This window comes from Ligilactobacillus sp. RTP31139st1_D10_RTP31139_211217 (assembly GCF_040226755.1).
Taxonomy (GTDB): Bacteria; Bacillota; Bacilli; order Lactobacillales; family Lactobacillaceae; genus Ligilactobacillus; species Ligilactobacillus animalis.
In genome coordinates, this window is the sequence record NZ_JBCOAR010000002.1 from 1 (window position 1) to 57,186 (window position 57,186).

Genomic DNA, 57,186 nt, shown 5'->3' on the forward strand with positions numbered 1-57,186 from the left:
CCATTTCTTTCGGTTTTAACATTGTCATAATAACCACCCACATTTTTACTTCTTTCCATGGTTTGTTATAACACATTATTCTATGTTTTTGGTAACAGTTAACCACTCCTCTGATTTACATCAATATATTTTTATCCAAACTTTCTCTTGATTTATCGAACGGATGTTCATATAATATAAATATCAAACAAATGTTCTAGGAGGGTGTTTACCATGACACTTAAAAAATTCTTCAGCCCTGAAAATTTGAGCAAATTGACTAAAAATCTCCATACTAAAGCACAATTATTCTTCGAACTCGAACAAACAACGCCCACTCCACGTACAACAGATTTTGCAAGTATCCCACCAAAACAACTTGCCCTTTTCTTACAACAAGCGATCCGCTCTCAAAAAACAGCTACCCTCACTTTAGCCCTAAAAGATGGCTCGACTGAAACACTCAGTGGCAAACTTGATTCGATCAAAAATCGTTTCGACGCTGTGACACTTAAGATATCAGATAAGCAGACCCGTGTCGTCTTTACCAAAGATATCGTTCATCTCGGTTTAGAACGTTTTTCTGTTAAAGATATCACCCTTCACCACCCAGTTCTTATCAGTAAATAGCAAAAAAACCTGTCGTAAAAATGACAGGTTTTTTAACTAATGTTTCATAATTAATAGAGTTCTAAGTATTGATCGCGTTCCCATTGGGATACTTCTTGGCGATATGCTTCCCACTCTAAACGTTTAGCTTCAACAAAGTTGTTGTATAGATGAGGGCCCATCGCATTGATGATCACTTCATCAGTCCGCAAAGCTTTTAGCGCATTATGCAAGGTCGATGGTAGATCCTCGATCCCATTAGCTTTGCGCTCTTCTTCACCCATAACATAGATATTGCGGTCAACTGGTTTTGGTGGTTCGATCTTATTCTTCAAACCATCTAACCCAGCGGCTAAGACAGCAGCTACCGCAAGATATGGATTAGCGGATGGATCAACACTACGCAATTCGACCCGTGTGGACAAACCACGAGCGATCGGTACACGGATCAATGGTGAACGGTTATGGCCAGACCAAGCTACGTAAACTGGAGCTTCGTAACCTGGAACTAAACGCTTATAAGAGTTGACCGTTGGATTCATGACCGCTGTATAGTTACGCGCATGTTTGATCAAGCCCCCTAAGAAGTAACGAGCTTCTTGTGAAAGTTGTTCTTCAGCATTTTCATCAAAGAAAACATTACCCTTTTCATTGAAAAGTGACATATTCAAGTGCATCCCTGACCCATTGATCCGATCAAGTGGTTTTGGCATAAATGTTGCATGTAGTCCATATTTTCTAGCTACAGTTTTAACAACCAGTTTGAATGTTTGGATATTATCACAGGCATGTAGTGCATCTGCGTATTTAAAATCAACTTCATGTTGACCAGGAGCAACTTCGTGGTGTGAAGCTTCAACATCAAAGCCCATCTTTTCTAATTCCAACACGATATCACGTCGACAATTTTCACCCAAGTCGACAGGGGCAAGGTCAAAATAACTTCCCTTGTCATTTAAATGTGTGGTTGGCTTACCTGTTTCAGGATCTAGTTTGAATAAGAAAAATTCTGGTTCAGGTCCAATGTTGAAGTCAGTAAAACCTAATTCTTTCATTTCATCCAAAATACGGATCAAATTATTTCTTGGATCTCCATAGAATGGTGTCCGATCAGCATTGTAAACTTCACAGATCAAACGCGCAACTTTTCCGTGTTCACTTCCCCACGGAAAGATCAACCATGTCGAGAGATCTGGGTAAAGCCACATATCGCTTTCTTCGATCCGCACAAAGCCATCGATCGAAGAACCATCAAACATCATCTTATTATCTAACACTTTATCAAGTTGGCTGATCGGAACTTCTACGTTTTTGATCGTACCGTAGAGATCAGTGAACATTAAGCGCAAAAATTGCACATGCTCATCTTTTGCCATTTTACGAATTTCATCTTTGGTGTAGTTAGGTTTTGCCATACTGATTGCTCCTTGTAATTTGATTAGAGACCGTTATTTCGGAAAGAAAATTGATTTTGTTTACTCAAACCGCTGACAGTCACGAATTCATCATGTAAGATCCGTCTAACATCAGCATCCGTCAACGATTTTTCACGTTTAGCTTGGCGTTTTGCCTCTTCTTGGGCGCGTTCGGCATAGATCTGCTTGATCCCTGCCATATTGATACCCTCAGCTAAATAATCTTTGACTTCTAATAATTTATCAATATTATTCAACGAATACATCCGACGATTGCCTTCATTTCGTTCAGGTATGACCAATCCCTGTTCCTCATAATAGCGGATCTGTCGTGCAGTTAGATCGGTAAGTTTCATGACCGTCCCGATCGGCAAAACAGCCAATGAGCGGCGTAACTCTTTTTCCTTCATAACATCCTCCTTTAGATCACTCCATTATCATAGCAACTCTAAATTGCATTGTCAACCACTTATGTTACATTTTATAACATAGAATAATAAATATTTATTTTTTTAGTAAAAAAAGCCGAGTATAGACCCGACTTTTGACTGACTAATCCTTATAAAATGCTTCTTTGGCGGCTTCCGTGACGGCTAATTTAACATGCGCATAAGATAGACCACCTTGAATATAGAGACAGTATGGCTCACGCAAAGGACCGTCAGAGGAAAGTTCGATCGTTGAACCTTCTGTGAAGCTCCCGGAAGCCATAATAACTTGATCTTCATAGCCATCCATATAACTTGGCACTGGATCAACAAAAGCATTCATCGGTGAATTATGCTGGATCGCAGCACAGAACTTGATCATTGGTTCTGGCTTACCAAATGTGACCGTTTGAACGAGATCTGTTCGCGGTGCATCCCATTTAGGCGAAACTTCCATTCCAAGTTCTTCTAACAAAGCAGCCGTATAGATCGCACCCTTGATCGCTTCACCTGTTGTATGTGGTGCCATAAAGACACCTTGATAGAAATCACGTAGATAGCCCCAAGTTGGACCTTCAGCCTTACCTAAACCAGGAGCATAAAGTTGCGCCGCTGCTTGAGCCACTAAATCTTTACGCCCAACGATAAAGGCACCGCCTTTAGCGATCCCCGCACCAGCATTTTTGAATAATGAACCCGCCATCAGATCTGCTCCATAAAATGATGGTTCTGTTGTTTCGGAAAATTCACCGTAACAATTATCGATGAAGATCACTGCATTGGGGGCATATTGTTTTACAAATTCGATCATTTCTTTAACTTCATCAACAACGAAACTATCGCGGGTCGCATAACCACGTGAGCGTTGGATCGCGACCATCTTGATCGACTTATCATTTTGTAATTTTTCTTTGACTGCATCATAGTCGACTTTGCCTTGTTCATTTAATGGAGTGTAGTCAAAATTGATATCATATTCTTTGAGCGTTTTTGGATTATCGCCCACAACACCGATAACTTGTTGGATCGTATCATATGGCATCCCTGTCATATAATAAAGCGTATCTTTAGGACGTAAAACACCGTAAAAAGCAGTTGCGATCGCATGTGTTCCTGAGATAAGTTGCGGACGAACTAAAGCGTCATCGACTTTAAAGTAGTCAGCAAAGATCGCTTCAAGTTTTTCACGTCCCATATCATCAAAGCCATACCCTGTTGAACCAACTAGATCTTCTTCAGCGACCCGGTGTTTTCTAAATAAACTTAACAAGCGTTGTTGATTGTAGAGCACTTGTTCATCGATCTTTTGTAAGTGACCGCTGATCTTTTCATCAACTTTCGCCACCTTTGCGATCAGATCCTCTGGTAAGTTTTGTTTCCATGAATTTAACATTGAAAATCCTCCATTATTTTGCGAGCCAGTCCGTAACCAACTCAATAATTTTTTCTTTTTGTGCTGGATGTTGTACGATATCAAACCAATTAACATCCATTTTATTGCGAAACCATGTCAATTGACGTTTGGCATAGCGTCGTGAATTTTGTTTGACTGCCAAAACAGCCTCTTCAAGCGTGCTCTTATCCTCAAAATATGGATAAAATTCCTTATATCCGATCCCTTTTCCTGGAGGCAATTCAGCCCCACCTTGCTCATAGAGAAAACGAGCTTCTTCCAACAAGCCCTGTTCTAACATCAGATCGACCCGTTGATTGATCCGTTCGTACAATAAAGCCCGCTCCGTCGTCAAACCGATGATCAAGGCATCGTAAGCTGAACTTTCTTGATCAGCCTGACTAGAAAATAAATTCCCAGTTTTTTCATAGACCTCTAAAGCCCGCACGACCCGTTGTTCATTTTGAAATGGGATCTTTGCAGCTGCCTTAGGGTCGATCTGAGCTAATTTTTCCCATAATTTTTTTTGCCCATATTCAGCTGCAAAAGCATGCCATTTGTTGCGTTTAGTCTCAGCTTGATCATAACTATCTTGCCCCAGCTTAAAATCATTTAATAACGCATGAAGATAAAAACCAGTTCCCCCAGCTAAGATCGGCAGTTTATCTTCCTTAGCGATCATTTGGGCATCTTGTTTACAATGCGCAATAAAATCCGCTACAGAAAAGCGCTGATCGATCTCATTTATATCAAGCATATAATGCTTGATGCCCTGCATTTCGGCGGGAGTCACCTTAGCCGTCCCAATATCCAGTCCACGGTAGATCTGCATCGAATCTCCTGAGATGACCTCACCATTGAATTTTTGGGCTAATTCAACAGCTAATGCCGTTTTCCCCACTGCAGTTGGTCCCACGATCAATAGTAGCTTTTGTGCCATTATCTTTCCTTTCTACAAGACTAATTTATTCACATGATTAATACTATCATATTTTTTAGCCAAAAGAGTTAAATACTGGATATTTTTTGGCTAATCATTCATAATAGGAGTAGTAATTCAAAAAGGAGGAATTCCCCTATGAAGACATTTGGTAAAGGCTTCTTAGTTGGCACGTTAACTGCTTTTAGTGCAGTTGCAGGTTGTGTTTACGCATTCAAGAAGACTGTAGTTGAACCGATTGAAGAACGCGAAGCTGTGTTGGATCAACATCGTCGTCGTGCATTGCGCAAGCGCCGTTCTTCCCATCAAGGATAATAGATAAGCTACCCACTCCATTTTCTAGAGTGGGTATTTTTATTTACTTTATCGTTCCCTAGCGATATCATAATGATATCGTAATGCTAAAATATTTTTAAGTGAGGATGCTTATGGACAAAGATGAAATGACGACCTTCTTATTTCGGTTGCCAGCTTCATTAAAAGAAAAACTAAGTAAGAAGGCTAAAGAAGAAAATAAAAGTGTCAATGCAACATTGCAATCGATCGTTGATGAATCTTTAACTAAGCCCACTAGTTCTGAGGCCTTAGAGAAACGAATGTTTTTAGGCAAACGCGTTTCGGCTAGGCAATTTGATGAACTCGATGGTCTAGTTAAAGTCGATGGCATCTATTATCGCTACTTGATCGAAAGTAACCAACCCTTAAAACTCGGTCACGATTATATCATCATCGAAGCGGTGGGGAATATCTTAACTTTACGACCACTTAATAATAAAGAGGAGTGAACTATTATGTTTGGGATCAAGATCGTTCGACAAAACTGTAAGGGACTCGTTGAGACCTTAGGTAAATATTCACGTTCAGTCGATGCTGGCTTACAATTCTACGTCCCTATCTTTCAAAAGATCCGGACAGTCGAATTAGCTATGCATCCACTGCGTTTACAAAAATATTCTGTCATCACGCAAGATAATGCTGAGATCGAGGCAAGCGTCACTTTGAACTATCACGTTACTGATGCTAAAAAATACACTTATGAGAACTCTGACTCTGTAGAATCCATGGCTCAACTAGTTCGGGGGCATCTACGTGATATCATCGGACGGATGGATCTAAACGCTGCGTTAGGTTCGACCTCTAAGATCAATGCTGAACTTGCACATGCGATCGGAGATTTGACAAATATCTATGGGATCAATGTCGATCGGGTCAATATCGATGAATTGACCCCTTCTAAAGAGATCCAAAAAGCCATGGACAAACAGTTGACCGCCGACCGTGAACGGGTAGCTGCGATCGCTCGAGCCGAAGGGGAAGCACGCAACATCAAATTAACGACCGACGCTAAAAATAAAGCCTTAGTCGAAACTGCACAAGCCCAAGCCCAAGCGACTAAAACACGGGCTGACGCTGAAAGTTACCGGATCACCAAGATCCAAGAAGCTTTAAAAAACGTTGATGATAATTACTTCAAAGATCAAAGTATCACGGCTTTTACCAACCTTGCCGAATCAGATACTAATCTAGTCGTACTTTCCAAAGAAGATATTACCGAACTAGGACAAGTACCTGTTATCAAAAAAATGTTAGATCAATAATGCCCTCAATGTCGGGCAGCACGACAAACAGCTATGATGCAAAATTACGCATCATAGCTGTTTTTGATATTTTAAAGCCTAATAGATCCTACCTCACAGCTTTTTTACAAAAATATGGGTGATAACCTTATCGCCATCACCCATACCTACTAGATTTTTTTAGTTTTCTTTTTGCCATCCCATTTAGAGTAACCACCCTTTAAAATGTAGATGTCGTTAAAGCCTTCTTTTTTCAAACGAGCTGCGATCCGGATCGGCATCGCTTTAGTCGTATCATAAAGATAAACTGGCGCATCTTTGCGCAAGGCATTTTCATAGAGTTTGAATTGTGCAAATGGCATATTTCTTGCCCCTAAAATATGTGAGCGTCCAAACTCTGCACTATCGCGTAGATCGATCACTTGTCCTTTACGTAGGCCTTGTTTGAACTCATCGCTTTCAACGATATGAGCAACTTTCTTGCCCCGGTACCACCAATATAGTTGTGTCCCAAGCATCCATAATAAGATAATGACCAAAACAAGGTCGATCCAAAGCCATGCTGAAATTTCACCCAATACAAAATTCATAAAAAAAACCTCCTAGACTAAAACAGTCTCACCCAAAAGCGAGACTGTTTAATTGATCAATACGTTTATTTAAATTCCAAAGCTAAAGAAGCAGCCCCGATAACCCCAGCAGAGTTACCCAATTGTGCTAATTTTAGTTTTGTCGTATTGCGGATCGTTGGGAATGCAAATTGCTTGAAGTAAGCTTCAACTTGATCCAATAAGAAGTCCCCTGCAGCAGAAACACCGCCACCGATAACAACATATTCTGGATGCAAAATGCTACTGATATTAGCACTTGCTAACCCTAAGTAATAACAAACACGATCAACAACACGTTTAGCCAAGATATCATCTTGTTTAGCTAGATCAAAGACCATCTTGGAGCTGATCTCTTCACCGTTATCTAAAGCACGCTTCAATTCAGAATCGCCAGCAAATTCTTCAGCCATATCACGTGCTACGCGTACAACACCAGTAGCTGAAGCATATGTTTCTAAACAACCTTTGTTACCACATGTGCAAAGGTAGCCATCAGGTTGAACGTTGATATGACCAACTTCACCCGCTGCACCTAAACCATGCAATAAGTTGCCATCAGCGATCAAACCGCCACCAACACCGGTACCTAAAGTGATAAATGCAACGTTAGCAGCATTTTCACCCGCACCTTTCCAACGTTCACCTAAAGCAGCAACGTTAGCATCGTTGTCAAGCGCAAACTTGATCCCTGTGCCTTTTTCGATCTCAGCTTTAACATTTTGAACTGTCTTCCAGTTCAAGTTGTAAGCACCTACGACCGTGCCAGCAGCCCGATCAACGGTCCCTGGTGTCCCCATCCCAATACCGATAAATTGGTCTGGTGTCATTTCATATAAATTCAAGTGATGGTTGATCGATCCAATGATATCAGGTACGATATGTGAACCTTCATCCAAAATGTTAGTTTCAATACTCCATTTTTGTTGGATCTCACCATCTGCTGTTAAAATTGCAAATTTGATCGTTGTCCCACCAAGGTCAACGCCGATAAGTTTCTTGTCCATACTAATATGTCTCCTCAAATCTAAATATCCTTAGCTGCTTCGTATTGCTCCTCAATGCGGTGTTCCCGCGTCAAGACTAATTTGGCACTCAAAAAGACTTGTTTATCGATCGCATCAGCTTTATATAAATTGTCCAGCTCGATCGCCATCAATTCGATATCCCAAAGCCTTTTGCCGACATAAACAAAGATCCCAAAATGCTTCAAAAGCTGTTGAACATCATATAACGTCTTCATGAAAACCTCTCCCTCAAAATTATACTGGATATTGCCAGTGATTGAAACCGGTCTGCAACAATAATCCATATACAACTACTAGAGCAACAACACTAACGATCCGTTTCATCCTTGGAATAGCTCCTACATTAGGCACACCGACTGCATAAGAAGCCAAAAAGCCGGCCAAGAGTCCACCTAAGTGCCCCCAAATATCGATACCTCCTGCAAAGAGATCAAATCCAAGGTTAAGTACGATCAAAACTAAAAATTGCCGTGAGATCATTCTGATATACTGGTTCTGTCTAAATGATTCTCCTAGCATCAAATAGGCGCCAAAAAGCCCAAACAGCGAAGTACTTGCCCCCGCTGAAATGTTGTTTGAGAGTGCAAAACTCAAGATGTTGCCTCCCACGCCACTTATTAAATATAAGGCTAAAAAACGCCACTTGCCGAATAGCTGTTCCAGCTGTACTCCCAGAAAATACAATGTCAATAGATTTAAGGCTAAATGCTCTAATCCGATATGAATAAACATCGGCGTGAACAAGCGCCAAAGCTCACCTTGAATGATCAAAGGGTTGTATTTAGCCCCCCATGCGATCAAGTTGACTGCATTTTGAGTCCCGCCACTTAGAGTCATTCCAATAAAAACTAAAAGATTGACAGCAATCAGTCCGTAAGTAACGATCGGCTTTTTGTGAAAGCTGTTCATAACTGGTCCCCCAATTTGGTCTGGTTTATCCTATTTTAGCACAAACCACAGCTGAGGTCTTGCCTTTATGCAACCGGTTCATCAAACTTTCAAAAAAAAACAACAGGGTTTTAAACCTGTTGTTATTTTGTTTCACGATGTAAAGTAACCTTGTGATCGCGTGGGCAGTACTTCTTAAGTTCAAGACGATCTGGGTTATTACGCTTGTTTTTGTTTGTCAAATATGTTTGTTCATGACATTCTGTACATTCTAATGTAATATTTACACGCATGTTCTAAACCTCCCATACATATCAGTTCCTAAAAATGCACTTGGCATCTTCAACGTTTAATATCATATCATCTTTTGCCGTCGATTACCAGTATTTTTTAGCTATTTGTTAAGGAAAATTCCTTGACAGCAAAAAAATCGACTTTAAACACGCCTGTTACCTGTTTAAAGTCGATCAAAAATCATTTATTTAAAACCATCACTGGATTGAACTGTTTTCCAGTAAGCTTCATAGATCTGTTTGACAGTCTCAGTATTGATCTTACTGTTGGAGTCGGTAATATTAGGGAAAGCAACTACAACTACGACTTGGGGATCGTTAGCTGGTGCATAACTGATCGCACTTAAAGTCTCAGTCTCGGTATTGTTATAAAATGTTTGTGCTGTCCCTGTCTTAGCTGCGATCTCAGGTTTTACCGAAGCCATAGAGCCCCCAGTCCGATAAGTATTAGAACCATGGACCACGCGCCAAAGACCTGTTTTAACAACATCCCATTGATCTTTTGTACCATCAACGACATTCAAAACATTTGGTTGCATTTCGTATTTTACAGGACCTAACGAACCATCCCTATTCGTCTTGCGGATCGACTTTAGGATGTGTGGCTGCAAACGATAGCCCCCATTAGCGATCGTTGAAGCATATTGCGCTAATTGGATCGGAGTATACGCATCATAGTTACCAAACGATAAGTCTAACGCATTACCGATATGTGACTGATCGGCAGCCCCTTCAAACCCACTAGCTTCGCCTGGAATATCGATCCCAGTTTTGACACCTAGACCGTATTGTTTAAAGTTTTGACGCAATTTATCAAAGATCGAGGTCGGTAAATTGAGCGCTGCACCCGAAGTATATTTAAAGCCCCCTTCTAACATTGCCAATTTCATCATGTACGTGTTAGATGAGACCTGTAAGGCATCGGCCGCGGTAAGACTCATGTTAGCTGCCCCTGTCTTGTTGAACCAAGATGTCTTAGCCGCAGTACCAGCTAACTTGATCGGTTCTTCGAGTAAAGTATTGTTGGTCGGGGTGATAACACCATCGTTCAAAGCTCCCATGACCATCGCCCCTTTGACAACAGACCCCATTACAAAAGTCTGATTGATCGTTCCCAGTGCATTTTCTTTCACTTCACCCGTGGAAAGGTCACGACTGACCCCAGCTAAAGCATAGATCCCACCAGTCTTAGGATTCATTACAACGGCATAGCCTCCTGGAATATACGGATTGCTACCAGCGGCATTTTTCACATTATCCTCAACGATCTTTTGGACTTGATTTTGAAAATCCGCATTGATCGTCAATTGCAGATTATCCCCGGGACTACCGCCATATTGTTTGACTTCTTTGATGATCTCATTATTTTGCGTTTGAACATTAATGACCTCTTTTGTTCCCTTGAGCGCATTTTCGTATTGAGATTCGATATAACTTGAACCCACACTATCATTACGCGAATAACCCTCAGCCAGTAATTTATTGATCTGATCGCTAGGAAGTCCCTGCTTTTCTGACGTCACAGTCCCAATGACACTCTTAACTGATTCACCATTAGGATAAGAGCGTGCCCAACTAGTGCCGATCTTGACACCTGGTAATAAGGACAAGTGCTCGCCGACTTCAGCCATCTCGGTATCACTGACATCACTTGTCTTAAGATAGATGGTCGATAAAGCATAAGCACCTACCATCTTGGCATATAACACAGCTGCTTGTTCTTGTTTCTCTGACATCTTTTTGACTAAGTTGTGCTTTTTAACGTAATCGGTCTGCAACTTAGTCAATTTTTCATTATCTTGCATCGTATCGGCATTGGGAATATGCTTATTGACCGCTTCAGTGTGTTTAGGATCAGCTAAATAATAATCGACCTTATTACGCTCGGTCAAAGTATCAGTTTCAACACTGACATAATTAACTAAATTGTTAGCGACTTTATACATTTGACTTGAAGTCACGCTCAGCGGTTTAGTATACGTGATCGCACGTGAAGTATTATTGGCGACTAATAATTTTCCCGTTGAATCGTAGATCGTACCCCGTTGCACATTTCTGGTCTCAGTTTGATTGTCACTACTAGTTGCTTCCGACTCGAACTTAGGACCATGAATGATCTGCAGATAAGCTAATTGTCCGATCAAGGCTGCAAAAAGTAAAAAGACGATCAAAAAGAGAAAATTTAATCTGAATGGTATTTGCGAACGCTTTTGCTTATTTTGCGCATTCGCTTTTCTTAAGAATCTCACCACAATTCTCCTCTACTAATATTATTAACACTACGAATTATCCTAGCACAAATTAACTAAAATCGGTACCTCAGATACTACCTTTATATTATATACGATATACAGACGTTTAAATACTAAATTTTTTAAAAGACCAGTTAAAACAAGCACTATTCGAAATCCTTTTCTCGTTGTGGTATCCTATAAGCTGATAATATTCAAAAATTTGAAAGGATCACGCTAGATATGAAAGAATATCTCAAAAAACATTATCCCCTTGTTTTGAGCTTTTGGACTCCAGTATTGCTCATGCTTGGGTATTTTATCTACCGTGGCTTTTATCCCTTTGGTAGCTCCAGTGTGTTGACAGTCGACCTGGGGCAGCAATATGTCGACTTTTTTGCTTATTTTCGCCATACCTTGCTGCATTCCCCGAGTGAACTACTCTACTCATTTTCAAAAGCCTTAGGGGGCCCGATGATAGGTGAAGCTGCCTATTACCTATTGAGTCCATTTAATCTCTTATTTGTCTTTTTTCCTGGCAAATATCTGACAGCTGGATGTCTACTCATCTTACTACTAAAATACGGATGTGCTGGCTATACCTTTGGGCGTTTACTCAAAAACGAACTCAAATTGAATGGGTGGATGATCCCAGCACTTGCTACCAGCTATGCTTTGATGGGCTGGATGATCGCTAACCAACTGAATATGCTTTGGCTAGATGCACCGATCTTTTTACCGTTGATCATCTCAGCTTTATATCGTCTCTTACAAAAAAAGCGCAGTCTCGCCTACGTCTTATGGCTAGCTGCAATGATGATCATCAACTATTATATGGCTTACATGATCTGTCTATTTTTAGTTTTATTTTTTGCTTGGTATCAAACAGCATACTTTGCGGGTCTCAAAAAGTTTTGGTCACAGCTTTACCTTTTTATAAGTCGTTCTCTTTTAGCTGTTGGCGTCTCGGCCCTTGTCCTTGTTCCAACTTATTATTCGTTGGTCGCTAGTAAAGGACAATACACCGAAAAAAATTTCCAATTACACTTTGAATATGCTCCCCTCAAGATGCTTTCAAAATTTGTGATCGGCGCATTTAATTTTGAACAAATGCCCGAAGGATTCCCGAACCTTTTTGTCGGTAGTCTCGCTTTGATCGGCGCACTGCTATATTTTATCAGCTTAAAGACCGACTGGCGTTCAAAGCTAGCTGCCTTTTTAGTGAGCACCTTTCTTTGGCTTTCTTTATGCTTTGAACCACTCGACCTATTGTGGCACGGGATGCAATTTCCCGTATGGTATCCCTACCGCTTTTCCTTTGTCGTTAGTTTTTGGATGATCTTCTTGGCTGCCTTGGCTCTCAAAGAAAATCAATTTTGCCTTAAAAATCACCAATCTTTGATCTGCTTGGGGATCTTTACAGCTGGCTTGAGCTATGTTTATTTTAATTCCAAGAGTTTTGACTACGTATCAGAACAAGTTTTATTACTCACAGCTCTCTTCAATGTTTTGCTCTTACTCGTCTTGACGGTCAAAAAGACACCGCTCAACCAACGACTAACACCGCTAGTCATCTTTTTCTTGGTATGCTTTGAAATGTTAGTTAATACGGCTTATTCGCTCAATAACATCAGCTATTTGACTCAAGCTGAGTTTGCTGGGCCAACTAAAGTCATCGCCCAAGATCAAAAGAAATTGGCCCAATTAGATACTGGCTTTTATCGAACGGCTCAGCTTTATGGTCGGACTAAAGACGATGGCTTGGCTCATGATCTAAAAACAGGTTCTTACTTTAGTTCTGCCCTTGAAAAAAGTATCCCTGATTTCTATGGTCAATTAGGTCAACCCGATGGCGATAACTATGTGGGCTACTATAATGGAACTTTGATCAGCGATTCGTTGCTCGATATGAAATACCTCCTTCAAGCTAAAGATAAGGCCGAACTTGATCTAAGAGCTTCAGATAAAGTCGACCTTAATGTTACCAGTTATCGTCCCGATACCAAGCTTTATTCCCTACGCGCCCAGACTGATCAAACTAGGATCTATCAAAATCCTTATGCGATCGGACTTGGTTATAGTGCTGATAAAAAATTAAAGCAACTCAAAGTTCTCTATAATCAGCCACTGACCTATCAGACGAATTGGCTAAATGCAGCGACTGGCTCAGCTAATACGACTAAGTATTTTTATGCTGCTAATTTTAATGAAGTCGTCTTTCAAAATACTAAAAAGCAGATCAACCTTACGGGTGCCTTTTTCAAAAAGACCGATCTGGCTAAACCCGCGCAGATTATCTTTAAATTCACACCTGAGACTGATGACCCTTACTACCTGACACTCGGTGCTAGTCTCGATGGCGATTCTGCTACTTGGTATTTAGGGAGTAAAGAGTATCCTTACTATAAGACCTTCAGACATACAATCGTTTTAAATCCGACTGTATCTGGGAGTGATGATGAAGTCGTTATTACCGCTAAATTCAAGAAAAACAGTCTTTGGTTGGAGAATTTCGTCCTCTACCGCATGGATAGATCCTTGGTCGAACAAAAACTAAACCAGCTCCAAAAGAGTTCGTGGCAGCTTGCAAAAGCTACTGCTCACAGATTAACGGGCACGATCGATATCACTAAGTCAAACCAACTCTTTGCGACGACGATCCCTTATAGCAAGGGCTGGCAGGCAAAGGTCGATGGTAAAGCAGTCAAGACCTACAAGATCCAAGATACCTTCGTTGGTTTTGATATCGGCCAAGGTAAACATCAAGTGACTTTGACCTTTACTCCACCCGGCTTATATTTAGGAATAATATTGACTTTAGTTTCACTAGTGCTAGTTTTCATAATAAGACTAAGGGAAAATAAAGCTTAAAAAAACGCATCTAATACAGCAAAAGTTGCCGTATTAGATGCGTTTTATTTTGTTACTTGATCTAGATCTTTACCATCGAGCTGTTGCCAAGACTTACTGTAGAAGTAATTATCGATCTGATATTTTGGTTTTGGTTGATCTTTAGTTAAAAATGGAGCTACTGCTTGATCCATCTTCAACCAACCACGCCAACCTAAGTGGATCGTATCTTGCATGAAATAGCGCTCACCATCATCCTTAGAAAGGTCAACGATATTGTTGAAACCTTGTTGTCGCAACTGATAAGTGATCTTTTGGTTAAAATCTTGCAACATTTCTTGTGATAAGCCAGTATAATCTGACCAATGTTTGTTTACTGGTGGGATCACAAAGATCACATCAGTATTATTTTTGGCAAATTGATTCAAGACTAATTGGAAATCAGCAAACTCAGGCGATCTTACATAGCTGTACTTGCTTTGCTTTCCCTTTAACTTCTTGTATTTTTTGCGCAAATTCTTATCAAAAAACTTATTACTGATCTCAAACGGATTATTCGTTGTGTTTTCTTGGCCTAGTTTATAAGCGATCGCATCAAGTTGTTCAAAATCATACTTATCGGGTAAGACTTTCGCAACTCTAGTGATCCTTTGCGTATTATCCTTTAAAGCCAGTGTCGAAAACAATTCATCTTCGTGTTGCAATTGGTTGTATTTCAAATCAAGATATGTCTTCATCGAGCTAGACAATTCTTGACCAGCTGCAACTTTTTGGATCGCTTGTTTTAAGATCGTATCATTTTGGACTGATGGCATCTGCAATAGACGCTTAGCCGCAAAACGGTCCATCTTATCGTCTTGTGCCTGACGCAACCACGTAACAGCTTCAAGATTGGAATAATATAGACCAAAGGCCCCGGGATCGGTTCCCTTAGGCACAAACCACTGTGGTGAGATGATCATCACAGCTTTTTTATTTTTCAACTGTTGATTGATCCCTTGCATCCCAAAAAATTGAGAAAGCGAGGTCGATCCTGGTCCCCCAAGTAAAAATGGGCGATAACTGCGATCATAGTGACTAGCTAAGGTAGCTGGATGAAAGGCGTCCATTCGCGATAATTCCGAAGAACCAAAAAATGGAACATAATTTTCTTCCAGAGCTTTTTGCTTCACCACTGTCCCTTTAAAAATATTCTTTGACTGGGACAAGGCAGCTACCTCAACTGTCTTATCATTGATCTTACGAAAATTAAAGGGTGAGATCAACAAAAGCGTCAATAGGACAGCCGCCAAAATGATCGGACCGAAGATCTTAAAGAGCTTCTTTTTTACGTCCATTACTGCATACTTTCTACTTTCGCGATAATTTTGTTAGGTGTGTTCCATTCAGTTCTTTCAAACTCAGAAACTGGCACGTCAACGCCACATTGAGCTTGTAATTCCAATAACATTTGCACTGTTCCCATTGAGTCTAAAAGACCAGTTTCAAAGATATCGATGTCAAGATCGTTTCTTACTTCATCGCTACCTGTTAAATCTTCTAAAATGTCCAATACTGTATCTTTCATGTTTAAAACCTCCAAAAATTATCTATGCAAAAAATAGTGTATTCAAAAAACCTGAGAAAATCAAGAAGCTAAAGCAAACTACATTGAATGTGATAAAGATAGCTAGAGCTTCCGTAAATTTGTTGTGCGGTATCTTCTCTTTGTGGCGCTTTTTAAAGCGTAACCACATATCACACAAATTGATCGCCACTGCATGATACAAACCATAGACGATGTAATACCAAGTTACTCCATGCCAAAAGCCCATGATCAAAAAGAGCGTCAAATAACCCACATTGGCGATCGCAATACGACTCTTGAGCAATTTCTTCTTCATCATAAAGAAGACTAACCGCATGTAGATGTAATCTCTAAACCAAAACGACAAAGTCATATGCCATCTGTTCCAGAAATCTTTGATATTCTTGGCAATAAATGGTTTGTTAAAGTTCATCGGCGTTTGGATCCCCATAATATAACTGATCCCGACCGCAAATAAACTATAACCTGCAAAGTCAAAGAACAGATCCATCGAGTAGGTATACATATACGCGATCACCCACCATGACCAGCCACCATGAGCTAAAGCCAAAGCAGAGATCTTAGGTAACATTACGACCCCAAATAGATATGCCAGTAAAAACTTGTAGACAAAGCCTAAAAAGATATACCACATGGCTTTATCTAATAAAGCTAAATACTTATCACGTGCGGGTACCTTTTTATAATCACCTAAAAATCTGCGGTAGCGGTCGATCGGTCCAGATGAGATCGTTGGGAAAAAGAGCAAGAAGTGGACAACTTCACTTAGTCCAACTTCTTTGATGATCCCATCTCTGATCTCCATGATCATCCCCACAGCTTTAAAGGTCAAATAACTGATCCCTAAAAAGCCAATGATCGATTCACGACCATTATTCATGACTGGTGCTAGCTTAACGATCACTAGCGGTAGGATCGACAAAATAACAGTCAAATTGAAGATCCAAGAAGCATTTTTACGTTTTCGATAAGCAAGGTAACCATAGATCAGCAAAAGTTCAAAAATAATATATCCGATCAAGGCGACCCCTTGTTCCCATTTTACGCCCCCAAAGGTCAGCAATAAAAATAGAAACGAGATGATCGTTTCATAAACTCTAAAGCGTCGACCGTATAAAAGTCCTACCATGATCGGCAAGAGACCGATCGCCAGTAATACAAAATAGGTCGGATCTTGGTACGGTTGCATATTAAGCATTAGTCATTAACCTCTTTCATCAAAGATTTGCGATCGATCTTACCGTTAGCTGTCAACGGCAATGAATCGACGTAAATAAATTTTTGAGGCATCATATATGACATCATCGTTTCTAAGAGTTCTTGTTTGATCGCTTGGGTCAGCTTGAAGTCACTCTCAAAATCTGCTGTCTTAGTCTCATCTTTGACCACATAAGCGATCAATTGACTGACTTTATGATCTTTACCATACCGTGGGACTGTCGTAGCTTGAGCAACATAGCTCACTTTATCTAAATGATGATCAACATCTTCTAGTTCGATCCTAAATCCGTGTAACTTGATCTGAAAATCGATCCGTCCCTTATACAACAACTGTCCGGCTTCATCATATTGTCCCAGATCACCGGTTTTATACGCAGGACGTCCGTCAAACTCAACAAACGCATGCGCCGTTTTTTCTGGATTATTCAAATATCCCTTTGAAACACTTGGGCCTGCGATCAAGATCTCACCACTTTGCCCTTGTTCAACTGGTTTGCCCTCTTCATCGATCAATACGATAGTGGTATCTGCCTTAGCTTGGCCGATCGGTAACCGTGGATATTTTTCCAAGATCTCAGCTGTGATCTCAACTGCACTGACAGCCACAGTCGCCTCAGTTGGGCCATAAGTATTATAGATCTTAGCTTCAGGAAAGCGTTGTTTTAAAGTCGCAGCTGTCTTGTGCGTTAATTCTTCCCCGCAGAAGAAGAAATGCGTCAATTCAGGAAGATTTTTTGCATCAAAAGTTGGTTGTAGTAAGCAAATATCCATAAATGATGGTGTTGAGACCCATTCACTCACATGCAATTTAGGTAAAACTGCAAATAACTCCTTGAAGTTATCCGTTGTTTCCTTAGGCAAGACTGTCAGTTGCCGGCCTGCTGTCAAAGTTGGATAGAGATCCATCACTGAGAGGTCAAAGGAATATGGTGGTTGTGATAAACAGATGCCATCTTTAGCCAAACCAAAATCCGTTTGCATCCAATTGTTGAAACTGACTAAATTATCGTGGCTGATCTGAACACCCTTTGGTACCCCTGTAGTCCCAGAAGTGAAGATGATATAGAAGTTATCATCTCCAGCAACATAGTTTTCAGAGGCTTCATATGTAGCCTTTGTCGCAAAAATTTCTGCCAACTTAGCTGGTGTAACGACGGGTAATGTCCCTAATTCTAAAGGCAACTCTTCGACTGCGATACAAGCAGCTGGACGAGCGATCTCATTTATAACTTCGATCCGTTCCAGTGGTGAATGAGCATCAACAGGGATATAAGCATGTCCTGCTTTGACTGCACCTAAAAAAGCAGCGATCATTTCAAATGTCTGCCCACCAAAAACGATCACAGGTGCACCTTTAGGTAAGTTTAATTCGACCAAATAACTAGCTAAAGCATCAGAATATGCCTTGAGCTCAGCATACGTATTGGTCTTACCTAAATAATCATAGGCAATTTTAGTTGGCGTTTCGATCCCCCAGTGATCGATCGCTTTGATTAAATTTTCTGCCAAACAAATCACTCCTAAAATTCGTTGTAGATAAAGTGTGGTTGATTTACACCACTGTAACTATAGAGATAGACCAGTGCAAATAAAACAGCAAAATAAAAAACTGTTTTTAAAGCAAATGTGACATACTCATTTTTAAAAAACTTTGTCCACTTTTCTTTCAATATTTTTCTCCTAATCTATATATTGATACGTAGGTAAAATCTACCTCAACTAATTTATATTACAATACTCTTATATTAGATTACAAGACTAATCGCACAAGGCTTGATCAGTCAAGCACTTGCCCTAAAGTAATTAAAGACCAATGCCCCCCAAAAAGCAAGGGCCAATAATTAAGAATATTTTAAGTTTACTTAGAATTCATCAATTCTTCAAATTGATCGATCGCATCTTTCGGCCCAGCCACCAAGATACTGTCGTGTAAGCCCAAAACGTCATCTGCGGCTGGCAGATTCATCTCACTCTTACTATGAGCGATCGCGATCACATTTAGCTTGTACTTATCGCGAAAATTCAATTCAGCTAATGACCGTCCAAAGAAGCGCGGATTAGTGATCAAGATCTCAGCCATCTTAAAGTTTGAATCCAGATCCAAGTAATCGATCATATTTTTAGAGGTCAAACTCCGCCCGATCCGGACTCCCATGTCGCGTTCGGGGTGGACGACCCGATCAACACCTAATTTTTCTAACACTTTAGCGTGATTTTCATTTTGAGCTTTAGCCGTTACATATTTGACGCCTTGTTCTTTGACCATTAAAGTTACCAAAATACTTGCTTGAATATCTTCACCGATCGCAATGATGACATGGTCAAAGTTTCTGATCCCCAACGAACGTAAAACATCTTCGTCTTGGGCATCAGCCACAACTGCTTGGGTCGCAATATCTTTATAGTCATTGACTCTAGCCTCATCATGGTCGATCGCTAAAACTTCTTGTCCAGCATCAGCTAGTGTTTGACAGACACTACCGCCAAAACGCCCGAGCCCGATCACGGCAAATGTTTGTTTTTCCATGCGTTTTTCTGCTATATAAAATATAGCTTTTCCTTTCTTGATTTTATTTACTACCGTCAACATAGTAATTCCATATTCTATCTAAACTAACTCTGATAGCTTAAGCAATTACTATATTTAAAAAGCCCAGTCAACTTTTAGCTGACTAGGCTTGCTTTTTAGTATTCCATTAAACAAAGTGTATCATAATCTTTGATACGTTCGCGTCCATTTAGATCCTTTAATTCGATGATAAAGGCACAGCCAACTACTTCACCACCGAGTTGTTCAACTAGGTCGATCGTAGCGCCGATCGTTCCGCCAGTTGCCAATAGATCGTCAACGATCAACACTTTTTGTCCCGGTTTGATCGCATCTTTGTGCATATAAAGTGCAGAAGTACCATATTCTAGATCGTATTTTGCTTCGACCGTTTCTCGTGGTAACTTGCCTGCCTTACGTGCGGGAGCAAAGCCAACACCTAACTCATAAGCCACTGGGCACCCTACGATAAAGCCACGTGCTTCAGGGCAAGCGACCATTTCAACACCCTTATCTTTGGCAAATTGAACGATCCGATCCGTTGCTTGACGATAGGCTTCACCATCAGCCATTAAGGGCGTAATATCGCGAAAGATGATCCCTTTTTCAGGATAGTCAGGGATGCTTTCAACATAATTATTTAAATCCAAAGCCATTTTCTTAACTCCTTCTCTCGCCACTAACCTAAACGTTGTAATAGCCAGTCAGTCAATGCTTCATCTGAACTAGTCAAAACTAGCTCTTCGACTTGTATTTGCTGGCCATGTGTGCGATAACTATTTGTATCTTCTAATCGATGTGGACGTGCATTTTTTACACCGACTAAAATTCCATTCTTTATTGTAACAAATCCCGCCTCAAAAAACACCTTTAAGACTAAAACTAGTTGAGATTTTTCTAGTCCCACTTGAGTTGCAGCTTGATCAAGGTCTGTTTTTAAATTCAGATGTCCTACTTGGAAAACATATTTATACACCTTGGTAAAATCTGTTCGCTCGGGCAACGGTGCACTTTTAGCCTTGGTGTACAAAATAGCCCGGACTTTGGCACAATCAAGTTTACCTAAAACAAATTCCAATTGCGCAAGATTTTGGGGGAGATCGACCAAAACTACTTCATCTACGGTCAACTGTGGTAGATTTTGATCAAAAACGACACATTTTGAACCAGCGGGCAGATGAGCAGCAAAGCGTTTAGCCAGGTTCGCATTGAAAAAGCCATAAACAGCTGGACTCAAAAACTGCTCTTTTTGTAATCGTTCGCTGCGTTCAATGATAACTTGTGGCTTTTTCTTAGCCACTTGGTCTAAGTCTTTGATCAGTAATTGTGGACTAATGTTACCCCGCCATTCATTTTTATCGACCGCGGCGACAAATTTTAATGACTTAGGCTGAGCTAATAATTCCGGTAATTCATCACCGACTCCAAAAGCCAAGGCTGCCAATTGAGTCATACCCGTATTTAGATCCAAACGCAAATGATCATTTGTCTTGCCTAGAGCCTTAGCTTGTACAACTTGGTAGTCCGTGATCTCAAACACTGGGACTTCATTATCCGTTCCAAAAGGCGCTAGTTTATCTAACGAAGCGATCAGGTCCAGTGTAACTTCACTGGCCTTAAGCTTAGCAGTCACCTGCAAAACAGGTTTTTTCGTTGGATCAAGGTCTTGAGCTTTTGCCTCTTCATCTAAGATCGTTTGAAGTTGAGACAAATTGCTAGCTTCAAGTGATAACCCACACGCCATGTGATGGCCCCCAAAACTTGTCATCAGTTCCCGATGGCCATCCAAAGCATTGAACAGGTGAAAGGCTTCGATCGAACGTCCCGAGCCCTTAGCAATGCCTTCATCTGAAATATTGAGCACCAAAGTTGGTCGACCTGTTTTTTCGACCAACCGACTCGCTACGATCCCTAAGACACCTTCATGCCAATCAGGACCGGCAACAACATTGACTAAATGCTTTGGTTCTTGTTCAAGCTTGTCCAATGCTTGTTGCGTGATCTCTTCAACGATGTTTTGTCTTTGAATGTTCAAGCTCTGAGCTTCTTTAGCTAGGTCTGTTGCTAACTCATCATCTAATGTTGTCAGCAATTCAACATCTCTTTGTGCATGCTGCATTCGTCCGATCGCATTTAAGCGTGGTCCTAACAAAAAGCCGATCGTTTCCGACGTGATCGTTTGTTGGTCAACACCTGCAACTTCATATAAGGCCAACAAGCCAGGACGCAAGGTATTTTCCAAAGCTGTCAAACCAAATTTTACCAAAGCACGATTCTCTCCCGTCAGTGAAACGAGATCGGCCACTGTTCCGATCGTTGCTAGATCTAAAAGATCTTGGGGGATCTCATCTAAGAGTGCGGTCGCTACTTTGAAAGCTACTCCTGCTCCTGAAAGATCGCCAAATGGATATTTTCCCTTAGGATGACGGGGATGGATCACCGCATAAGCATGTGGTAGCGTTTGTGGTAATTCATGGTGGTCAGTGACGATCACATCAACCCCTTTTTCATTTGCTAAAGTTATCGCTTCATGCCCTGAGACACCGTTATCAACGGTCACGATCAATTCAGTTCCATCAGCGATCAACCGCTCATAGGCAGCTTTATTAGGTCCATAGCCATCTTTGAACCGATCAGGGATATAGTAATCAACATCGGCACCTAGTTGTGTCAAAGTTTCATACATGATCGCAGTACTAGTCAGCCCGTCGGCATCATAGTCCCCATAAATCGTGATATGCTCACCCGAAACGATCGCTTCTTGGATCCGATCAACTGTTTTTTGCATATCATATAATAAATATGGATCGTGAAAACTCGTACTTGATGGCTCAAGGAATGTACGAACTTCCTCGATCGTCGTATATCCCTTCTTCACTAACAGCTCAGCCGCTATCGTAGCCAAGCCAAATTCTTCTGCGATCGCTTGGCTAGCTGGAGTTGGGGCCAGGTTTTCTTCTTGCCATTGATATTTTGCTGAAACCAATATTTTTCCCCCTACATCTAACTATTTTTCTTCTGTTTTTGTATCTTGCTTTATCTCTTGTTTAATGTTTTTATCTGCACGGCGCATTGCTTGGTTAGATTCTAATTTACTCTTGACCTGTTTTAATTCCTGTTTTTGTTGCAAGATCGTCGTCATCGAGAAAAGAACTGCTAAAATGACCCCCAAAAGTAACGAGATCACTAAGATCACCACTAACGGCATCGTAACTTGAGAAAAGCCGAAATTAACGGTCACAGGTTGCACATTTAACCATGAAAAGATCACGATCACTAAGACTAAAACTAAAATTCCGATCAAACTCCATTGTTTTTTCATAGATCTTACCTATCCTTTATTATTTTTTATTAAAGATCCCACCGGCCAGATGATCACCTAGCCAAGGAAAAATTTGATATCCATGATGCGCTAATTCCATATAATATGGCAAATTGAGCTCACGTTTACGCGTCCCTATCGCTTTAACGATCTTTTCAGCAACGATCTCAGGATTCAATGACATTTTCTTGACCCGATCAATATACTCGCCTGTTTCATCGGCGATCTCAAAGAAAGCTGTTCTGATCGGACCTGGATTGACCGTCAAGACTGCGATCCCTAAAGGCTTCAATTCTAAACGCAGTGCATTGGAATACGCGATCACTGCTGCTTTTGTAGCTGAATAGATCGATGATTTCGGAGTTGCGATCTTTCCACCGATCGAGGCCACATTGATGATCATGCCTCGTTTACGTTTAGCCATATTTAAAGCTGTATATTTAGTTACATACATCAAGCCTAAGACATTGACCCGAAACATTCTTTCGGCGATATCCATTCTAAAGTCCAAAGCTTGACGCATGAAGCCAAATCCTGCATCATTGATCAAAACATCGATCGGACCGACATTTGCCTCTACTTCATCGATCACTTTTTCGATCTGATGTGGATGAGAGACATCTAATTGGTAAGCATAGGCTAATCTCCCCGAGATCGCCCGACAGACAGCCATCACCTTTTCAAGCTTATCCTTGCGTCGCGCACACCCAACTACGATCGCTCCTTGCTTAGCCACTTGGTAAGCGACCTGTTCGCCTAAACCAGAAGAAGCTCCTGTGATCAAAACAACTCGATTCGTTAGGTCTTTTAAATGCTTATATCCTGTCATTAGCTTTTCTCACCTTTCTTTTTGAATGGAACATCGATCACATCGAAATCCTTGACCACCTTGACATTGCTAAAGATACTTGCAGCATCTTTTTGGAGTTGCGCTGCTAAAGGTCCGACATAACGTGCCGAAATGTGATTCAATAGTAATTGCTTGACACCAGCTTTATTTGCGATCTTAGCGGCTTGGATACACGTCGAATGATAATAGTTACGTGCTAGTTTGGCTTCACCTTTGCCAAATGTACTCTCGTGTACCAACACATCTGCACCTTGAGCTAATTCTAAGATCCCTGGGGTTTGTCTAGTATCACCTAAGATCGTAATGATCCGGCCCTTTTGAGGTTCGCCGATATAATCCTTACCATCAAGCGTACGTCCATCGGGTAAAGTCACAACTTCACCGGCTTTGATCCGACCATAGATCGGGCCAGAAGGAACATGTTCAGCCCGTAATTTATCGATCAACAGTTCACCAGGATGGTCTTTTTCTTCGATCCGGTAACCCACACATTCGATCCGATGATCTAGCCGACAAAATGAAACTTTGAACTTATCATTCTCAAAAATCACACCTTCGTCTGCTAACTCTACAAAACGCAGTGGGTATGAAAGATGTGTTTGCGAAACTTTCAAACTTATCCTCACAAAATCAGCGATCCCTTTAGGTCCATAGATCGTCAGTGGCCTTAATTCTTCGCCCCCTTGAAATGAACGACTGCTCAAAAAACCAGGTAGGCCAAAGATATGATCTCCATGCAAATGCGTTATAAAGATCTTATCGACCTTACGTGGTCTGATCGTCGTGCGTAAGATCTGATGTTGCGTGCCTTCACCAACATCAAATAACCATACCGCATTTTCCTCATCTAACAGTTTTAGGGCGACCGATGATACATTGCGAAATTTCGCAGGTGAGCCCGCACCTGTACCTAAAAATTCTAATTCCATCAATTGATATTCCTATTCTAATCGGCAAAGCCGAAGTAGTTTTGCATATTATTCCTTTTATATTCTATCATCATTTCCCCAAGTAGACAAAGTGCCCTGATATAAAACCTCAGAGGAGCATGATCGCTAGAATAAAAATTTTGTTTTTATCGAACAAATGTTTTATAATATGATCGAGGTGAGTCCATTGCGTATCAGTGATTTTTTACATTTGACCACAGAACTCGATCCAACTTTAAAAGTTTATTTCACAACGCCCACGCAAACTTTGCCAGTGGGGATAGTGCGCTTTTTGCCGACCGAAGTTATTTTATTGCCAACTAAAAAACCGCTGACACTAAAAGAACTTCATTTAAAGTTAGCAACCGTAGCGCCAACTACAACACTGAGTCTAATGTCTAATGAGACACCCCGACCACTTTTTGGCCTTAAGATCAGCCCCACAAAATTATTACTTAAATAAAAAAGATGCCTTCAAAACTGAAAGCATCTTTTATTTATTTTAGTATCTGTTTTGCTACAAAAGGTCCATAGTATTTGAGTCCTTCTGGATTTGGATGGACATTATCACTATAGAACCAATCGGCATGATCTTTACTGTAAGCATACCAATCAATTATCTTTAGATTGTGATATTTCTTAGCTGCTTCCTTTAGATCAGCATTGACTTGATCTTGCCAACGCCGTGTCGGAACGTGAACATTGATCCAATATACTTTACGTTTATCACCCAAGATCGTCATGATCTGTTGCATCTCATCTGCCGTAAATGGACCATTAGTACCTTCACTGATCAAAACTGTGTCAGATAGTTTACCCATTTGAGCTAACGATTGCAAGACCGGAACTGCTTCTCTGACCTGACGTCCGACTTTAGCATCGACATACATATTAGGAAAGATCCCTTGTAGTGTAGCTGAAGCATCAGCCAGGACCGAATCCCCTACCGCTGTGATCGGTAAAGTTTGCGCTCGCGTAAGCTCAGCTTGGGTCAATGAATCACTTGAACTAGACTCAGAACTACTTGCAGCTTGCTCAGAACTTGAACTTGCTGTTTGAGCACTTGAAGCTTGACTGCTTTTACCAGCTTGGATCTCCTTATTTTGTGTTGCCACTTTTTTGTTATTTGATTCGATCGCCTTTTCTAGTGCTGAATTTTGCTTACTTTCAGAACCATGGGCCGGTGAAATGATCGCACCCGTCAAAGCTAACAAAATGATCACACTTGGCACAGCTAGATACCAGCGTTTTTTGCCGTAACGTGATTCTGGTGCAAAAACTTCCTTGATCGTTGCCCATGTCTTAGAATAGTCAAAATGTTGCAATGGCAATTCAAGATAACGGTAAGAAAGATCACTGATCACTAAGATCAAAGCTACTTCGATCACACCATACAAGAATGGGTGATCAGCGACATTAACTTTATCTTCAAAAAAGACTAAGACCGGATATTGATATAAGTAGATCCCGTAACTACGCTTTCCGATCCAAGTAAATAATGGATTTGTCAACAACCGGTTGATGTCAGCCCCCGGATGAGCCACAACTGCGACTAAGATCATCGATAAAACGGAGAAGAAAAACATTCCGCCTCGGTAAACCAAGGTACTTTCACCTGTCATGCGCATAAACATCCAAAGTAACAGCAACATTGTGACCCCACCGATCACATCTAGCGCTAACCTAAAATTTGGTTGCAATTTCTTTTTAAGTGCTGTACTTGGCCAAACAACTGCTAACGATGTTCCTAATAAGATCGAAAACATCCGTGTATCCGTACCGTAATAAACCCGGGAAGGATCTTGCCCACTTCGATACATGATCGCCATCAACAAAGCTGAGATAAACGCTAAAATGATCATCGTATCAAAGATCGGTTGCTTCTTCTTGACAAATTTCAGCAGTAATAAAATAATTATTGGCCAAAAAAGATAAAATTGTCCTTCGATCGATAATGACCATAAGTGGGTAAACGGTGACTGGGTCCCAAACTTATCAAAATAAGATTCATGATGCGCCACTTGAAACCAATTATAAACATATAAAAAATTGGTCACGATTATTGCCCGAATATTTGTCAGTAGATCACGGGCAAACAAAGTAATGTAGGCGGTCGTTACTAATACCAGTGTAACTAAAGCTGGGTATAGGCGCTTCATTCGTCTAATATAAAAACCCTTGATATCGATCCGTTTATTTTGTTGCCATTCTTGAAGCAATAGATCTGTGATCAAATAGCCTGAAACCACAAAAAAGATCGGAACACCTAGGAAACCACCTTGAAATTGATACGGTGCTAAGTGATACAAGATAACACCGATGACTGCGATCGTTCTGATACCATCAAAACCTGTAATATATCTACTCTTCTTTAACCTTTTTCCCATTTGTAAATATTTCCTTTAAATCTTATTCAACAAATTCAAATGTAAAGTTGCCAATTCTTACAAGATCACCGTTCTTAGCTCCACGCTCACGCAAGGCATCATCAACGCCCATTCCACGCAATTGACGAGCAAAACGCATCATGCTTTCTTCGTGATCTAGGTTCGTCATCTTGAAGAGTTTTTCTAACTTAGCACCACCAAGGACCCAAGTTGCATCTGCATCACGTGTAAGTGTAAATGGTGCTTCTGCTGCTTGTTCCTCGAACTCATAGACTTTAGCCTGTTCACCTTGAAGTTTTTCAGCTTTAGTCTCAAAGGCTGGCGTTTCAGCCAATAATTTAGCAGTCTTGTGTAATAATTCATCTAAACCTTGGTGTGTCAAAGAAGAGATGGCTAACACTTCTGGTTTAGTCGCTAAAGTATCATCTTTAGCAAGTTGTTCTTTAAATTTAGCCAAATTTTCAGCGGAATCTGGCATATCCATCTTAGATGCAACTACGATCTGTGGTCGTTCTAACAAAGCTGGATCATATTTCTTTAATTCAGCGTTGATCTTTTGATAATCTTCAAAAGGATCACGACCTTCAGTGCCAGACATATCGACCAAATGCAAGATCACTCTTGTCCGCTCAACGTGACGTAAAAATTGGATCCCTAAACCAACACCTTGGGAAGCCCCTTCGATCAACCCTGGCAAGTCAGCCATGACGAAATCTTGACCGTCATCCAAGCGTACCATCCCTAAGTTTGGTACAAGTGTTGTAAAGTGATAGTCAGCGATCTTAGGTTTAGCACTCGTTACAACTGAAAGTAAGGTCGATTTACCAACTGATGGGAACCCGACTAGACCGACATCCGCTAAAACTTTAAGTTCGAGCTTTAAATTCCGTTCGATCCCTGGTTCACCATTTTCAGCGATCTCAGGGGCTGGATTCTTAGCTGAAGCAAAATGAATATTGCCACGGCCACCGCGACCACCTTTGGCTACGACTAACTCGGCTCCGTTTTCGACTAGATCGCCTAAGACCTCACCCGTATCAGCATCCGTTACGGTCGTACCTTGTGGAACTGCAATATATAAGTCTTTTGCTCCACGGCCATACATCCCTTTGATCATTCCATTTTGGCCAGGTTTAGCCTTAAAAATACGGTGATAACGAAAATCCATCAAAGTCCGTAAACCTTCATCGACTTTCAAGATGACACTGCCACCTTTACCACCATCTCCTCCAGCCGGTCCCCCATTAGGAACATATTTTTCGCGCCGGAAAGCCACGGCACCGTCGCCACCTTTACCGGCTTTGACTTGAATTTTAACTTGATCTACAAACATTTATTTCACCCTTCTAAATAATCCGACAACATCTGCTGTCCGGGATGTTTCTATATAATCTCTAATTATTATTCAATATTACCTAAAAAATTTTCAAAATATTGTAACACTAAGCACAAGTATAACAGTTTCACGCCTCATTCTTCAACCAAGAATAGCACTTAATTATCTAAACTTAGCTTGATCGTTTGGGCGACCTTTTTAGAGATCCCTAAAGCTTGGAGCTCTTCTAATGAAGCTTGCGCGATCTTCTTTAAAGAGCCATAATTACGCAAAAGTTTGATCCGTGTTTTTGGTCCCACACCCGGGATCCGTTCAAGCTTGGATGAAAGCGAATTTTTTGATCTAACTTGCCGATGAAACGTCACCGCAAATCGGTGAACTTCATCTTGGATCCTCTGCAACAGATAAAAGCCCTCGCTCTTAGGATCTAGTCCGATCCGTTCGCCATCTTGGCGCAAAAGATCGGCCGTCTTGTGGTGCTCATTTTTTACCATTCCAGCTACCGGGATCGTCAACCCTAACTGATTATGCAAGACATCGACCGCTGCTTGAACTTGGATCTCTGCCCCGTCCATCAAGATCAAATCAGGTAATGGCTTTTTTTCTTTCAATAACCGACTATAGCGCCGATAGATGACTTCACGTGTGCTAGCCGCTTCATCCGCATGATCGACTGTTTGCAATTTGTATTTACGATAATCATTTTTCTCTGGTTGCCCATCCACAAAACAAACCATCGCGGAAACAAGGTCTGACCCCTGTGTATGCGAATGATCAAAGGCTTCGATCCGATGACCCACTGGTAGACCTAAGGCATCAGTGATCTCTTTCATTGCTCCAGTCGTTTTACGATCATCTAATTCTAGTAAACGAAACTTTTCTTCTAAAACTAGCTGAGCATTTTGGCTGGCCAGATCAAGCAATTCTCTTTTAGCCCCACGTTTTGGCGTCCTAACTGGTGTTTGTAAAATATCAGCTAAGATCTCCTTATCGATCGTTTCAGGAACCAAGATCTCTTTAGGCAAGATCCGATTTTTTTGGTTATAAAACTGTAAGATAAATGAAGCTAATTCAGCCTCAGGGGTATCGATACATGGGAAAAGGCGTTTTTCTCGTTTCATCAACCGCGCTTGGCGAATGAAGAAAACTTGGATAGAGATCCACCCCTTATCCATATAAAAGCCGAACAGATCACGCGGCGTATTGTCATTAGAAATGATCTTTTGACGTTCGACCGTCATCTCAACATAACGGATCTGATCTCTGATCTCACCGGCACGCTCATATTCGAGTTGTTCTGCAGCTTGTTGCATTTTTGTGGTCAATTTGCGCTTGATCCCACCTACATTACCACTCAAAAAAGACTTGATCTTTTTGATGTTTTTTTCATACTCAGCTGGATCGACTTCTTTAAAGCACGCGCCTAAACATTGGCCCATATGATAGTACAGGCAAGGTCGCTTTTGATAACCATTGCAACGCCTTAAAGGATACACCTTTTGCAATAACTGTAATGTTTCTTGCGCAGCGTAAACATTGGGATAAGGACCAAAATAATAGCCCCCATCTTTTTTGACTTGACTAACGATCTTTATCACGGGGTCTTTTTCGTTAGTGATCTTGATATACGGGTAACCCGTCCCCCGTTTCAACTTGATATTGTAATGAGGTGTATACTTTTGGATCAGCGTTATTTCTAGCAAGAACGCTTCTTTGTCTGTTGATGTGATGATCGTTTCAAAATCATAGATCTCAGAGACCAACTTAGCCGTTTTACCTTCATGACTACTTTTGAAGTAAGACCTGACCCGGTTCTTCAAATTCTTGGCCTTACCCACATAGATGATCTTGCTATTGATATCTTTCATCAGATAGCATCCGGGAAGATCAGGTAACAATTTTAATTTGTTTTCAATATGTTCTGATGCCATCTCACTTTTCCTTTCACTACTTCCTCTATATTAATTATACAGCAAAAATTAGTTTTACAATACGTAAAAATACGCTTGCCATCAAAATGACAAGCGTATTCCCTGATCATTTATTTTATAAAACTTTGGCTAAGAAATCTTTGGCACGAGCAGATTTTGGATGTTCAAAGATCTCTTCTGGACTACCGATCTCTTGGACATAGCCATCTGCCATGAACCAAACTTCATCAGCTACCTCACGCGCAAAGCCCATTTCATGTGTGACCACGACCATCGTCATCCCACTATCAGCTAGATCTTGCATAACTTTCAAAACTTCGCCGACCATTTCAGGGTCTAACGCACTAGTTGGTTCATCAAATAAAATAACTTCCGGATCCATCGCTAAAGCACGGGCGATCGCTACCCGTTGCTTTTGGCCCCCAGATAGACTATCCGGGAATTGATCGGCTTTATCTAAAAGCCCGACTTTATCAAGCAGTTCCTTACCGCGTTCTGTGGCGGTCTTTTCATCGACATTTTTGACCTTCATCGGTGCTAACTTGATATTTTCTAAAACGCTCATATTAGGGAAAAGATTGAAGCCTTGAAAGACCATCCCCATCTTTTCACGTAAAACATTTAGTTGTTTTTCAGAAATATGCGCTAGATCTTGACCATCAAAAATGATCTTGCCACTCGTTGGTTTTTCTAAAACATTTAGGCAACGTAAAAATGTACTCTTACCTGAGCCAGAAGGTCCGATCACACAAATAACTTGACCCTTATTCACTGTCTCGGTGATATCTTTTAAAACTTCATTTTTACCGTAATTTTTCTTCAAGTTTTTGATCTCGATCATTTTATCCATGGTTTAACTTCCTTTCAAACAAGTTGAGTAATTTCGACAAACTAAATGTCATGATAAAGTAGATCACCATTGCGATGAACAGTGGCATGACACCCTTATATGTCGCAGATTGTACTAATTGTGTTTGATACATCAGATCGCCGACACCGATGATCGAGACGATCGAACTTTCCTTGATCAATGTCACAAATTCATTACCTAAAGCTGGCCAAATATTTTTCAATGCTTGTGGAATAACAACATAACGGTACGTATCTTTTTGTGTCATCCCTAACGAACGAGCTGCCTCGGTTTGACCGGCTGGAATAGATTCGATCCCCGATCTAATAACTTCAGCAATGTAAGCCGCTGAATTCAAGGCAGTCGCAATGATCCCGGCTACCAAAGCTGGTAAGGATTGGATCACCGCACCGACACCAAAGTAGACAAACATCACTTGGACCATCAACGGTGTGCCCCGGATAAACTCGATATAGCAAACTGCAATGCTATGCAACAACTTGTTCTCAGATAGACGCATCAAGGAGAGCAATGTCCCTAAGATAAAACCAAAGAAGACCGCTGTGACCGTGATGATCAAAGTATATTCGATCCCTTTAGCAAAATATGTCCAATAGCTCATCATGGTATTATTTTTGGTAGTCGTTTCCATGTATTTAGCAGCTTCAGGCACATACTTTGTATCAAGTAAATTTTGTTTTTTGATCTGAGCCAATGTCTTATTTGCTGCAGCAACTAGAGCAGGCGAATTTTTTCTAAATGCGATCGCTGAACCGGTTTGATCAGAACTGACAGAAAAGCCTGGATCAAAGGCTAATAGTTGACTATTGTTAGCCACATATGCTTTAGCTGTTGGTTCTTCCATGGCGATCCCGCTAACTTTGCCTGATTGTAGCGCTAAGACTAAGTTATTCAACTTCGAAAGTCCTTTGACAGTCGTACCAGGCATCTGATCTTTGACTAAATTATATTGCAATGATCCATTTTGAGCCCCAACTGTTTGTCCCTTAAAATCTGCTAAACTCTTGTATTTGCTAGCATCTTTTTTGTTGATGACCATGTATTGTTTACCCGAATAATAGATATCGGAAAAATCAACACTTTCTTTTCTTTCAGGCGTCGGGTTCATTGCCGAGATGATCGCATCGACCTTATTTGTTTCCAAAGCCACTAAGAGCGAATCAAATGACATATTTTTGATCTCAAGTTTTACACCGAGATCTTTTGCCAATTTTTTAGCGATCTCAATATCGATCCCAACATACTCTGTTTTGCCATCAACTTTAGCTGTAAATTCATATGGTGGATAATCGGCGCTTAAACCGACTACCAATTTTCCACTTTTTTTGATATCTTCCAAAGAAGTATCCGTTTGGTCAGCTTTGACAGTTAAATTACTAAGTGGTAAAAAAACCGCAAACATCATGACCAGCATTAAAATAAATTGCTTGAGTTTATTCATTTCCAATAGCTCCTTTTTTAAATTTGTGTGTCGCACCACTTGGCTTGACTCCCACTTCTTATTTTTTAATTTATAGGTATTATACCCCTATAAGATTATTTATGCAATAAATAATCGAAAAAAGTTGTTTTTATACAAAAATTATTGAATATATCTAATTTGAAATCTAGGCAAAGACCTGTTATCCTTGGGATAAACAAGTTAAAGCAAGGTGATATTCATGGGTCTTAAGATCAATCAAACCAATAAACTCGAAGATCTCTTCAGTAAATTTGCGATCGAGCCGGAAAAAAAGGCTAAGCGCGAAGAAAAAGAAAGTACCGATCCTAAAAAAGAAGATAAGGATAAGAAAAAATAATGAGAATGCCAGGAACGAAAACTTCACTGGCATTCTCATTATTTGTATCATTATGCATTCGGAGTGAATCCATTTGGATAACGGCGATTCAACGTATCGATGTTCTTTTGTGCGACCTCATCAAAAGGAATATCTGCCCATTGTGCGATCTGAGATAGATACCACAAAACATCTCCCATCTCAGCCACTAATTTTTCACGGTCAAGATCTTTACCCTTAAATGTATAATCTTTCACAAGATCGATCAACTGTCCACTCTCACCAGCTAAGCCCAAGGCACAATTGGTCAAAACCTGTTCATTTCCATATAAAGTACGATTTGCTGCTACTTGGTATTCATTAAATTCCATCTATTCAGCCCCCATTGTATGTGCATCGATCCATTCCCAGATCTGTTCTTTACCTGTTTTAGTAACTGCTGAAAATAAAATGACTTTATCTTCTTTACGTAAGCGCAACTTTTTGCGAATGATGCTTTCACTCTTATTCCACTTACCACGAGCGATTTTATCGATCTTAGTTCCAACGACTAAGATCGGCAAGTTGTAGTAATGTAAAAATTCGATCATCTGACAATCAAGCTCGGTCGGTTCGTGACGAGCATCGACTAATGAGATAACTCCCCGCAATTCTTGCCGTGTTTCAAAATATGTCTCGATCATTTTCCCCCATTTTTCACGATCTTTTTTTGAAACTTTTGCATAACCATAACCTGGCACATCGACAAAATATAGCTCATCTTCAATATTATAAAAGTTCAAAGTCTGTGTCTTACCTGGTTGACTGGATGTCCGGGCGTAATTTTTACGATTGATCAAGGTGTTGATCAGTGACGATTTTCCCACATTGGAACGCCCTGATAAGGCGATCTCAGGATACCCTTCTGCTGGATATTGTTCTGGGCGGACTGCACTGATCGTCAGCTCAACATTATGTACGTCCATATAAATCTGCTACCTCCGTTAAATTCATTTATGTCTAATTCTATCACAAAATCCACAACTACGTGTACTTAAAAAGAAACGCCCCATGATCCGCAGATCTGGGGCGTGAACTTTGAGAAAAAATGACAGGGCCATGGTCCCATATCATCATTTAACAAAATTATTTTGTTTTTACAACTTCTTTGTCACCGTAGAAACCGCAAGCTGGGCAAACATGGTGTGACTTTCTCAATTCACCACAGTTAGGGCAAGCGCTCATGCCAGGTACTGACAATTTGTAGTGTGTACGACGTAATCTCTTACGTGTTTTAGATGTTTTACGTGCTGGTACAGCCATCGAGAAACACCTCCTTCAAAATTTTAAAAATATCCAACAAAAAGAATTTTACTTGTTATTCACCACTTTTGCAACTAATCTTTAGAATTTTCGAAAAAATCCTTGAGTTTAGCCAATCGTGGATCAACACCATCTTCATCTTTTTGCATTTTCTTTAACTCACCTTCACTGACAACGTTCCAATCGCCACCATTAGGCATTGTCGCATCATCTTGTTGTTCGGCTTTCGTTAAAACCTGCATCGGAATTTGTAACAAAATATTGTCTTCGATCACACTGTTGAGATCTAAGATGTCATTTTCTAAAACGATCACAACATCTGTATCCTCAAACCGTGAAAGATCACGCTCATGGTGACTGACATAATGTTCCGTAAATTCAAACTCTAAGTCGACTTCAGCTGGTTCAAGTGAACGCGTTGAAGGTAAAGTGACTGTCGTTTTAACTTTGGCATAGCCTAAGACGCCTAATTCATCAATTGAAAAGACACCCTTGACCAAAACCGGGGAAACATCCAGAATTTCTGGACGCCGTTTTTGCAAAGAAGCTTTAAGGTCTAAAGTCTCTTCAAACATCAACGGCTCATCAGCAGTTTGGCGCAATTCATTTAATGACCATTTCATGCTATATTCCTCCTAATGCAACAAAATTGATTATACTTGCTTTAAAAAGCTTTGTCAATGCTTTTTCCTTGACACCTATTTAAAAAATGCGTATTGGCGCTCTTTTTAGATCCTGTTCCAGCTGATTTTGCAGCTGGTAAATTTTTCCGGCGCGATAATCGACCCGATAAGCTGCATTTTTATCATCTTTAGAAACTTTAGCAATTATCTGGTGCGCACTTGTTTTTTTAGCTCGACTTAGTACCTGTTGTCCCTTGGCATTAAAGCCTAACAGGCGCATATATGGGGCTTTATTGTACTCTTTGACCTCAGCGGGGGTCAGTTCTAACAATAAGGCACAAGCCAAACGCGACAAACGCGTATAGGTGAAACGCTTGGTCTTGACTGCTTTTAACCACTGATCAAAATCAGCTGTACTTGGTAATCGTTCCATCTGCTCTTTTAAGCGATATTCGATCCCCTCAGCCATTCCATAGATCTCACCTAAGCGTGCGGGTGTAGTTGACAGCAATTTATACTTTAAATATGGGAAAAAATCATCCCATGTCAGTAATCTTTGTGTTTTTAGTGTCGCTAACGTAGCTTCAGGGACATAAGCACTCAGTTTCGCTAAATTTCCAGCTAAGTAGTGCTGCCTGATCGCAGTTGCACTGGCGATCGTCCCCGCTTTTAATTCTACTTCATGATAATTTGCATTTTTGCGCTGGATCGGGTTCAAGCGCAAGGGCTCACCCAACTTTAAATTTGCTTTAGCATACGCCAGCCCTAAAAGATCATTGGGCTGATCGACATTATGACCGATCTTAGCGGCAACTGCTTTTTGAAATGTTGCTGCATAAGATTCACTATACGTTTTAAAATCACCGTGTGCACTTTGAACTAGGCGCGCATAGTCAGCAAAATCATACTCCGCATGCTCGGCACCAAAAAATAGATCCGTCACGCCTAACGAGGCTAGGATCGAGACACCATTAAAAGCAAAACGATCAGCTGGTTGAACACAGGCCAAGACAGGCATCTCGACCACAAGATCGGTTCCATTAGCTAAAGCTTGTTCAGCACGCGTCCACTTATCAAAGCTAGCTGGTTCGCCACGTTGCAAAAAATTTCCACTCATCGCTACTACTAATGGTGCATCAGGGAACTTTTTTTTGACCTCTTGTATCTGGTAAAGATGTCCATTATGAAATGGATTATATTCAGCAATAATTCCCGCAACTGGCATTTTTTATCCCCCTATTTGCTTATGGCAACTAAAAAACCACCGCGTCGTTTCCGAAGTGAAGTCGCCCTTACCAAAATCAGCACTTACCGTGATATCCTTAAATCCTGCTTGAGTCAACAAACGCTGGTAGACCTCTAATTCATAAGTCCGTTCATGATGGATCTCACTTATTCTTTCATAACTCTCCAGCGCTTCATTCCAAACAAAAAAGGTCAATTCATGGACCGCGCTATGTTCAAATTCGTCAGCAAAACTACTCCAGATAAAGGCTTGATCTTCAGCAGTATAATTATACATATAGCCGGGGTAGACCTCATCAGTTTGATAAGGTGTGATCACATCAAAAATAAATTTTCCATCATCTTCTAGATGTTGATAGACTTCTTTAAAAGCCTGAAGCACTTGAACTTCATCTTGTAAGTAGCAAAATGAGTCCGCAAAACAAGTCACCGCACTATACTGTCCCAGTTCACTCAAGTCTAGCATATTTCCCTGCATAAATGGGATCGCTAACTTGGCTTCTCTAGCATGCATTTCAGCTAAAGCGAGCATTTCTTCTGATAGATCAACTCCTGAAACTTGATAACCATTTTGAGCTAACATGACCGCTAAACGGCCGGCACCACAGGCTAGATCCAGTATCTGTCCCGTAGTTTTGGGGAGTTCTTGCTCAACAAAATCTAACCATTGATCATACATCGTTGGTTCCATCAGCTCATCATAGAGCTTTGCAAAACTCGAGTAGATCATCTTAGTCTTTGACCCATTCTTCGATATCAACTAATGGTGCATCAGACCATAATTTTTCTAAGTTATAAAATTGACGTGTTTCTTCTTTGAAGACATGCACGATCACATCCCCTAGATCAAGTAAGATCCAGTTGGCACCATCTTTACCTTCAACACTCTTGATATCTTCATTTGCTTCATGAACTTTTTCAACGATCGCTTCAGTTACAGCTTTAACTTGTCTTTCAGAACCTGCTTGCATTATCACAAAGTAATCAGCCAATAAACTGATATTTTGGACATCTAAAGCAATGATATCTTCCGCACGCTTGCTATCTGCAGCGCGAACAACTAATTCTAATAATTCTTGACTGTTCATATAGTCCTCCTAAATAGGCTACGATGCGACATATGCATTATATGTCAAGATCGCAGCGGGATAAATTGTTTTGTTATTATTCATCAAATAGAGCAGTGTATGCTTAGTTTCAAACTCAACTGCTGCCCGTAAACTTTTAGCAGCGATCTGACGTGCCTGGTCGACCCCAGGAAAATCACGACCTGGTTCGATATAATCAGCGACATACACGATCTGATCTAGCGTTGTCATTTCTTTGGCCCCAACTGTATGGCGCCGGACCGCATTTAAGATCTCTTCATCAGTGATCTGTAATTCTTTTTTGATGATCTCAGCCCCAACGACTCCATGCCAGATAAAATTGTTCCAATTCAATAAGTCTTTCTCTAGTCCAGCTTGAGCGATCATCGCTTTAAACTCTGCTTCGCTACGTTCTTTAGCATAATCATGGACTAAAGCTGCCACACTAGCTTTTTCAAGCTCATAATCGTTAGCTCGGGCTAATTCTAACGCAGCTTGTTCGACCCCTAAAATGTGTTTAAACCGCTTTTCACTGACCTGTTCTTTAACTTTAGCGATCAGCTCTTCACGCGAACCAGCGTAATAATGTTTTTGGTATTCAACTGTTTGTGTCATGATAAAGACCTTCTTGTCTGATATAATTTTCCACTTCACTTGTTACCAAGTACTTGATCGAGCGCCCTTGTTGCAATCTTTCCCGGATCATCGACGAACTGATATCTATCCGTGGAACATCCACCCAGATCAAAGGGTAGTCACTTTTTTTCGCATAACCCTTGCGCTCTACACTGACAAATTGGATCATTTTGACCAATTCATCGACCTTGTACCATTTAGGCAAATACTCGACCATATCTCCCCCGATGATAAAGTAGAGGTCAGCATCGGGATATAGCTGCTTGAGCTCTTGGACCGTGTCATAGGTGTAGCTGACCCCACCACGTCTGATCTCAATATCTTCGAGTTGAAATTTAGGCTCAGAAGCAATACTCATTTCGACCATGTGCAAGCGATATTTGGCAGCGATCGCAGCTTTTTGGTCGATGTGTGGGGGCAAATTATCTGGCATAAATAATACTTTATCTAGATCAAGTTGCTCTTGCACCTGCTTAGCCATGATCAAATGTCCTAAATGTGGTGGATTAAAAGTCCCCCCCATGATCCCGATCCGTTCACGGCTATCAGCTTTTAATGGTTGAACTTGGACTTTAGAAGCCACCGTCGTTTCGGTCTTTAGCATCTTACCTACACCTCTTAGAGTTTAGTAACTTCAAGTGAATATGAACGATTATCGCGTTTATTTGCTTGTTTGAACAATACTAAAACATGACCGATCTTTTGCACGACTTGGATATCAGTATTGTCTTCGATAAACGCGATCACTTCTTCATCTTCGACCAATGCATTTTGTAAGATATTTACCTTAAATAATTCACGTTTTTCAATAGCATCTTCGATCTGAGCGAGCCAGTTTGCACTCAAACCTTCCTTACCCACTTGAAATAACGGACGCATTCCGTGTGCTTGAGCACGTAAATAGCGTTTTTGTTTACCCTTAAGTTTCATATTCTAATTCCTCTCTTAAACCATCGCTCTTCTTAAAATAACGGCTACGCCTTCTGGAGCCCAGCCTGCAACAACGCTATTGGCTTTAACTGTGACCCAACCTAAACCTGCGAAAACAAGATCACTTTTTTCGGTCGTCTTGAATTCAAAACGTACTAGCTTAGGAAAATCTTTCATTTCTTCAGCTGTCGGTGGAGTCAATAACGTACCTGCATGTTTAGCATAAAACTCGGTCGCTTTTTCGGTCTTAGTCCGATGGATCATTAAGTTGTTGTCAGTATAAACGATCACACCTTGCTTTCCCCCAAAGATATAGTCAAAACGAGCTAAGGCGCCAAAGAAAAGTGTCTGCCCTTCATTTAATTGGTAAACTTTCGGCTTGATCTCTTTTTGTGGCGTAGCTAAACGCAAAGCCTTAGGTGATAGATAATGCGCCATTTGATGCTTATGGATGATCCCTGGTGTATCGATCAAGAAATGACCATCACCAAATGGGATCTCGATCCGATCAAGCGTGGTTCCTGGGAAACGGGAAGTCGTGATCAAGTCTTTGACCCCTGTCGTTTGGTTGATGATCCGATTGATCAGAGTTGATTTACCCACGTTAGTAACACCAACAACATATACATCGCGGCCTTCACGATATTTGTCGATCAATTCTAACAGATCTTCGAGGTCTTTACCACGTTTTGCGCTAGTCAAAGCGACATCGACTGGACGAAGCCCCTGTTTGTTGGCCTCTTGACGCATCCAATCTTTGATCTTAGAACGCTTCAGTGAATGTGGTAAAAGATCTTCCTTGTTACCGACTAATAAAACAGGGTTATCCCCTACAAAACGGTGTAATCCTGGAATGAGTGAACCGTTAAAATCAAAGATATCAACGACATTGACGATCAAAGCATCAGTTTGACCGATCTGATTTAGCAGACGCAAAAAGTCATCATCAGTTAAGGAAACGTCAGCTACCTCATTGTAGTGGCGTAATCTAAAACAGCGTTGACAATAAAGCTCGCTATTTTCTAAGCCCTTTTGGATCGCTGCTTGTGGGGTATAACCGGGTTCGGCTTTATCTTCAGATTGGATCTTAGCCCCACAACCGATACAGTATAATTCTTCATTTTCAGTCATCTAGTGTATGCCCCCATTTTGTACTCAATCTATCTTTTTTGATCAAACGTTTTTTAACGATCTTTTCAAAGAAACGATTGATCTTAGTATTCCACGCATCGGAATCCACTAGTGGCTTGACCAAAATACTACGGATCCCAGCATTATTTGCAGCCATTACATCAGTCATTAATTGATCACCAACTAAAACGACCTCATTTTTCTTTAAGCCATAGCGCTTCAAAGCAATTTGGATCCCACGGGTAAGTGGCTTCAAAGCCCGCGAAACAAAAGGTAGTTCCAAGGCCGCTAAAGCGTGTTCGATCCGCTTATGCTTGTTATTTGACACTACGACCACCGGGATCTTAGCATCTTCCATCTTGTGTAACCACGCATGCAATTGAGGCGTGCCCTCGGGATTATCCCAAGCGATCAAAGTGTTATCAAGGTCAGTCAAAACAACTTTGATCCCTTTTTCTCTTAACTCAGTCGGTGAAAGATCATAGATCGACTCGACCATCCATGTTGGTTCAAATTTATTGAGCAAAGTATATCTCCTTCAAAATATAGTCTCTAACTACTATTATATGCTAGCAAAACTACTTTTAGCAAAATTTAATGTGACAGCTAAAGAAAAAAGCCGAGACAACAGTAGTCTCAGCCTTTTAACTAAATGAGTGACAAATTATTTTGCCAAAGCTTTCTTAGCTTCATCAACAAGCGCTGTGAAAGCAGCTGCATCGCTGATTGCAAGATCAGCTAACATTTTACGGTTAACATCAATGTTAGCTAATTTCAAACCGTGCATCAACTTGCTGTAGCTGATATCGTTCATACGAGCTGCTGCGTTGATACGAGCAATCCATAATTTACGGAAGTTTGATTTTGTCTTACGACGATCGCGGAATGCGTATTGGTAAGACTTCATAACTTGTTGCTTAGCTACTTTAAATTGGATATGCTTTGAACCGCGGTATCCTTTAGCTAATTTGATCATTTTTTTACGGCGTTGACGCGTAACTGTTCCACCTTTAACACGTGGCATGGTTAATTCCTCCTTAAACTTAGCCCGACGTTATGCGGGACTCACAAAACTGATCTGTGCGCTGAAAAAACGATCCAACAATCGCTTCTGCAAAGCACAATAATGATGCAATCTTACATTGCAACCGAGTAATAGAATCTCAATAATTATTTCATTTGAGAAAGCATTTGCTTGATACGCTTCATATCTGAAGCAGATACCATTGCTGGCTTACGCAATTGACGGCGTTGTTTCTTTGTCTTGCCGTGGAAACGGTGAGATGTGAAAGCGTGAGCACGCTTCAAACCACCATTTCCTGTACGCTTAAAGCGTTTTGCTGATGCGCGGTGTGTTTTTTGTTTTGGCATAATACTGTACTCCTCCTAAATAAACTATCAGCCTATTTTTCGGCTTTAGGCGCAAGCATTAAGAACATGCTGCGTCCATCCATTTTTGCTTTAGATTCGACTGTTGCAACATCATCTGTTTCCGCAGCAAATCTATCAAGAACTTCGCGTCCGATCTCTTTATGTGTGATCGCACGACCCTTAAAGCGAATAGATACCTTAACTTTATCACCTTTTGTCAAGAATTTACGTGCATTCTTAACTTTAGTATTAAAATCGTTAGTATCGATCGTTGGGCTTAAACGAACTTCTTTAACGTTGATCACTTTTTGCTTTTTACGAGCTTCACGCTGTTTCTTCTGCAACTCAAAACGATACTTCCCATAATCCATGATCTTGGCAACAGGTGGTTTTGCTTTAGGTGCTACCAAAACAAGGTCTAAGTTAGCTTGCTCTGCCAACTTCAAAGCTTCTTGCTTAGATTTGACCCCCAACTGGGAACCATCATCAGCAATCAAGCGTAACTCACGTGCGCGAATGCCTTCGTTTACCATCTTATCAACTGCTATGGCGTTTCACCTCCAAAAAAATTCAGAGAAAATGCAGAAAAAATGCGGGTATCTCGTAAAACTTACAAGACACCCGCACAGATCCGTTTTTATCGGAATTACATTTCATAATTCTGCCCCGGGACTGTTTGTCCCCTAGGCGAGAAGCGGGAGCCTCTGCTTTTTTTCTCAACTGTTATAGAATAACATAACTTTCAGCTCGAAACAACTAATTTTTTCAAAAAAGTTGATCTTTAGCTTACGTAAGATATTTACTGCCCTCACGAATACTAAGAGCAGACAATTCATTGCGGTATGTTGCAATAAATCCAGCCACCCACTTAGGATCTGTCTTTGAATAATCACGCAAGGCCCACCCGATCGCTTTATTGATAAAAAATTCATCACTACCAAGATTATTTATGATGATCTTAGCTAAGAGTTCTGTATCAGTTTGCTTTTTTAATAGCAATTGAAATTCGAGCGCGACCCTTTTGACCCACAAATTACTATCTTCACTCCAAGTAAGCATTATCGGCGTCATTTCACTTGGATAGCTCAAATACAAGTCCGTGAATACTTTGACTAAAGTATCAACAGTTTCCCACCACGATTTAGTTATGACCAATTTTTTCAATTTAGGTAGATCTGCTAAGGTCGTAAACTTCTTCATTTTCACTAAATAATCACAAGCGATATATTGATATTCTCTTTGAGGCTTTTGCCAACACAGCTCAACAAACTCCCAATCTATCTTAGCTGTTTTTCTGGCATTTTTAAAAGCTTCACGGCAAAGCTGCCGGCGCTTAGGTGTTTTTATACCTAAAAATTCAAATTGATCACGCATATACGCTGACATACTTTTAGCTTGCTCAACATCACCTTCTAGGCTCAGCGTATCTATCAAAGTAAATAAATCATCTTTTGCTTCCATCTAGGCTTTTCGTCACTTCCGATCATTTCACGATTTCATCAAGTACCTAGGTCACTATTCCTTGCTAAATAGCTTAAAAACATCTGAGTTATTAGAAAAGTTCTTTATCTCTGTTTCTGTTATGATCCTACGTTTACGCTCATTTTCTATTATATTAGAGACATCAATCACATCAAAAACAAGTCCTTCTTCAACAATTAATAGGAGATTTTTTCTAAACTTTAATGGTGAATCGAAAATACCAACAACACGATATTCTTTAATGGAATCATCAGCAATTAATAACTTGCCCGTATATTCAACTGGTATATTTAAGTCTAAATAGTAATTGTCTCCTCCCAAAAAGATACTGCCAAATTCACTATAATAATCGCCAAAGTTAGCAACCTGTTCTTTTATAGTTATTTTACGTGGTAAGACATTATTTATCGGTAAAGACTGACTAGTTCTTATTGCAAGATCTTTAAGTAATGATTCATCATCTACAACCGCAAATCTGGCCAATCTCCCAGAATAATTCGCAGTACTACATCCATTGATCGTTATCCCCAAAGAAGCTACATCAAAAAAATTCTTCTCATCCAAAATACTAACCAATCTATATTCATGTTCTGCATAAATTAGAGTATCAGGCAACTGATACGTCATAAAAGCATCTCCTTATCACAACGTTACAAGATTATACGTCTCTCTCCACCTTAGCTTCATTCTAACAATTCCATAATTCCATTTCCATAAAAAAACTGACCATAACACCTTGTCATGATCAGTCATAAAATCATATTTAAAAATCTTCTTCGCGGTAACCGACTTGTTCCATATTCTTGCGGCCACGCTGTAAAATATAGATCGCTACGATAACCAATACGATTCCGACTACTTCGATCCAATTCATACCAAGACCTAAGAAGATCACACTCAAGACCGCTGTCGTAGCTGGTTGTAAGGCATCCATGATACTAATAACATCGGATGGCGCAAAACGTGAGCTGTATAGCAATAAACTAAATGGGATGATTGTTCCCAACAAGATGACCGTTGAGATCGAAAGAACTAACCCACCTGTGATCACTGGCGGATCGACCCACACAGGACGATATGCGTTAAACAATACCCCTGCGATAAATGTCCCCCAACCTAAGATCACGATCGGTGGATGGTCTTTTGCGATCGGCTTTGGTAAAACAACATAAAATGCAGCCGTAATACCAGAACCGATCCCCCAAAGTAATGAATCCATCGGGATCGACATTTGCGTGAAATCACCTTTTGTAATTGCTAAAATGACCCCAACTAGGGCAACAACAAAGGCAATCATATCAGTCGATAATGGGCGTTGCTTTTTGATAAAGATCCCACCTAAAACAATGAACAATGGACTTAGATATTGCAAGATCGTAGTTGCTGAAGCGTTACCTTTTTGAATCGAAATATAAAAGGTCAACAGGTTAGCCATCAAACCAAAAATTGCATAAGCTAATAAATATCCAAATGTTCTCCATGATGAAAAGACACCAAAGGTCTTCTTACCATACATAAATAAACTAATGATCAACAAAATCACGCCTGCACCCATAGTTCTGATCGATAGATACCAATCAGCTGGGAGGTTTTGATTTTGTGAAATAAATTGAACCGTTGTACCAGAGATCCCCCAGACAGCCGAAGCAACAGCTGACCAAAAGATCCCTTTCATAACGTTATTAGACGTTGCTTTCATTTTATTCCCTCCAAATGTCTTATTATATTCGGAAAGAACTAATTTGACAATATATCATGTTAGAAAAAGTTACAAAGAAGATCATTTTGTATGTGTATCATCTGTCATCTGCTTTACCATTTTTGTCAATGGACGTAAAGTATCTAAGCGTGCGATCTGATCTTGAGGGAGTTTTTCAAACCCTAATTTTGCACCTAAAATTTGCCCTGTTACTGCACCAGTCGAATCAGAATCACCGTCATGAATAACAGCTACTTGCAAGGCTTTAGTAAGATCATCTTGATACTTTAGAGCACAATATATCGCAATAGCCAGCGTCTCTTCTGCGATCCAACCTTCACCGAGTTGACTGATCGCTTGTAGATCATCCTCAGCACTTGTACTCAACCAGACAGCCTCTTGTATCAACTCATCAAATGCTACAAGTTCGTTGTAGTTGAAGCTAGACTTTAGCTCTTGTCTCATTAAAGTAATGCTCTTTGCAATATCTTGCCCTGCAAGTATATGTTTTAAGATCCCAACTAATGCAGCCAAAGCTAAAATACTCATTGGATGACCATGAGTTAAGGCCGAATTTCTAGCTGCCAGTAAATAAATATCTTCATTTCTGCTAGCAAAAGTCAGTGGAGCGACCCGCATCACTGCACCACACCCCTTACTCTGATTTATCGGTTCATTTAAAGTTCCTGGAATACCACGCATCAAAGCCGATAAACATGTTCTTCCTGGTTCACGGCTAGCATACATTTCGGGATATTCCATCAGCCACGAGATTGGACGATGGCTCAATTCAGTTTGATCGTGTTTAAATTGAGTCTCCAACCAATCTTGGTAACAAGCCCAAGTATTATCAGCTAGATCACCGTTTAACAATAATGCATTAGCCGTAAAAAGCGTCATCTGTGTATCATCTGAGATCAATAGTGGTCCAGAGATCTTAGTAAAATCATGTTTAGGATCGATTTGATCGACCTTATCAAACTCGATCGGATACCCCAGTGCGTCACCTAAAGCACCGCCAAATAAACAACCTGCAATTTTATCCACCATTTCTGTTCCTACCTTTCATTGATCATGTCTGCGATCGATCTGTCGTTTATATTCAACAGTTGCGTCATGTTCTCTATCTGCTAAATATCTGGTATAGTCAGTCGCAGCCTGCTCAACTTCGACCTATAAAGCCCTTACATAAATAAAAATCTAAATGACTAAGATACAAGATGAATACTAGCATCTTTTCTAATTATTTTCAATCCACTTTTTAATTTAAGTAATAAAAACATCTCTGTCATATAAGTAGCCTTTATCCAAAAAAGATACACAAAAAACTATGAGCCCTTAGAAACTCATAGTTTTCTTCTAAAATGATGAATTTGGTTCCTTGAGAAAAGCTAACTCTTCAGCCGTTGACTCCCTTCCTAAGATCGCATTTCGATGCGGATAACGCTTGAATCGCTCTAAGATCGCTAGATGCCTTTTTTCAAATTCAAGATTCTTCTCTAATCCAGGGGTCGCAAAATAACGTAGTGCTGCTTGATGGATTGTTAGTGATTCTGAATGCATAAACGGCATATACATAAATGCTCGCCTGTCCAACTCTAACTCAGTATTAAATCCCTTTGCGATCGCCTCTTGGGCTAACACGAGCGCCATCCCATCATAAGCAAACGCACGTGGACTATCACGGTAAATATTACGCGAAAATTGATCTAAAATGATGATCTCGGCTAAACTTCCTGTAGCACTCTTCCGCCATGCTTGTAATTCTGCTTGCGTAGCTTGCCTATGTAGTTCACCAAACCGTTCTGCGATCTGCTTGTCCAATACTAGATCTTTAGTGAACCACTGTTTTGGAGTCAATTCCTCAAACCAAAAATCTAATACTTTCTCAGCTTCCATTTCTTACCTCCAATGATCACTAATTTTTCTCCATTATATCAAACAAAAAAATCTCCCCAAAGTTATATGCTTTGGGGAGATAATTAAACTATTTGATCTCTTCGTCAGTTTTTAAGACAGCCATAAACGCATCTTGTGGAACAACTACACGTCCAACAGCTTTCATCCGTTTCTTACCACGTTTTTGCTTATCCAATAATTTTGCACGCCGGTCAGGGTCACCCGTATGGATCCGCGCCGTTACATCTTTACGATAAGCCTTGATATTAGTCCGCGCAATGATCTTAGCTCCGATCGCTGCTTGGATCGGAATTTCAAAGTTTTGACGTGGGATGATCGTCTTTAGCTTATCTGTAATGACCCGAGCCCGCTGTTGAGCAAATTGCCGGTGAGCGATAAAACTCAACGCATCGACTTTATCGCCGTTCAACAAGATATCGATCTTGACTAGATCACTTGGACGGGTCCCATCGAGTTCATAGTCGAGCGAAGCATAACCACGAGTACTAGATTTTAATTTATCAAAGAAATCAAAGATGATCTCTGATAACGGCATTTCGTAGATGACATTGACCCGATAATCATCAAGGTAATCCATCGTGACAAAGTTCCCACGCTTAGCTTGGCATAATTCCATCACTGCGCCAACATAATCACTTGGGACCATGATCTCAGCTTTAACATAAGGTTCATTGATCTGTTTGATCGTTGGAACATCTGGCATTTCAGACGGATTAGACACACTCACATGTGAGCCATCTGTCAACTCAACATCATACGTTACAGATGGCGCTGTAGTGATCAAGTCCATTCCAAATTCACGTTCCAAACGTTCTTGGATAACATCCATGTGCAATAACCCTAAGAAACCACATCTAAATCCAAAGCCTAAAGCTTGTGAGGTCTCAGGTTCAAATTCTAGCGCTGCATCGTTTAACTTTAATTTTTCTAGTGCTTCACGCAGATCGTTATATTTAGCATTATCGGTCGGATAAAGCCCCGAATACACCATCGGGCTCATTTCACGATAACCCGCTAATGGTTTTTCAGTTGGATCATCAGCATGCGTTAAAGTATCACCAACACGTGTATCTTGAATATCCTTGATACTTGCAGTCAAATAACCTACATCCCCAGCCATCAAGAAATCGCGCTTGATCGGCTTAGGCGAGTTGACCCCGACTTCAATAACTTCATATTCCGCACCACTATTCATCAAGCGGACCTTATCACCAGGCTTGACAGTTCCATCAAAGACCCGCAAACTCAACACAACGCCGCGGTAATCATCATAGACCGAATCAAAGATCAGCGCTTTTAATGGTGCTTTTAGATCTCCACTTGGCGCTGGAACTTTTTGAACGATCTCTTCTAGCATTTCTTCGATCCCGATCCCGTTTTTAGCTGAAGCCAAGACCGCTTCAGACGCATCTAAACCGATCACATCTTCGATCTCTTGGCGCACACGCTCTGGTTCAGCTGAAGGTAGATCGATCTTATTGATCACTGGTACGATCTCAAGATCATCATCTAATGCTAAATAAACATTTGCCAAAGTTTGGGCTTCGATCCCTTGCGCTGCATCGACCACTAAAACAGCACCTTCACAAGCTGCCAATGAACGTGAAACTTCATATGAAAAGTCCACGTGCCCAGGTGTATCGATCAAGTGGAAAATATAAGTTTCTCCATCTTTTGCATGGTAATGAAGTTCTACCGCATTTAATTTGATCGTGATCCCACGTTCGCGCTCCAGATCCATCGAATCGAGCAACTGATCTTGCATTTCACGTTTTGAGACCGTATCAGTCAATTCCAAAATGCGATCAGCTAAGGTCGATTTCCCATGGTCAATATGAGCAACGATCGAAAAATTCCGAATATGCTTTTGGCGCTCCGACATTTTTTCAAAATCCATTTCGCTCTTCCTACTTTCTAGTGGGGAAGGCAAGATCCTTCACCCAACTCAATACTCTCTAACTATCAATTATAGCCTGTTTTACAGGTCAGCGTCAATTTTGCCAAAAAATAACTAGAGTATAGTTTTAGCTACACTCTAGTTATTCGTGGTGGTTTTTTGCCTTATCCCATACTCAAATTCGATTTAATTTAGTCAAATTAAATCATCTAACTTTTTCTCATATATAGATCCGCAAAACAGTTTTCGATCATTTCAGGTGAATACTTTAAATCTGTTAAACCAAACTTGATAAAAATATTCCAGGCCCGTACTAAATACTCATTTCGACGTTCTAAATGAGCTTTTAGGATCTGCTGTTGCAAAGTAAGATATACCGTTGCAACAGAACGCGACCGCCATTTAGAAGCTAACTTTTCTTCTTGTTCTAGAGTTAGTAATAATAGATAGACCCATTTTTTTGTATTAGCAACACCTAAAAATGCAGCTAATGCTTTACAATATGCTTTTAAGCAAGTCGTTTCATCTGCTTGGCCTACCTTATTAAACAGTTCGGCCACTGCTATACTTAGCTCACTGTAAACGAGTTCATCTTTTTCACTAGTCAAATTTTGAAAAGTATTCTTTGTCTCGATCTGTCTTTGAATTTTAGCTAATTTTGTAATATCCATGCGTTAGTCCTTAAAAAAATCTCTCATCTGATTTGATAGCTAAGCTCGTCAAATTATCTAAATACCAATCCTTGATAAACTCATACTGGTATAAAATATCGAACCAAGCTACTTTATGATCTTCATCATGGACCTTAATGACCCAACTTGCATTGTTTAGATCGTCATGTTCTGCTTGCCTCAAAATAGAAACAACTACCTTATTCTTCAACTGCAAGACGGCACGACCACTTTCACCAGCTACTAACATGTAACCTGCATCTGCACTGATGATGAAAAGTTTATCTAATGCCTCACGTGGCTCATCAGCTGAAGAGATCTGATAACTTGCATTATTAGAAGCATCAAGTAGATTAAAATCAACATCAAAACCGTAATCTTCTTTAAAATACTTGCCGATTGCAACTAAATACTCTTCAAAACGTTTTACGGTCTTATAATCAAATTTTTCACTATAATCAACAACTAATAAATCAGTTAAAGCTTGACTATTGAAACGGATCAACTGGCGCTTAAAGTTGATGTAAAACAAACGCGCACCGGTACTTTTATCGACGTAATATGCGCCTTCACGCATATTCTCATCGATCTTGAAAGTAAAGTAGCCTTCCATATTTATTCCTGGAAATTCATGATAAAGCTCATTTTGATGATCACTGGATTGCAAAATAACTTGCTCGTTTTGATGAAGTTGCAATAAACGATTCAAAAAGATCAAGTAATAGTCAGCCCGACTGTATTGCTGCGGGAAGATCAAATATGCCGTATCCAAGCGATAATCAGTCAAAGTCATGACTGATTCTAGCAAAACGTTCTTGTCATCAGTATTGATCAACTCATCTAAAACTTCAGTAAAGTGGATCCCACGCTTAAGGCTTTCTTTTAATTGATCGTTATATGACATCAACCGCCCTGTTGTACTCAAAGAACCCGCATATGCACTGGTTTCTTCAGCATTATTCTCCCTAGTTGGTTGAAATGTTTCCGTTGGTTTTTCATATTCTTTCGTCATTTTTGTTCACCTACTTTTGCTTAGCGATCAGATCTGCAATATAGTTGCGGTATAATGCGTCATTATGCGCTTCAAAGTTTTCAAAGCTACCAAATTTAGCTACGATACTTTGTTTCTCATAACCCATCAAAGTATCTTCCTTTGAAAGTGCTAAGACCTTTTCCTCATTTTCACGGATCTGACGGTAAGCATTCCCCGCTTTTTCATCCAGTTCAGATAGATAGGATAATTCATCGATCAATTTTTGCTTAGATTCCTTGAGTTTTGAAGTTTCCCAAGGCATCACCTTTTCTTGTGAAGTTCGTTTGATCTCTTGGCGAAGTTCATCCTTACGTTGATCACGCTCATTTTGACCATCGATCAATTCTTGTAACTCGTCTGATTGTTGCGATAAGAGCGCGATCTGGTCGCTATTCAAACGTTTATTTTCACTTTCCAAAGCAAAAGCACGTGCTAATTTTTGATATTCAGTTTCATCAAAATTGAATTTGACGTTTAAGACATCTAACGTCCCAAATAGTCGTCTTCCCCACCAATTTCCAAAGAAAAATTGATACTGCCCGATCTCAGTTTCTTCAAAATAGAAAAATGGGTACATCTCACATAAATAATCGATCAAGTTCTTACTCAAATAATCACTTATCTTAGCGTAACTATCACGTACAAGATGTTCATGGGTATCATCAACTTCAGCCCCATCTTGTTTTAAGATCTCAGTTGCATAACGTTTACCATCGATCAGCTGGTATACCAAGCGATCATCTTGGTTTTGAACAGCTTTTTCAAAAGATTCTAGGTAGGCCACTTTATCTAAAAGTGCCTTAGCCAAGCTTTTAGTTGCTTGTTTATGATCTGATAAACTAAGTTGATTTGGGTTAGCCATAAGTATCTCCTCTATTTCGTAATTGCCCAGTTGAGAGCAAGATGTTCATAGCTCTATTGTTACAAAAAAACTTAAAATTATCAATTATCAAGGCTGAGTTCTTGCTTCATTATCTCATTTAACCTCTTCCTTAACAGCAATTGTTCCTCTAAATAAGCACCTGTTATTTTATCATTGGCTGTAACAGCTAATTTTTGTGGATGTAAAGCCATGATCTGCTGGCAGATCTGCTCATGATAGGCCCGAATCGGATCCTTATATCGTTTGTAATAACGATGTTGTTTTTTACTGAGCTGTCTAAAATAATTGAAACGCTGACCATTACTCAATTTCAATAACTTATTTCCGCCAAAAAAGAGATCTAATCTAGCTAAATTAGCTTTATCTGGTGGAGTTTGTTCGATAAAGTAAATAAAGTAACGCCCTTTGCGTAGATAAACAATAAATCGTTGCTCAGGATCGATCTTTTGACTTACGATCACCCCTTGAACAAGCAAAAATTTCATTTTACCACTACAGATCCCCATAAAAAGTTCAGGAAAAAAAGGCTGATTTTTCAAAAAGATCTCTTCAAGTAAAATAAAAGTAGCCTCTAGCGTACACTCAAAAAATTCATTTGACGTATTTTGCGAACGATTGCGATATTTAGCACTCAATAATTTCTTACATTGTAAAAATGACATCTGATCACAATTAGCAATAAATTCTGCGATCACATTCATACTGAGCTCCAAATAACGGTCGATCACTACTTGGGCTGACTTGGCTAAAACGATCTCTTCACTATTTTCAAACTTCATATAAATAACCACCTTTCACTATCTATACTTTATAGATACGCAAAAGGTGGTCATTATAATTTATTTTTTCAAATATTGTCGTTTAAAATCTTTGACCCCAGCTAATACAAATTGGGCAGGATCTTTTGAAACATCAAGGTTTCGATTATGATCATCCTTTAAGATTGCAGAAAAGAGCTGTTCATATTCAGCAACACTAACTTCTGTCCGCATCTCTAACATTTCAGAAGTTTGATAAGTGAGGGCTTCTTTATAATTAGGTTGTAAGCGTCCTGAGAAAAACTCACCCTGGGCTCCAGAACCATAGCTAAACAAACCTAACCGATCTCCAGCTTTTAGTGTATCCGTGTTTTCTAAAAGAGATAACAAACTCAAATATAACGAACCAGTGTATAGATTACCAGTTGCCATATTATACTTGCGACTTGCTTCAAATTCATTGTAATAATGACTAGCTATCGTCGGATCGACACCTTCTAAGGCCTTACGTAGACCCTTTAACCCCTGTTTTGTGTATGGTAAATGGAACAATAGCGCTGAAAAATCAGTTAACTTGAGCCCTGTCTTTGCTAGATAGTCTTGATAGACTTTCTCAAAAAATTCTAGATAAATATTAGCTGAATACTTGCCATCAACTTTAGCCTCGGTTTGAGAAAGCGGACGCCAAAAATCCATAATATCTTTAGCATAATATGCGCTTTCAGTCTCTAAGGCAACAAGCTTAGGATCTTTAGAGACTAACATTGCCACTGCGCCCCCACCTTGTGTCGGTTCACCTGGTGTTTTCAAGCCATAGCGGGCAATATCACTTCCGATCACTAGAGCTTTTTTATCTGGAGCTAAAGCAATATGCCCCTTAGCTAACTGTAAGCCAGCCGTTGCTGCATAACAAGCTTGTTTCAACTCGATCGTTCTGATCTCATGAGATAGACCCAACAATTCACTAACGTAAGCTGCAGCTGATTTGGAGTTATCTACCCCTGATTCCGTAGCAACTATCACTAGATCGATCGCTTCTTTATCTTCTACCGTCAAGATCTTAGTCGCGGCATTAGCTGCCAAGGTCACTGCATCTTGTGTCGGTGGGATGACCGCCATTTTAGTCTGGCCGATCCCGATCAAATATTTATTTGGATCCTCATTTCGTGCTTGAGCTAGTTTAGCCATATCTACATATAAATGTGACGTAAAAAAGCCGATCTTATCGATCCCAATTTTCATTTTCATCGCACCTCTCACTGCTGATTGTTCACTCTATAAGTTTAGCGAAGTTCTTATTTTTTAGCAAATTTCCTTATAATCCCTTGATAATGATCTTGATATCGGAAAATGCTCCATTGATTTGATGATAGCGTACGTTTTAGTTTTAGAGCTATCTTATTTTGTATGGCTTCAAAGCCGGATACACAAAAAGACTAACCACAATTTTGACGATCGTAATTAGTATTCAACGAAATTAACTTTCCTAGTCCTTTTTCATTTACATAGGTTACACGTTTTTAAGTCCATTTACAACTGATCAGCAATCTATCAGATGATCACGCCTGAAAGTAGCCTAACTATCTCAGGAAGCTACCCTATTGGCGAAATGTTAGAAAATGTGGGAATGAGTACCTTATTACCGGGAAAATGTTAGCAAAAAAGATAGTGAACTTCTTGAATTAGGGTCATAAAAAGATACTAAGTTACTCTTTATAGAAAAAAGCGTAATTAGCAGAATACTTGAATTTAAAGGATACTTTTAGATCAGATCTTCACCATGATATAATTGGGATATTAGCTGGGTATGATGGAATCAGAAAGGATCACATATCAGTCGAAGTTAATATGATGAATCGGGGGAAAATTGAATGGATCCCATAAAATTAAAGTATATAGAGTATAAATACAAAATAAACCCTAGAACTTATGAGTGGCTGCTTAATGATGTTTCCATAACACATATGAATTCAGATGATAGATACGAGTTCATGAAATTTGATAGTAAAATTGAACAAACTCATACATTGAGACGAGATAAAGATGGACGTGTGGATATGGAAGGCAGTGTCTACTTTAACGATATAGAAGAGTTAGTGTTCGATAAAGCTACCGAAGAAGATAAAGAACATTTGAGAAAAAGAATTAAAGAAGAAATGGTCGTTTGCGATCCACCAGTTACTGGCTGGTGGGGTGTGTATGAGTAAATAACAAACCAAGACATTCCGAAACTAGCCAAGTTATCATTACAAATTTTTAGCGTGACAGTAACAATAACAACAGCCCTGCTAAGTCGTTATGATATAGAAAACAAGACAAGTAAGAGCCCGAGATAAGTGGGACAAAAAACAAAGTATATAGCTACCGTTCCTACTCCCACAAGTTTATCAAGGAAATGGTAATACTTGACGATAGCGCAGAATCTAAGAAACTACTTGGCAGATCGTGAAAAAGAATTACAGCAATAACACCAATAGGGATGAACCAGAGATACACTGGGACGTCTCTTTTTTATTGTGATAACTAAATAGATTAGCTCCTACATAAAAAAACATCACAGCACAATCAGTCACTGGGATGCTACATGACTAAATAATTGTTAAAGTACTCATTAGCATTATAATATAGCTAAACAGTATGATCAAAAAGCCCCTTGGCGCCTGTAGATGATTCGAACTCTTTTTTACTGAAATTAGAGACCCTAGAATTTTAAAAATAGCCCTAGGACAACTATTATTTTTTAGCAAATTTCTCTCCTGTAGTATAATATAGCTAGAAATATCTTACGAAAGGAATGGGATAAATGGCAGCAATCAGTTTAGAAGTATATGGTATCGTTCAAGGAGTTGGCTTTCGTTATATGACTAAGATCCTAGCTGATCAGATCGGAGTCACCGGTAAAGTTTTAAATAAAAATGATGGCTCTGTTTATATTGAAGCACAAGGTGATCCTGAAAAGCTCTCTGCCTTTATCGAAGGCGTCAAAGCTTCACCTACCCCAGCAGGACGGGTTGATCGGGTCGTTCTCAAATCGATCCCGGAAAATAGCTATACACGTTTTAGCGTAGCATATATGTAATTACAACGGTTCTTATGGATTATACATTGAAATATCACTTTTTTTCCAGTATAGTTAATAACGATACCTTTATTCATAAGTGAAAGGAATTGACCTATGAAAAATAAAAAATTATTAGCTATTACTGCGATCATGGCTTCAGCAATGTTCTTTCTGAGCGGGTGTGTCCAACACACTGCCTCAGGTAAGCCTTATGGTTTTGTCTATGACAACTTGGCAGTGCCAACTCAACATATTTTAGTTTGGCTGTCACAGATCTTAGGTAATAGTTTAGGCTGGGCGATCATCGTGATCACTTTCATCGTCCGCTTAGTTTTGATGCCGATCATGATCAAGCAATCCAAAAATGCTACGATCCAACAAGAAAAGATCGCTCACATCAAGCCATTGATGGAAGATATCACCAAACGGCAAAAAGAAGCTACTAGCGATGCGGAAAGAATGGCGATCAACCAAGAAATGATGCAGCTTTACCGCGATAATAATATTTCAATGACTGGTGGGATCGGCTGTTTACCACTTTTGATCCAAATGCCGATCTTTGCTGCACTTTATGCTGCGATCCAATATTCACCTGAACTATCGCAATCCTACTTCTATGGGATCAACCTCGGGCAGCGGAGTTTTACCTTAGTTGCTCTTTCCTTTGTCGTTTATGCACTTCAAGGATGGTTGTCAACTTTAGGTGTACCAGAAGCACAACGAGCTCAAATGCGGCAAATGATGATCATTAGTCCATTGATGATCACTTTCATGACTTACATCTCCCCTGCTGGTTTGGGGCTTTACTTCTTTGTTGGCGGGATCTTTGCATGTATCCAAACCTTGATCATCAACTATATGCGTCCTCGCATTAGAAAAGAAGTCTTGGCAGATCTAAAGAAAAATCCAGTTAAGCAGCCTAAGAAAGTAGTTACTGAAGCTAAAGAAACTACAGTTGAGCCTTCAACTACTTCAGTTACTTCTAAAAAGAAGCGTAACGCTGGTAAACAAAATCGTCATAAATAAAAAAATAGGTTTTTCCAAAGCAGGAAAAACCTATTTTTTATTTATCTTTATTTTTGGCTAAAGGCAGGGAAACACGAAAGACTGAACCCTGTCCCACAGCACTTTCAACGACTAGTTTACCGTGATAGCCCTCGATCAAACGTCGAGCGATCGAAAGCCCTAGACCATTACCGCCCTTATCGCGGCTTCGTGCTTTATCAACACGATAGAAACGGTCAAAGATCCGGTCGATGTTTTCTTGCGAGATCCCTTCACCAAAATCTTGGATCACGATATCAATATCATTGATGTTTTTAGATAACGTCATATGGACCTCTTTGCGTTCACGTGAATACTTGACCGCATTATCCATTAAAATAATCAATACCTGTTCTAAGTGATTCCGATAGATCTGAACATTAGTGATATCTTTAAGATCATCATCTAACACAAAGGTAAAGTCTGGATGGATCATCTGAAAGTTATTGAACACCTGTAAGCCGACTTCCTTAGCATCGGTGATCTCTTTGCCAAATTGGATCTCAACTTGTTCAGCTCGAGAAAGATCTAACATTTCTTGAACTAAACTCTTCATTCGAGCGATCTCTTGTAAGGAAGCCTCGATCGACTCATCCAAGACTGCTGGGTCATCTTTGCCCCAACGTTTCAAAAGCGAGAGATGCCCTTGAATGATCGCAACTGGTGTCCGAAGTTCATGTGAAACATCTTCCACGAATTGCTGTTGCTGTTCGATATATCGTTGCATCCGATCGAGCATCTTGTTAAATAAACGTCCTAGTTCAGCCAATTCATCTTCATGCTTGAATTCAGGCACACGTAAATTAGCTAAAGCATCACTTTCATCATCACCATTTATCTTGCCGATCGTGTCATTTATCAGATCAATCGGTCCTAATAGCCAAGACGATAAGCCATAACTAAGTAAAGCGATCCCGATCGCAGCGATCAAAGAGAATACTAAAAAGATCAAGATCAATTTACGTCTAGTCTGATCGTAATTGACCAGATCATTGGTAACTTGAACATATCCGATCAAATGCTTATCTTTCTCAGAAAAAACTTTTTTCCCTAAAACCAAAACATTATACGCAGATGTATGTTCGATCTTACTTTCCTCAGTCAATTCAGCCTGATCAAACTTTACCGGCACATCGCGTGAAGCAAAAACCATTTCGTTTGAAAGGTTGTAGACACTGATACTGATATTTTCCCGTGTTAGTGAGGTGTAAAATGAACTTGAATAAAGTGTCTGTAGTTCTTTTATATTCCGTTCATTATGCACCCGCAAACTCAATGAATGTTCAACCCGATCTTGCGTCAATTCTTTAGTATTGGTCGCTAAACTTTCAACGGCTGTATCTAACGCTTCCTGCGCATATTGTTTTTCTTGATTTAGTAATAGGCTCGAAAAACTTTGAAAAAGTAGGACT

Annotated in this window: 63 protein-coding genes and 1 other annotated feature (1 of these 64 only partly in view); of the genes, 10 read left to right on the plus strand and 53 right to left on the minus strand. The window is 40.1% G+C overall.

Annotation, left to right across the window (positions count from 1 at the left end; genetic code table 11):
* Positions 1 to 213: 213 nt before the first annotated feature.
* A complete protein-coding gene (locus ABT996_RS09495) occupies positions 214 to 609 on the plus strand; it encodes a hypothetical protein (RefSeq protein WP_010688867.1) in 396 nt (131 codons plus the stop codon).
* Positions 610 to 659: 50 nt separating this feature from the next.
* On the opposite strand, the gene glnA is transcribed toward ABT996_RS09495, so the two are convergent.
* The 4 genes from glnA to miaA all read right to left on the minus strand — a co-directional run bounded on the left by glnA (position 660) and on the right by miaA (position 4,764).
* Entirely contained in the window at positions 660 to 2,003 is a 1,344-nt protein-coding gene (glnA, locus tag ABT996_RS01145; RefSeq protein WP_010688865.1) for a type I glutamate--ammonia ligase, read from the minus strand.
* 23 nt (positions 2,004 to 2,026) lie between these two features.
* Positions 2,027 to 2,413 carry a MerR family transcriptional regulator gene (locus ABT996_RS01150; protein ID WP_010688862.1) on the minus strand — a complete coding sequence of 129 codons (387 nt, stop codon included), beginning with the start codon at positions 2,411 to 2,413 and terminating at the stop codon, positions 2,027 to 2,029.
* Positions 2,414 to 2,555: 142 nt separating this feature from the next.
* Entirely contained in the window at positions 2,556 to 3,824 is a 1,269-nt protein-coding gene (locus ABT996_RS01155; protein ID WP_035449064.1) for a methionine gamma-lyase family protein, read from the minus strand.
* 13 nt (positions 3,825 to 3,837) lie between these two features.
* On the minus strand, positions 3,838 to 4,764 hold the full coding sequence (gene miaA / locus ABT996_RS01160) for a tRNA (adenosine(37)-N6)-dimethylallyltransferase MiaA (protein WP_035449062.1): 927 nt from the start codon (positions 4,762 to 4,764) through the stop codon (positions 3,838 to 3,840).
* Between the two features lie 138 nt (positions 4,765 to 4,902).
* Between miaA and ABT996_RS01165 the strand changes: the two genes are divergently transcribed.
* The 3 genes from ABT996_RS01165 to ABT996_RS01175 all read left to right on the plus strand — a co-directional run bounded on the left by ABT996_RS01165 (position 4,903) and on the right by ABT996_RS01175 (position 6,362).
* Positions 4,903 to 5,079, plus strand: a complete 177-nt coding sequence (locus ABT996_RS01165; RefSeq protein WP_004047366.1) for a DUF3042 family protein — start codon at positions 4,903 to 4,905, stop codon at positions 5,077 to 5,079.
* Positions 5,080 to 5,192: 113 nt separating this feature from the next.
* Positions 5,193 to 5,549 (plus strand): Arc family DNA-binding protein, encoded by a 357-nt coding sequence (locus ABT996_RS01170; RefSeq protein WP_035449060.1) that lies wholly within the window; start codon positions 5,193 to 5,195, stop codon positions 5,547 to 5,549.
* Between the two features lie 6 nt (positions 5,550 to 5,555).
* A complete protein-coding gene (locus ABT996_RS01175; RefSeq protein ID WP_035449058.1) occupies positions 5,556 to 6,362 on the plus strand; it encodes an SPFH domain-containing protein in 807 nt (268 codons plus the stop codon).
* Between the two features lie 149 nt (positions 6,363 to 6,511).
* Here ABT996_RS01175 and ABT996_RS01180 read toward each other — a convergent pair whose 3' ends face one another.
* From ABT996_RS01180 to ABT996_RS01205, 6 genes are all read right to left on the minus strand, one after another.
* The gene (locus ABT996_RS01180) at positions 6,512 to 6,931 is read right to left on the minus strand and encodes a rhodanese-like domain-containing protein (protein WP_010688855.1); all 420 of its coding nucleotides are present in this window, start codon (positions 6,929 to 6,931) and stop codon (positions 6,512 to 6,514) included.
* Positions 6,932 to 6,996: 65 nt separating this feature from the next.
* On the minus strand, positions 6,997 to 7,956 hold the full coding sequence (locus tag ABT996_RS01185; protein WP_035449055.1) for an ROK family glucokinase: 960 nt from the start codon (positions 7,954 to 7,956) through the stop codon (positions 6,997 to 6,999).
* A gap of 20 nt (positions 7,957 to 7,976) precedes the next feature.
* Complete coding sequence (locus ABT996_RS01190; RefSeq protein ID WP_004047356.1) at positions 7,977 to 8,192, minus strand: YqgQ family protein; 216 nt, start codon at positions 8,190 to 8,192, stop codon at positions 7,977 to 7,979.
* 19 nt (positions 8,193 to 8,211) lie between these two features.
* The gene (locus ABT996_RS01195; protein WP_010688853.1) at positions 8,212 to 8,886 is read right to left on the minus strand and encodes a rhomboid family intramembrane serine protease; all 675 of its coding nucleotides are present in this window, start codon (positions 8,884 to 8,886) and stop codon (positions 8,212 to 8,214) included.
* A 122-nt stretch (positions 8,887 to 9,008) separates the two neighbouring features.
* A complete protein-coding gene (gene rpmG / locus ABT996_RS01200) occupies positions 9,009 to 9,158 on the minus strand; it encodes a 50S ribosomal protein L33 (protein ID WP_004047352.1) in 150 nt (49 codons plus the stop codon).
* Between the two features lie 185 nt (positions 9,159 to 9,343).
* Complete coding sequence (locus ABT996_RS01205; protein ID WP_010688851.1) at positions 9,344 to 11,407, minus strand: peptidoglycan D,D-transpeptidase FtsI family protein; 2,064 nt, start codon at positions 11,405 to 11,407, stop codon at positions 9,344 to 9,346.
* 225 nt (positions 11,408 to 11,632) lie between these two features.
* Here ABT996_RS01205 and ABT996_RS01210 point away from each other — a divergent pair, with 225 nt between their 5' ends.
* Positions 11,633 to 14,260: a YfhO family protein gene (locus ABT996_RS01210; protein WP_035449054.1), complete on the plus strand. Its 2,628-nt coding sequence runs from the start codon at positions 11,633 to 11,635 to the stop codon at positions 14,258 to 14,260.
* Between the two features lie 44 nt (positions 14,261 to 14,304).
* Here ABT996_RS01210 and dltD read toward each other — a convergent pair whose 3' ends face one another.
* The 11 genes from dltD to rnz all read right to left on the minus strand — a co-directional run bounded on the left by dltD (position 14,305) and on the right by rnz (position 24,697).
* On the minus strand, positions 14,305 to 15,576 hold the full coding sequence (dltD, locus tag ABT996_RS01215) for a D-alanyl-lipoteichoic acid biosynthesis protein DltD (RefSeq protein WP_035449052.1): 1,272 nt from the start codon (positions 15,574 to 15,576) through the stop codon (positions 14,305 to 14,307).
* Positions 15,576 to 15,806, minus strand: coding sequence for a D-alanine--poly(phosphoribitol) ligase subunit DltC (gene dltC, locus ABT996_RS01220; protein WP_004047344.1), 231 nt, complete (start codon positions 15,804 to 15,806; stop codon positions 15,576 to 15,578). The genes dltD and dltC overlap by 1 nt, the downstream gene beginning before the upstream one ends.
* Before the next feature lie 22 nt (positions 15,807 to 15,828).
* Complete coding sequence (gene dltB, locus ABT996_RS01225; protein ID WP_010688847.1) at positions 15,829 to 17,025, minus strand: D-alanyl-lipoteichoic acid biosynthesis protein DltB; 1,197 nt, start codon at positions 17,023 to 17,025, stop codon at positions 15,829 to 15,831.
* On the minus strand, positions 17,025 to 18,557 hold the full coding sequence (gene dltA, locus ABT996_RS01230) for a D-alanine--poly(phosphoribitol) ligase subunit DltA (protein WP_035449050.1): 1,533 nt from the start codon (positions 18,555 to 18,557) through the stop codon (positions 17,025 to 17,027). Before dltA ends, dltB begins: the two co-directional genes overlap by 1 nt.
* Before the next feature lie 11 nt (positions 18,558 to 18,568).
* Positions 18,569 to 18,718: a teichoic acid D-Ala incorporation-associated protein DltX gene (locus tag ABT996_RS01235; RefSeq protein WP_004047341.1), complete on the minus strand. Its 150-nt coding sequence runs from the start codon at positions 18,716 to 18,718 to the stop codon at positions 18,569 to 18,571.
* Positions 18,719 to 18,906: 188 nt separating this feature from the next.
* Positions 18,907 to 19,575 carry a potassium channel family protein gene (locus ABT996_RS01240; RefSeq protein ID WP_004047340.1) on the minus strand — a complete coding sequence of 223 codons (669 nt, stop codon included), beginning with the start codon at positions 19,573 to 19,575 and terminating at the stop codon, positions 18,907 to 18,909.
* A gap of 158 nt (positions 19,576 to 19,733) precedes the next feature.
* The gene (locus ABT996_RS01245) at positions 19,734 to 20,252 is read right to left on the minus strand and encodes an adenine phosphoribosyltransferase (RefSeq protein ID WP_029507309.1); all 519 of its coding nucleotides are present in this window, start codon (positions 20,250 to 20,252) and stop codon (positions 19,734 to 19,736) included.
* Positions 20,253 to 20,275: 23 nt separating this feature from the next.
* Complete coding sequence (gene recJ / locus ABT996_RS01250) at positions 20,276 to 22,582, minus strand: single-stranded-DNA-specific exonuclease RecJ (RefSeq protein WP_035449048.1); 2,307 nt, start codon at positions 22,580 to 22,582, stop codon at positions 20,276 to 20,278.
* A gap of 21 nt (positions 22,583 to 22,603) precedes the next feature.
* Positions 22,604 to 22,918, minus strand: coding sequence for a LapA family protein (locus ABT996_RS01255; protein ID WP_010688841.1), 315 nt, complete (start codon positions 22,916 to 22,918; stop codon positions 22,604 to 22,606).
* 19 nt (positions 22,919 to 22,937) lie between these two features.
* Positions 22,938 to 23,747 (minus strand): SDR family NAD(P)-dependent oxidoreductase, encoded by an 810-nt coding sequence (locus ABT996_RS01260; RefSeq protein ID WP_035449046.1) that lies wholly within the window; start codon positions 23,745 to 23,747, stop codon positions 22,938 to 22,940.
* Positions 23,747 to 24,697, minus strand: coding sequence for a ribonuclease Z (gene rnz, locus ABT996_RS01265; RefSeq protein ID WP_010688837.1), 951 nt, complete (start codon positions 24,695 to 24,697; stop codon positions 23,747 to 23,749). The genes ABT996_RS01260 and rnz overlap by 1 nt, the downstream gene beginning before the upstream one ends.
* Positions 24,698 to 24,875: 178 nt before the next feature.
* Here rnz and ABT996_RS01270 point away from each other — a divergent pair, with 178 nt between their 5' ends.
* Positions 24,876 to 25,160: a hypothetical protein gene (locus ABT996_RS01270; RefSeq protein WP_225361405.1), complete on the plus strand. Its 285-nt coding sequence runs from the start codon at positions 24,876 to 24,878 to the stop codon at positions 25,158 to 25,160.
* A 34-nt stretch (positions 25,161 to 25,194) separates the two neighbouring features.
* Here ABT996_RS01270 and ABT996_RS01275 read toward each other — a convergent pair whose 3' ends face one another.
* The 5 genes from ABT996_RS01275 to ABT996_RS01295 form a co-directional block, all read right to left on the minus strand.
* Complete coding sequence (locus ABT996_RS01275; RefSeq protein ID WP_010688834.1) at positions 25,195 to 27,084, minus strand: acyltransferase family protein; 1,890 nt, start codon at positions 27,082 to 27,084, stop codon at positions 25,195 to 25,197.
* A gap of 22 nt (positions 27,085 to 27,106) precedes the next feature.
* A complete protein-coding gene (obgE, locus tag ABT996_RS01280) occupies positions 27,107 to 28,417 on the minus strand; it encodes a GTPase ObgE (protein WP_035449042.1) in 1,311 nt (436 codons plus the stop codon).
* Positions 28,418 to 28,578: 161 nt separating this feature from the next.
* Positions 28,579 to 30,351 carry an excinuclease ABC subunit UvrC gene (uvrC, locus tag ABT996_RS01285; RefSeq protein ID WP_035449040.1) on the minus strand — a complete coding sequence of 591 codons (1,773 nt, stop codon included), beginning with the start codon at positions 30,349 to 30,351 and terminating at the stop codon, positions 28,579 to 28,581.
* 115 nt (positions 30,352 to 30,466) lie between these two features.
* Positions 30,467 to 31,192, minus strand: a complete 726-nt coding sequence (locus tag ABT996_RS01290; protein WP_010688831.1) for an amino acid ABC transporter ATP-binding protein — start codon at positions 31,190 to 31,192, stop codon at positions 30,467 to 30,469.
* A 1-nt stretch (position 31,193) separates the two neighbouring features.
* Complete coding sequence (locus tag ABT996_RS01295) at positions 31,194 to 32,663, minus strand: ABC transporter substrate-binding protein/permease (RefSeq protein ID WP_035449038.1); 1,470 nt, start codon at positions 32,661 to 32,663, stop codon at positions 31,194 to 31,196.
* Between the two features lie 220 nt (positions 32,664 to 32,883).
* On the opposite strand from ABT996_RS01295, the gene ABT996_RS01300 reads away from it, so the two are divergent.
* Entirely contained in the window at positions 32,884 to 33,021 is a 138-nt protein-coding gene (locus ABT996_RS01300; RefSeq protein WP_004047308.1) for an SPJ_0845 family protein, read from the plus strand.
* A 50-nt stretch (positions 33,022 to 33,071) separates the two neighbouring features.
* Here ABT996_RS01300 and ABT996_RS01305 read toward each other — a convergent pair whose 3' ends face one another.
* From ABT996_RS01305 to ABT996_RS01430, 26 genes are all read right to left on the minus strand, one after another.
* Positions 33,072 to 33,371, minus strand: a complete 300-nt coding sequence (locus ABT996_RS01305; protein WP_010688827.1) for a nucleoside triphosphate pyrophosphohydrolase family protein — start codon at positions 33,369 to 33,371, stop codon at positions 33,072 to 33,074.
* Positions 33,372 to 33,965 (minus strand): ribosome biogenesis GTP-binding protein YihA/YsxC, encoded by a 594-nt coding sequence (gene yihA, locus ABT996_RS01310; RefSeq protein ID WP_010688826.1) that lies wholly within the window; start codon positions 33,963 to 33,965, stop codon positions 33,372 to 33,374.
* A gap of 160 nt (positions 33,966 to 34,125) precedes the next feature.
* Complete coding sequence (gene rpmF, locus ABT996_RS01315; protein ID WP_004047302.1) at positions 34,126 to 34,302, minus strand: 50S ribosomal protein L32; 177 nt, start codon at positions 34,300 to 34,302, stop codon at positions 34,126 to 34,128.
* 74 nt (positions 34,303 to 34,376) lie between these two features.
* Positions 34,377 to 34,925: a YceD family protein gene (locus tag ABT996_RS01320; RefSeq protein ID WP_035449036.1), complete on the minus strand. Its 549-nt coding sequence runs from the start codon at positions 34,923 to 34,925 to the stop codon at positions 34,377 to 34,379.
* Between the two features lie 79 nt (positions 34,926 to 35,004).
* Complete coding sequence (locus ABT996_RS01325) at positions 35,005 to 36,150, minus strand: nucleotidyltransferase (RefSeq protein WP_035449034.1); 1,146 nt, start codon at positions 36,148 to 36,150, stop codon at positions 35,005 to 35,007.
* A gap of 3 nt (positions 36,151 to 36,153) precedes the next feature.
* Positions 36,154 to 36,900, minus strand: a complete 747-nt coding sequence (locus ABT996_RS01330; RefSeq protein ID WP_035449032.1) for a class I SAM-dependent DNA methyltransferase — start codon at positions 36,898 to 36,900, stop codon at positions 36,154 to 36,156.
* A 1-nt stretch (position 36,901) separates the two neighbouring features.
* Positions 36,902 to 37,258 carry a ribosome silencing factor gene (rsfS, locus tag ABT996_RS01335; RefSeq protein ID WP_035449030.1) on the minus strand — a complete coding sequence of 119 codons (357 nt, stop codon included), beginning with the start codon at positions 37,256 to 37,258 and terminating at the stop codon, positions 36,902 to 36,904.
* An 18-nt stretch (positions 37,259 to 37,276) separates the two neighbouring features.
* A complete protein-coding gene (gene yqeK, locus ABT996_RS01340; RefSeq protein ID WP_035449028.1) occupies positions 37,277 to 37,873 on the minus strand; it encodes a bis(5'-nucleosyl)-tetraphosphatase (symmetrical) YqeK in 597 nt (198 codons plus the stop codon).
* Complete coding sequence (locus ABT996_RS01345; RefSeq protein ID WP_035449026.1) at positions 37,857 to 38,498, minus strand: nicotinate-nucleotide adenylyltransferase; 642 nt, start codon at positions 38,496 to 38,498, stop codon at positions 37,857 to 37,859. The genes yqeK and ABT996_RS01345 overlap by 17 nt, the downstream gene beginning before the upstream one ends.
* A gap of 14 nt (positions 38,499 to 38,512) precedes the next feature.
* A complete protein-coding gene (yhbY, locus tag ABT996_RS01350) occupies positions 38,513 to 38,824 on the minus strand; it encodes a ribosome assembly RNA-binding protein YhbY (RefSeq protein ID WP_010688820.1) in 312 nt (103 codons plus the stop codon).
* Positions 38,825 to 38,839: 15 nt separating this feature from the next.
* A complete protein-coding gene (yqeH, locus tag ABT996_RS01355) occupies positions 38,840 to 39,955 on the minus strand; it encodes a ribosome biogenesis GTPase YqeH (protein ID WP_035449024.1) in 1,116 nt (371 codons plus the stop codon).
* Complete coding sequence (locus ABT996_RS01360) at positions 39,948 to 40,481, minus strand: YqeG family HAD IIIA-type phosphatase (RefSeq protein ID WP_035449022.1); 534 nt, start codon at positions 40,479 to 40,481, stop codon at positions 39,948 to 39,950. The genes yqeH and ABT996_RS01360 overlap by 8 nt, the downstream gene beginning before the upstream one ends.
* 138 nt (positions 40,482 to 40,619) lie before the next feature.
* Positions 40,620 to 40,979 (minus strand): 50S ribosomal protein L20, encoded by a 360-nt coding sequence (rplT, locus tag ABT996_RS01365; RefSeq protein WP_004047273.1) that lies wholly within the window; start codon positions 40,977 to 40,979, stop codon positions 40,620 to 40,622.
* 146 nt (positions 40,980 to 41,125) lie between these two features.
* Positions 41,126 to 41,326, minus strand: a complete 201-nt coding sequence (gene rpmI, locus ABT996_RS01370) for a 50S ribosomal protein L35 (protein WP_004047272.1) — start codon at positions 41,324 to 41,326, stop codon at positions 41,126 to 41,128.
* Between the two features lie 32 nt (positions 41,327 to 41,358).
* Positions 41,359 to 41,859: a translation initiation factor IF-3 gene (infC, locus tag ABT996_RS01375; RefSeq protein ID WP_004047271.1), complete on the minus strand. Its 501-nt coding sequence runs from the start codon at positions 41,857 to 41,859 to the stop codon at positions 41,359 to 41,361.
* Between the two features lie 45 nt (positions 41,860 to 41,904).
* Positions 41,905 to 42,042: a sequence feature (ribosomal protein L20 leader region), on the minus strand.
* 70 nt (positions 42,043 to 42,112) lie between these two features.
* Complete coding sequence (locus tag ABT996_RS01380) at positions 42,113 to 42,787, minus strand: DNA alkylation repair protein (RefSeq protein WP_035449020.1); 675 nt, start codon at positions 42,785 to 42,787, stop codon at positions 42,113 to 42,115.
* A gap of 54 nt (positions 42,788 to 42,841) precedes the next feature.
* Positions 42,842 to 43,435 (minus strand): hypothetical protein, encoded by a 594-nt coding sequence (locus ABT996_RS01385; RefSeq protein WP_035449018.1) that lies wholly within the window; start codon positions 43,433 to 43,435, stop codon positions 42,842 to 42,844.
* 136 nt (positions 43,436 to 43,571) lie between these two features.
* Positions 43,572 to 44,507, minus strand: a complete 936-nt coding sequence (locus tag ABT996_RS01390; RefSeq protein ID WP_035449016.1) for a DMT family transporter — start codon at positions 44,505 to 44,507, stop codon at positions 43,572 to 43,574.
* 81 nt (positions 44,508 to 44,588) lie between these two features.
* Positions 44,589 to 45,557 carry an ADP-ribosylglycohydrolase family protein gene (locus ABT996_RS01395; protein WP_035449014.1) on the minus strand — a complete coding sequence of 323 codons (969 nt, stop codon included), beginning with the start codon at positions 45,555 to 45,557 and terminating at the stop codon, positions 44,589 to 44,591.
* Positions 45,558 to 45,866: 309 nt separating this feature from the next.
* Entirely contained in the window at positions 45,867 to 46,406 is a 540-nt protein-coding gene (locus tag ABT996_RS01400; RefSeq protein ID WP_035449012.1) for a DUF924 family protein, read from the minus strand.
* A gap of 88 nt (positions 46,407 to 46,494) precedes the next feature.
* The gene (gene lepA, locus ABT996_RS01405) at positions 46,495 to 48,324 is read right to left on the minus strand and encodes a translation elongation factor 4 (RefSeq protein ID WP_035449010.1); all 1,830 of its coding nucleotides are present in this window, start codon (positions 48,322 to 48,324) and stop codon (positions 46,495 to 46,497) included.
* Between the two features lie 209 nt (positions 48,325 to 48,533).
* Positions 48,534 to 48,995 (minus strand): hypothetical protein, encoded by a 462-nt coding sequence (locus ABT996_RS01410; protein WP_010688810.1) that lies wholly within the window; start codon positions 48,993 to 48,995, stop codon positions 48,534 to 48,536.
* A gap of 10 nt (positions 48,996 to 49,005) precedes the next feature.
* Positions 49,006 to 50,007 (minus strand): hypothetical protein, encoded by a 1,002-nt coding sequence (locus ABT996_RS01415; RefSeq protein ID WP_035449008.1) that lies wholly within the window; start codon positions 50,005 to 50,007, stop codon positions 49,006 to 49,008.
* A gap of 10 nt (positions 50,008 to 50,017) precedes the next feature.
* Entirely contained in the window at positions 50,018 to 50,890 is an 873-nt protein-coding gene (locus ABT996_RS01420) for a hypothetical protein (RefSeq protein ID WP_035449006.1), read from the minus strand.
* An 80-nt stretch (positions 50,891 to 50,970) separates the two neighbouring features.
* Positions 50,971 to 51,690 carry a hypothetical protein gene (locus ABT996_RS01425; protein ID WP_010688807.1) on the minus strand — a complete coding sequence of 240 codons (720 nt, stop codon included), beginning with the start codon at positions 51,688 to 51,690 and terminating at the stop codon, positions 50,971 to 50,973.
* Positions 51,691 to 51,750: 60 nt separating this feature from the next.
* On the minus strand, positions 51,751 to 52,911 hold the full coding sequence (locus ABT996_RS01430; protein WP_035449004.1) for a hydroxymethylglutaryl-CoA synthase: 1,161 nt from the start codon (positions 52,909 to 52,911) through the stop codon (positions 51,751 to 51,753).
* A 629-nt stretch (positions 52,912 to 53,540) separates the two neighbouring features.
* Here ABT996_RS01430 and ABT996_RS01435 point away from each other — a divergent pair.
* The 3 genes from ABT996_RS01435 (at position 53,541) to yidC (ending at position 55,756) form a co-directional block, all read left to right on the plus strand.
* On the plus strand, positions 53,541 to 53,876 hold the full coding sequence (locus ABT996_RS01435; RefSeq protein ID WP_010688805.1) for a hypothetical protein: 336 nt from the start codon (positions 53,541 to 53,543) through the stop codon (positions 53,874 to 53,876).
* Between the two features lie 596 nt (positions 53,877 to 54,472).
* On the plus strand, positions 54,473 to 54,748 hold the full coding sequence (locus ABT996_RS01440) for an acylphosphatase (protein ID WP_010688804.1): 276 nt from the start codon (positions 54,473 to 54,475) through the stop codon (positions 54,746 to 54,748).
* Positions 54,749 to 54,844: 96 nt separating this feature from the next.
* A complete protein-coding gene (gene yidC / locus ABT996_RS01445) occupies positions 54,845 to 55,756 on the plus strand; it encodes a membrane protein insertase YidC (protein ID WP_035449002.1) in 912 nt (303 codons plus the stop codon).
* Positions 55,757 to 55,793: 37 nt separating this feature from the next.
* Here yidC and ABT996_RS01450 read toward each other — a convergent pair whose 3' ends face one another.
* On the minus strand, positions 55,794 to 57,186 hold the 3' portion of the coding sequence (locus tag ABT996_RS01450; RefSeq protein WP_033193006.1) for a HAMP domain-containing sensor histidine kinase. The gene runs 131 nt beyond the window's last position; only the last 1,393 of its 1,524 coding nucleotides appear in the window; the start codon falls outside the window, past its right edge — the gene reads right to left on this strand; its stop codon occupies positions 55,794 to 55,796.

What these genes read in the sequence shown, in the direction of transcription:
- ABT996_RS09495 (WP_010688867.1), top strand. Translation starts at nt 214, where the DNA reads ATGACACTTAAAAAATTCTTCAGCCCTGAAAATTTGAGCAAATTGACT.
- glnA (WP_010688865.1), bottom strand. Translation starts at nt 2,003, where the DNA reads ATGGCAAAACCTAACTACACCAAAGATGAAATTCGTAAAATGGCAAAA.
- ABT996_RS01150 (WP_010688862.1), bottom strand. Translation starts at nt 2,413, where the DNA reads ATGAAGGAAAAAGAGTTACGCCGCTCATTGGCTGTTTTGCCGATCGGG.
- ABT996_RS01155 (WP_035449064.1), bottom strand. Translation starts at nt 3,824, where the DNA reads ATGTTAAATTCATGGAAACAAAACTTACCAGAGGATCTGATCGCAAAG.
- miaA (WP_035449062.1), bottom strand. Translation starts at nt 4,764, where the DNA reads ATGGCACAAAAGCTACTATTGATCGTGGGACCAACTGCAGTGGGGAAA.
- ABT996_RS01165 (WP_004047366.1), top strand. Translation starts at nt 4,903, where the DNA reads ATGAAGACATTTGGTAAAGGCTTCTTAGTTGGCACGTTAACTGCTTTT.
- ABT996_RS01170 (WP_035449060.1), top strand. Translation starts at nt 5,193, where the DNA reads ATGGACAAAGATGAAATGACGACCTTCTTATTTCGGTTGCCAGCTTCA.
- ABT996_RS01175 (WP_035449058.1), top strand. Translation starts at nt 5,556, where the DNA reads ATGTTTGGGATCAAGATCGTTCGACAAAACTGTAAGGGACTCGTTGAG.
- ABT996_RS01180 (WP_010688855.1), bottom strand. Translation starts at nt 6,931, where the DNA reads ATGAATTTTGTATTGGGTGAAATTTCAGCATGGCTTTGGATCGACCTT.
- ABT996_RS01185 (WP_035449055.1), bottom strand. Translation starts at nt 7,956, where the DNA reads ATGGACAAGAAACTTATCGGCGTTGACCTTGGTGGGACAACGATCAAA.
- ABT996_RS01190 (WP_004047356.1), bottom strand. Translation starts at nt 8,192, where the DNA reads ATGAAGACGTTATATGATGTTCAACAGCTTTTGAAGCATTTTGGGATC.
- ABT996_RS01195 (WP_010688853.1), bottom strand. Translation starts at nt 8,886, where the DNA reads ATGAACAGCTTTCACAAAAAGCCGATCGTTACTTACGGACTGATTGCT.
- rpmG (WP_004047352.1), bottom strand. Translation starts at nt 9,158, where the DNA reads ATGCGTGTAAATATTACATTAGAATGTACAGAATGTCATGAACAAACA.
- ABT996_RS01210 (WP_035449054.1), top strand. Translation starts at nt 11,633, where the DNA reads ATGAAAGAATATCTCAAAAAACATTATCCCCTTGTTTTGAGCTTTTGG.
- dltD (WP_035449052.1), bottom strand. Translation starts at nt 15,576, where the DNA reads ATGGACGTAAAAAAGAAGCTCTTTAAGATCTTCGGTCCGATCATTTTG.
- dltC (WP_004047344.1), bottom strand. Translation starts at nt 15,806, where the DNA reads ATGAAAGATACAGTATTGGACATTTTAGAAGATTTAACAGGTAGCGAT.
- dltB (WP_010688847.1), bottom strand. Translation starts at nt 17,025, where the DNA reads ATGCTTAATATGCAACCGTACCAAGATCCGACCTATTTTGTATTACTG.
- ABT996_RS01240 (WP_004047340.1), bottom strand. Translation starts at nt 19,575, where the DNA reads ATGGAAAAACAAACATTTGCCGTGATCGGGCTCGGGCGTTTTGGCGGT.
- ABT996_RS01245 (WP_029507309.1), bottom strand. Translation starts at nt 20,252, where the DNA reads ATGGCTTTGGATTTAAATAATTATGTTGAAAGCATCCCTGACTATCCT.
- ABT996_RS01255 (WP_010688841.1), bottom strand. Translation starts at nt 22,918, where the DNA reads ATGAAAAAACAATGGAGTTTGATCGGAATTTTAGTTTTAGTCTTAGTG.
- ABT996_RS01260 (WP_035449046.1), bottom strand. Translation starts at nt 23,747, where the DNA reads ATGACAGGATATAAGCATTTAAAAGACCTAACGAATCGAGTTGTTTTG.
- rnz (WP_010688837.1), bottom strand. Translation starts at nt 24,697, where the DNA reads ATGGAATTAGAATTTTTAGGTACAGGTGCGGGCTCACCTGCGAAATTT.
- ABT996_RS01275 (WP_010688834.1), bottom strand. Translation starts at nt 27,084, where the DNA reads ATGGGAAAAAGGTTAAAGAAGAGTAGATATATTACAGGTTTTGATGGT.
- obgE (WP_035449042.1), bottom strand. Translation starts at nt 28,417, where the DNA reads ATGTTTGTAGATCAAGTTAAAATTCAAGTCAAAGCCGGTAAAGGTGGC.
- uvrC (WP_035449040.1), bottom strand. Translation starts at nt 30,351, where the DNA reads ATGGCATCAGAACATATTGAAAACAAATTAAAATTGTTACCTGATCTT.
- ABT996_RS01290 (WP_010688831.1), bottom strand. Translation starts at nt 31,192, where the DNA reads ATGATCGAGATCAAAAACTTGAAGAAAAATTACGGTAAAAATGAAGTT.
- ABT996_RS01295 (WP_035449038.1), bottom strand. Translation starts at nt 32,663, where the DNA reads ATGAATAAACTCAAGCAATTTATTTTAATGCTGGTCATGATGTTTGCG.
- ABT996_RS01300 (WP_004047308.1), top strand. Translation starts at nt 32,884, where the DNA reads ATGGGTCTTAAGATCAATCAAACCAATAAACTCGAAGATCTCTTCAGT.
- ABT996_RS01305 (WP_010688827.1), bottom strand. Translation starts at nt 33,371, where the DNA reads ATGGAATTTAATGAATACCAAGTAGCAGCAAATCGTACTTTATATGGA.
- yihA (WP_010688826.1), bottom strand. Translation starts at nt 33,965, where the DNA reads ATGGACGTACATAATGTTGAGCTGACGATCAGTGCAGTCCGCCCAGAA.
- rpmF (WP_004047302.1), bottom strand. Translation starts at nt 34,302, where the DNA reads ATGGCTGTACCAGCACGTAAAACATCTAAAACACGTAAGAGATTACGT.
- ABT996_RS01320 (WP_035449036.1), bottom strand. Translation starts at nt 34,925, where the DNA reads ATGAAATGGTCATTAAATGAATTGCGCCAAACTGCTGATGAGCCGTTG.
- ABT996_RS01325 (WP_035449034.1), bottom strand. Translation starts at nt 36,150, where the DNA reads ATGCCAGTTGCGGGAATTATTGCTGAATATAATCCATTTCATAATGGA.
- ABT996_RS01330 (WP_035449032.1), bottom strand. Translation starts at nt 36,900, where the DNA reads ATGATCTACTCGAGTTTTGCAAAGCTCTATGATGAGCTGATGGAACCA.
- rsfS (WP_035449030.1), bottom strand. Translation starts at nt 37,258, where the DNA reads ATGAACAGTCAAGAATTATTAGAATTAGTTGTTCGCGCTGCAGATAGC.
- yqeK (WP_035449028.1), bottom strand. Translation starts at nt 37,873, where the DNA reads ATGACACAAACAGTTGAATACCAAAAACATTATTACGCTGGTTCGCGT.
- ABT996_RS01345 (WP_035449026.1), bottom strand. Translation starts at nt 38,498, where the DNA reads ATGCTAAAGACCGAAACGACGGTGGCTTCTAAAGTCCAAGTTCAACCA.
- yhbY (WP_010688820.1), bottom strand. Translation starts at nt 38,824, where the DNA reads ATGAAACTTAAGGGTAAACAAAAACGCTATTTACGTGCTCAAGCACAC.
- yqeH (WP_035449024.1), bottom strand. Translation starts at nt 39,955, where the DNA reads ATGACTGAAAATGAAGAATTATACTGTATCGGTTGTGGGGCTAAGATC.
- rplT (WP_004047273.1), bottom strand. Translation starts at nt 40,979, where the DNA reads ATGCCACGTGTTAAAGGTGGAACAGTTACGCGTCAACGCCGTAAAAAA.
- rpmI (WP_004047272.1), bottom strand. Translation starts at nt 41,326, where the DNA reads ATGCCAAAACAAAAAACACACCGCGCATCAGCAAAACGCTTTAAGCGT.
- infC (WP_004047271.1), bottom strand. Translation starts at nt 41,859, where the DNA reads ATGGTAAACGAAGGCATTCGCGCACGTGAGTTACGCTTGATTGCTGAT.
- ABT996_RS01380 (WP_035449020.1), bottom strand. Translation starts at nt 42,787, where the DNA reads ATGGAAGCAAAAGATGATTTATTTACTTTGATAGATACGCTGAGCCTA.
- ABT996_RS01385 (WP_035449018.1), bottom strand. Translation starts at nt 43,435, where the DNA reads ATGACGTATCAGTTGCCTGATACTCTAATTTATGCAGAACATGAATAT.
- ABT996_RS01390 (WP_035449016.1), bottom strand. Translation starts at nt 44,507, where the DNA reads ATGAAAGCAACGTCTAATAACGTTATGAAAGGGATCTTTTGGTCAGCT.
- ABT996_RS01395 (WP_035449014.1), bottom strand. Translation starts at nt 45,557, where the DNA reads ATGGTGGATAAAATTGCAGGTTGTTTATTTGGCGGTGCTTTAGGTGAC.
- ABT996_RS01400 (WP_035449012.1), bottom strand. Translation starts at nt 46,406, where the DNA reads ATGGAAGCTGAGAAAGTATTAGATTTTTGGTTTGAGGAATTGACTCCA.
- lepA (WP_035449010.1), bottom strand. Translation starts at nt 48,324, where the DNA reads ATGGATTTTGAAAAAATGTCGGAGCGCCAAAAGCATATTCGGAATTTT.
- ABT996_RS01410 (WP_010688810.1), bottom strand. Translation starts at nt 48,995, where the DNA reads ATGGATATTACAAAATTAGCTAAAATTCAAAGACAGATCGAGACAAAG.
- ABT996_RS01415 (WP_035449008.1), bottom strand. Translation starts at nt 50,007, where the DNA reads ATGACGAAAGAATATGAAAAACCAACGGAAACATTTCAACCAACTAGG.
- ABT996_RS01420 (WP_035449006.1), bottom strand. Translation starts at nt 50,890, where the DNA reads ATGGCTAACCCAAATCAACTTAGTTTATCAGATCATAAACAAGCAACT.
- ABT996_RS01425 (WP_010688807.1), bottom strand. Translation starts at nt 51,690, where the DNA reads ATGAAGTTTGAAAATAGTGAAGAGATCGTTTTAGCCAAGTCAGCCCAA.
- ABT996_RS01430 (WP_035449004.1), bottom strand. Translation starts at nt 52,911, where the DNA reads ATGAAAATTGGGATCGATAAGATCGGCTTTTTTACGTCACATTTATAT.
- ABT996_RS01435 (WP_010688805.1), top strand. Translation starts at nt 53,541, where the DNA reads ATGGATCCCATAAAATTAAAGTATATAGAGTATAAATACAAAATAAAC.
- ABT996_RS01440 (WP_010688804.1), top strand. Translation starts at nt 54,473, where the DNA reads ATGGCAGCAATCAGTTTAGAAGTATATGGTATCGTTCAAGGAGTTGGC.
- yidC (WP_035449002.1), top strand. Translation starts at nt 54,845, where the DNA reads ATGAAAAATAAAAAATTATTAGCTATTACTGCGATCATGGCTTCAGCA.